At 70.1% G+C, this 57,250-nt stretch carries 48 protein-coding genes, 3 tRNA genes, 1 other RNA gene and 1 pseudogene (1 of these 53 cut by a window edge); 31 read left to right on the top strand and 22 right to left on the bottom strand.

Annotated elements, in window-relative coordinates; all coding sequences use genetic code 11:
- From JJ683_RS07875 to nudC, 4 genes are all read left to right on the top strand, one after another.
- Positions 1-357, top strand: the end of a protein-coding gene (locus tag JJ683_RS07875; RefSeq protein ID WP_200172816.1) for an ATP-dependent helicase. Its footprint begins 3,081 nt before the window's first position; only the last 357 of its 3,438 coding nucleotides appear in the window; its start codon lies beyond the left edge, outside the window; it ends in the stop codon at positions 355-357.
- Positions 354-3,809 carry an ATP-dependent helicase gene (locus JJ683_RS07870; RefSeq protein WP_200172814.1) on the top strand — a complete coding sequence of 1,152 codons (3,456 nt, stop codon included), beginning with the start codon at positions 354-356 and terminating at the stop codon, positions 3,807-3,809. The genes JJ683_RS07875 and JJ683_RS07870 overlap by 4 nt, the downstream gene beginning before the upstream one ends.
- A 106-nt stretch (positions 3,810-3,915) precedes the next feature.
- The gene (locus tag JJ683_RS07865; RefSeq protein WP_200172812.1) at positions 3,916-4,992 is read left to right on the top strand and encodes a potassium channel family protein; all 1,077 of its coding nucleotides are present in this window, start codon (positions 3,916-3,918) and stop codon (positions 4,990-4,992) included.
- 35 nt (positions 4,993-5,027) lie between these two features.
- Positions 5,028-5,966 (top strand): NAD(+) diphosphatase, encoded by a 939-nt coding sequence (gene nudC / locus JJ683_RS07860; protein ID WP_200172811.1) that lies wholly within the window; start codon positions 5,028-5,030, stop codon positions 5,964-5,966.
- A 28-nt stretch (positions 5,967-5,994) separates the two neighbouring features.
- On the opposite strand, the gene JJ683_RS07855 is transcribed toward nudC, so the two are convergent.
- On the bottom strand, positions 5,995-6,282 hold the full coding sequence (locus tag JJ683_RS07855; RefSeq protein ID WP_200172810.1) for a glutaredoxin domain-containing protein: 288 nt from the start codon (positions 6,280-6,282) through the stop codon (positions 5,995-5,997).
- A gap of 203 nt (positions 6,283-6,485) precedes the next feature.
- Between JJ683_RS07855 and JJ683_RS07850 the strand changes: the two genes are divergently transcribed.
- Entirely contained in the window at positions 6,486-8,663 is a 2,178-nt protein-coding gene (locus JJ683_RS07850; protein WP_200172809.1) for an ATP-dependent DNA helicase UvrD2, read from the top strand.
- A gap of 11 nt (positions 8,664-8,674) precedes the next feature.
- On the opposite strand, the gene JJ683_RS07845 is transcribed toward JJ683_RS07850, so the two are convergent.
- Together JJ683_RS07845 and JJ683_RS07840 are read right to left on the bottom strand one after the other, a co-directional pair.
- Entirely contained in the window at positions 8,675-9,997 is a 1,323-nt protein-coding gene (locus JJ683_RS07845; RefSeq protein WP_200172808.1) for an ABC1 kinase family protein, read from the bottom strand.
- 11 nt (positions 9,998-10,008) lie between these two features.
- Entirely contained in the window at positions 10,009-11,010 is a 1,002-nt protein-coding gene (locus JJ683_RS07840) for a cyclodehydratase (protein WP_200172807.1), read from the bottom strand.
- Between the two features lie 145 nt (positions 11,011-11,155).
- Here JJ683_RS07840 and JJ683_RS07835 point away from each other — a divergent pair, with 145 nt between their 5' ends.
- Positions 11,156-11,740, top strand: coding sequence for a M48 metallopeptidase family protein (locus tag JJ683_RS07835; RefSeq protein WP_307810756.1), 585 nt, complete (start codon positions 11,156-11,158; stop codon positions 11,738-11,740).
- 58 nt (positions 11,741-11,798) lie between these two features.
- Here the strand turns inward: JJ683_RS07835 and JJ683_RS07830 are convergent, their stop codons facing one another.
- Positions 11,799-13,352, bottom strand: a complete 1,554-nt coding sequence (locus tag JJ683_RS07830) for a zinc-dependent metalloprotease (RefSeq protein WP_200172805.1) — start codon at positions 13,350-13,352, stop codon at positions 11,799-11,801.
- A gap of 135 nt (positions 13,353-13,487) precedes the next feature.
- Between JJ683_RS07830 and JJ683_RS07825 the strand changes: the two genes are divergently transcribed.
- Positions 13,488-14,537: a YlbL family protein gene (locus tag JJ683_RS07825; RefSeq protein ID WP_200172803.1), complete on the top strand. Its 1,050-nt coding sequence runs from the start codon at positions 13,488-13,490 to the stop codon at positions 14,535-14,537.
- A gap of 58 nt (positions 14,538-14,595) precedes the next feature.
- Here JJ683_RS07825 and JJ683_RS07820 read toward each other — a convergent pair whose 3' ends face one another.
- On the bottom strand, positions 14,596-15,177 hold the full coding sequence (locus tag JJ683_RS07820; protein WP_200172801.1) for a PPA1309 family protein: 582 nt from the start codon (positions 15,175-15,177) through the stop codon (positions 14,596-14,598).
- A 308-nt stretch (positions 15,178-15,485) separates the two neighbouring features.
- Here JJ683_RS07820 and JJ683_RS07815 point away from each other — a divergent pair, with 308 nt between their 5' ends.
- The 3 genes from JJ683_RS07815 (at position 15,486) to JJ683_RS07805 (ending at position 19,169) form a co-directional block, all read left to right on the top strand.
- Positions 15,486-18,482 (top strand): UPF0182 family protein, encoded by a 2,997-nt coding sequence (locus JJ683_RS07815; RefSeq protein ID WP_200172799.1) that lies wholly within the window; start codon positions 15,486-15,488, stop codon positions 18,480-18,482.
- Positions 18,483-18,594: 112 nt separating this feature from the next.
- Positions 18,595-18,671, top strand: a tRNA-Met gene (locus JJ683_RS07810).
- Positions 18,672-19,095: 424 nt separating this feature from the next.
- Positions 19,096-19,169: transfer RNA gene (locus tag JJ683_RS07805), tRNA-Met, on the top strand.
- An 85-nt stretch (positions 19,170-19,254) separates the two neighbouring features.
- On the opposite strand, the gene JJ683_RS07800 is transcribed toward JJ683_RS07805, so the two are convergent.
- A complete protein-coding gene (locus JJ683_RS07800) occupies positions 19,255-19,698 on the bottom strand; it encodes a hypothetical protein (RefSeq protein WP_200172797.1) in 444 nt (147 codons plus the stop codon).
- A 72-nt stretch (positions 19,699-19,770) separates the two neighbouring features.
- A complete protein-coding gene (locus JJ683_RS07795; RefSeq protein ID WP_200172845.1) occupies positions 19,771-21,447 on the bottom strand; it encodes an acyl-CoA synthetase in 1,677 nt (558 codons plus the stop codon).
- 329 nt (positions 21,448-21,776) lie between these two features.
- Here JJ683_RS07795 and JJ683_RS07790 point away from each other — a divergent pair, with 329 nt between their 5' ends.
- Positions 21,777-23,441: an ABC-F family ATP-binding cassette domain-containing protein gene (locus tag JJ683_RS07790; RefSeq protein WP_200172795.1), complete on the top strand. Its 1,665-nt coding sequence runs from the start codon at positions 21,777-21,779 to the stop codon at positions 23,439-23,441.
- 292 nt (positions 23,442-23,733) lie between these two features.
- On the opposite strand, the gene JJ683_RS07785 is transcribed toward JJ683_RS07790, so the two are convergent.
- From JJ683_RS07785 to hisN, 3 genes are all read right to left on the bottom strand, one after another.
- Positions 23,734-24,942 carry an acyl-CoA dehydrogenase family protein gene (locus tag JJ683_RS07785; protein ID WP_200172793.1) on the bottom strand — a complete coding sequence of 403 codons (1,209 nt, stop codon included), beginning with the start codon at positions 24,940-24,942 and terminating at the stop codon, positions 23,734-23,736.
- Between the two features lie 67 nt (positions 24,943-25,009).
- A complete protein-coding gene (locus tag JJ683_RS07780; RefSeq protein WP_200172791.1) occupies positions 25,010-26,407 on the bottom strand; it encodes an acyl-CoA dehydrogenase family protein in 1,398 nt (465 codons plus the stop codon).
- 356 nt (positions 26,408-26,763) lie between these two features.
- Complete coding sequence (gene hisN / locus JJ683_RS07775) at positions 26,764-27,543, bottom strand: histidinol-phosphatase (RefSeq protein ID WP_200172789.1); 780 nt, start codon at positions 27,541-27,543, stop codon at positions 26,764-26,766.
- A gap of 83 nt (positions 27,544-27,626) precedes the next feature.
- Here hisN and prfB point away from each other — a divergent pair, with 83 nt between their 5' ends.
- The 4 genes from prfB (at position 27,627) to smpB (ending at position 31,102) form a co-directional block, all read left to right on the top strand.
- A complete protein-coding gene (gene prfB, locus JJ683_RS07770) occupies positions 27,627-28,742 on the top strand; it encodes a peptide chain release factor 2 (protein ID WP_200172787.1) in 1,116 nt (371 codons plus the stop codon).
- Positions 28,743-28,817: 75 nt separating this feature from the next.
- On the top strand, positions 28,818-29,507 hold the full coding sequence (gene ftsE, locus JJ683_RS07765; RefSeq protein WP_200172785.1) for a cell division ATP-binding protein FtsE: 690 nt from the start codon (positions 28,818-28,820) through the stop codon (positions 29,505-29,507).
- A 97-nt stretch (positions 29,508-29,604) separates the two neighbouring features.
- Positions 29,605-30,507, top strand: coding sequence for a permease-like cell division protein FtsX (ftsX, locus tag JJ683_RS07760; RefSeq protein ID WP_200172783.1), 903 nt, complete (start codon positions 29,605-29,607; stop codon positions 30,505-30,507).
- 79 nt (positions 30,508-30,586) lie between these two features.
- Positions 30,587-31,102, top strand: a complete 516-nt coding sequence (gene smpB, locus JJ683_RS07755) for an SsrA-binding protein SmpB (RefSeq protein WP_200172781.1) — start codon at positions 30,587-30,589, stop codon at positions 31,100-31,102.
- On the opposite strand, the gene JJ683_RS07750 is transcribed toward smpB, so the two are convergent.
- The gene (locus JJ683_RS07750; RefSeq protein ID WP_200172779.1) at positions 31,083-31,472 is read right to left on the bottom strand and encodes a hypothetical protein; all 390 of its coding nucleotides are present in this window, start codon (positions 31,470-31,472) and stop codon (positions 31,083-31,085) included. The genes smpB and JJ683_RS07750 overlap by 20 nt on opposite strands.
- Before the next feature lie 292 nt (positions 31,473-31,764).
- Between JJ683_RS07750 and ssrA the strand changes: the two genes are divergently transcribed.
- Positions 31,765-32,141, top strand: a transfer-messenger RNA (tmRNA) gene (gene ssrA / locus JJ683_RS07745).
- 126 nt (positions 32,142-32,267) lie between these two features.
- On the opposite strand, the gene JJ683_RS07740 is transcribed toward ssrA, so the two are convergent.
- Positions 32,268-33,575, bottom strand: coding sequence for an Nramp family divalent metal transporter (locus JJ683_RS07740; RefSeq protein WP_200172843.1), 1,308 nt, complete (start codon positions 33,573-33,575; stop codon positions 32,268-32,270).
- 314 nt (positions 33,576-33,889) lie between these two features.
- Between JJ683_RS07740 and JJ683_RS07735 the strand changes: the two are divergent.
- From JJ683_RS07735 to JJ683_RS07720, 4 genes and pseudogenes are all read left to right on the top strand, one after another.
- Positions 33,890-34,372: pseudogene (locus tag JJ683_RS07735) on the top strand (MauE/DoxX family redox-associated membrane protein); the annotation flags it as partial.
- 238 nt (positions 34,373-34,610) lie between these two features.
- Positions 34,611-35,381, top strand: coding sequence for a DsbA family protein (locus JJ683_RS07730; protein WP_200172775.1), 771 nt, complete (start codon positions 34,611-34,613; stop codon positions 35,379-35,381).
- 163 nt (positions 35,382-35,544) lie between these two features.
- Positions 35,545-36,438 (top strand): DsbA family protein, encoded by an 894-nt coding sequence (locus JJ683_RS07725; protein ID WP_200172773.1) that lies wholly within the window; start codon positions 35,545-35,547, stop codon positions 36,436-36,438.
- Between the two features lie 180 nt (positions 36,439-36,618).
- Positions 36,619-36,691 (top strand) — tRNA-Ala (locus tag JJ683_RS07720).
- Positions 36,692-37,092: 401 nt separating this feature from the next.
- Here JJ683_RS07720 and JJ683_RS07715 read toward each other — a convergent pair.
- Both JJ683_RS07715 and JJ683_RS07710 read right to left on the bottom strand, forming a co-directional pair.
- Positions 37,093-37,509: an SSI family serine proteinase inhibitor gene (locus tag JJ683_RS07715; protein WP_200172771.1), complete on the bottom strand. Its 417-nt coding sequence runs from the start codon at positions 37,507-37,509 to the stop codon at positions 37,093-37,095.
- A 241-nt stretch (positions 37,510-37,750) separates the two neighbouring features.
- The gene (locus tag JJ683_RS07710) at positions 37,751-37,999 is read right to left on the bottom strand and encodes a hypothetical protein (RefSeq protein WP_200172769.1); all 249 of its coding nucleotides are present in this window, start codon (positions 37,997-37,999) and stop codon (positions 37,751-37,753) included.
- A gap of 440 nt (positions 38,000-38,439) precedes the next feature.
- Here JJ683_RS07710 and JJ683_RS07705 point away from each other — a divergent pair, with 440 nt between their 5' ends.
- Positions 38,440-38,688 (top strand): DUF3141 domain-containing protein, encoded by a 249-nt coding sequence (locus tag JJ683_RS07705; RefSeq protein WP_242474500.1) that lies wholly within the window; start codon positions 38,440-38,442, stop codon positions 38,686-38,688.
- On the opposite strand, the gene JJ683_RS19015 is transcribed toward JJ683_RS07705, so the two are convergent.
- Both JJ683_RS19015 and JJ683_RS07695 read right to left on the bottom strand, forming a co-directional pair.
- Positions 38,627-39,109: an SDR family oxidoreductase gene (locus JJ683_RS19015; protein WP_242474499.1), complete on the bottom strand. Its 483-nt coding sequence runs from the start codon at positions 39,107-39,109 to the stop codon at positions 38,627-38,629. The genes JJ683_RS07705 and JJ683_RS19015 overlap by 62 nt on opposite strands.
- Entirely contained in the window at positions 39,039-40,472 is a 1,434-nt protein-coding gene (locus tag JJ683_RS07695; protein ID WP_307810759.1) for an NAD(P)/FAD-dependent oxidoreductase, read from the bottom strand. The genes JJ683_RS19015 and JJ683_RS07695 overlap by 71 nt, the downstream gene beginning before the upstream one ends.
- A gap of 367 nt (positions 40,473-40,839) precedes the next feature.
- Between JJ683_RS07695 and JJ683_RS07690 the strand changes: the two genes are divergently transcribed.
- On the top strand, positions 40,840-41,739 hold the full coding sequence (locus JJ683_RS07690; protein ID WP_200172765.1) for a LysR family transcriptional regulator: 900 nt from the start codon (positions 40,840-40,842) through the stop codon (positions 41,737-41,739).
- A 9-nt stretch (positions 41,740-41,748) separates the two neighbouring features.
- Here the strand turns inward: JJ683_RS07690 and JJ683_RS07685 are convergent, their stop codons facing one another.
- Genes JJ683_RS07685 through nadE form a run of 3 tightly spaced genes read right to left on the bottom strand, consistent with a single transcriptional unit; the run spans position 41,749 to position 44,694 of the window.
- Entirely contained in the window at positions 41,749-42,399 is a 651-nt protein-coding gene (locus JJ683_RS07685; protein ID WP_200172839.1) for a potassium channel family protein, read from the bottom strand.
- A gap of 19 nt (positions 42,400-42,418) precedes the next feature.
- Positions 42,419-43,780 carry a TrkH family potassium uptake protein gene (locus tag JJ683_RS07680; protein WP_307810754.1) on the bottom strand — a complete coding sequence of 454 codons (1,362 nt, stop codon included), beginning with the start codon at positions 43,778-43,780 and terminating at the stop codon, positions 42,419-42,421.
- 50 nt (positions 43,781-43,830) lie between these two features.
- Complete coding sequence (gene nadE / locus JJ683_RS07675) at positions 43,831-44,694, bottom strand: NAD(+) synthase (protein WP_200172763.1); 864 nt, start codon at positions 44,692-44,694, stop codon at positions 43,831-43,833.
- Positions 44,695-44,762: 68 nt separating this feature from the next.
- Between nadE and JJ683_RS07670 the strand changes: the two genes are divergently transcribed.
- Together JJ683_RS07670 and JJ683_RS07665 are read left to right on the top strand one after the other, a co-directional pair.
- Positions 44,763-45,407, top strand: coding sequence for a nucleosidase (locus tag JJ683_RS07670; RefSeq protein ID WP_200172761.1), 645 nt, complete (start codon positions 44,763-44,765; stop codon positions 45,405-45,407).
- A 190-nt stretch (positions 45,408-45,597) separates the two neighbouring features.
- On the top strand, positions 45,598-46,581 hold the full coding sequence (locus JJ683_RS07665) for a hypothetical protein (RefSeq protein WP_200172759.1): 984 nt from the start codon (positions 45,598-45,600) through the stop codon (positions 46,579-46,581).
- 98 nt (positions 46,582-46,679) lie between these two features.
- On the opposite strand, the gene JJ683_RS07660 is transcribed toward JJ683_RS07665, so the two are convergent.
- Positions 46,680-47,528, bottom strand: a complete 849-nt coding sequence (locus JJ683_RS07660) for an alpha/beta hydrolase (protein WP_200172757.1) — start codon at positions 47,526-47,528, stop codon at positions 46,680-46,682.
- Positions 47,529-48,009: 481 nt separating this feature from the next.
- Here JJ683_RS07660 and nrdH point away from each other — a divergent pair, with 481 nt between their 5' ends.
- The 6 genes from nrdH to JJ683_RS07630 all read left to right on the top strand — a co-directional run bounded on the left by nrdH (position 48,010) and on the right by JJ683_RS07630 (position 53,375).
- Positions 48,010-48,243, top strand: a complete 234-nt coding sequence (gene nrdH, locus JJ683_RS07655; RefSeq protein WP_200172755.1) for a glutaredoxin-like protein NrdH — start codon at positions 48,010-48,012, stop codon at positions 48,241-48,243.
- An 84-nt stretch (positions 48,244-48,327) separates the two neighbouring features.
- On the top strand, positions 48,328-48,801 hold the full coding sequence (gene nrdI, locus JJ683_RS07650; protein WP_242474498.1) for a class Ib ribonucleoside-diphosphate reductase assembly flavoprotein NrdI: 474 nt from the start codon (positions 48,328-48,330) through the stop codon (positions 48,799-48,801).
- The gene (gene nrdE / locus JJ683_RS07645) at positions 48,744-50,930 is read left to right on the top strand and encodes a class 1b ribonucleoside-diphosphate reductase subunit alpha (RefSeq protein WP_372435261.1); all 2,187 of its coding nucleotides are present in this window, start codon (positions 48,744-48,746) and stop codon (positions 50,928-50,930) included. The genes nrdI and nrdE overlap by 58 nt, the downstream gene beginning before the upstream one ends.
- A 152-nt stretch (positions 50,931-51,082) precedes the next feature.
- Entirely contained in the window at positions 51,083-52,087 is a 1,005-nt protein-coding gene (nrdF, locus tag JJ683_RS07640) for a class 1b ribonucleoside-diphosphate reductase subunit beta (protein WP_200172752.1), read from the top strand.
- 63 nt (positions 52,088-52,150) lie between these two features.
- A complete protein-coding gene (locus JJ683_RS07635; RefSeq protein WP_200172750.1) occupies positions 52,151-53,002 on the top strand; it encodes an HpcH/HpaI aldolase/citrate lyase family protein in 852 nt (283 codons plus the stop codon).
- A gap of 76 nt (positions 53,003-53,078) precedes the next feature.
- Positions 53,079-53,375 (top strand): putative quinol monooxygenase, encoded by a 297-nt coding sequence (locus JJ683_RS07630; RefSeq protein ID WP_200172748.1) that lies wholly within the window; start codon positions 53,079-53,081, stop codon positions 53,373-53,375.
- 28 nt (positions 53,376-53,403) lie between these two features.
- Here JJ683_RS07630 and JJ683_RS07625 read toward each other — a convergent pair whose 3' ends face one another.
- A complete protein-coding gene (locus JJ683_RS07625; protein WP_242474497.1) occupies positions 53,404-54,561 on the bottom strand; it encodes an HtaA domain-containing protein in 1,158 nt (385 codons plus the stop codon).
- An 85-nt stretch (positions 54,562-54,646) separates the two neighbouring features.
- A complete protein-coding gene (locus JJ683_RS07620) occupies positions 54,647-55,726 on the bottom strand; it encodes an ABC transporter substrate-binding protein (RefSeq protein WP_200172746.1) in 1,080 nt (359 codons plus the stop codon).
- A 353-nt stretch (positions 55,727-56,079) separates the two neighbouring features.
- On the opposite strand from JJ683_RS07620, the gene JJ683_RS07615 reads away from it, so the two are divergent.
- The coding region (locus JJ683_RS07615; RefSeq protein WP_200172744.1) for a cbb3-type cytochrome c oxidase subunit I at positions 56,080-57,250 on the top strand (1,171 nt) is incomplete at its 3' end.

The raw sequence follows: 57,250 nt of genomic DNA, 5'->3' as shown, positions 1-57,250 counted from the left end.
GTCGTCGACGTCAAGACCGCGCGCAATCCTGTCACCAAGAACGAGGCCGCCGACCACGCGCAGCTCGCCGCCTACCAGGTGGCACTCGCAGCCGGCGCCGTCGACGGCGAGCGCGGTGAACCGGGCGGCGGGCGGCTCGTGTTCGTCGCGAAGTCGGACAAGGACGGCGTCGCCGTCGAACGGGCCCAGGCGCCGCTCGACGGCGCGGGGGTCGAGCAATGGCGCAACGTCATCCACGAGGCGGCGGAGACCACGCGCGGCCCCGGATTCACCGCTCAGGTGAACGACACGTGCCGGCACTGCGCGGTGAAGACCAGCTGCCCGGCGCAGCCCGACGGAAGGCAGGTGACCGAATGACCGCGTCGCAGGATGCGCGGGTCGGCGCGGCCGAGATCGCCGAGGCGCTCGGCCAGTTCCCGCCCACCGACGAGCAGGCGGCGGTGATCGAGTCGCCGCTCGAGCCGGTGCTCGTCGTCGCCGGCGCGGGTGCCGGCAAGACCGAGACGATGGCGGCACGCGTGGTGTGGCTGGTGGCCAACGGGCTCGTCGAGCCGTCGCAGGTGCTGGGACTCACCTTCACACGCAAGGCGGCCGGCCAGCTGACCGACCGCATCCGCCGCAGGCTGGCGCGGCTCGCCGGGTCGTCGCTGCTGCGCAGCGTCGACCCGGGCGGAGGCATCCGCGACAGGCTCCGCTCCGCGGAACCGGAGGTGAGCACCTACCACTCGTACGCCGGCCGGCTGCTGGGGGAGTACGGCCTGTTGCTGCCGATGGAGCCGTCGGTGCGGATGCTCGGCGAAACCGAGCTCTGGCAGGTCGCCCACCGGGTGGTCAGCACCTGGGACGGCGACATCGACACCGATTCCAGCCCGGCGGCGATCACCGAGCAGGTTCTCAAGCTGGCCAACCAGCTGGGCGAGCACCTGGTGGATCCGGACGATGTCGACCGGTCGCACGTGGAGCTCGAACACCTCGTGTTCACGCTGCCGCCCGGCCCGCGGCAGCGTGAGGAGCCGTCGCAGAAGCTCACCGCCCCGCTCGCCGTGCAGGAACGCAGGGTCGCGCTCCTGCCGTTGGTGCGCAGGCTCGCCGAAGAACTCCGCGCGCAGGGCGCCCTCGATCCCGGGTCGCAGATGTCGCTGGCGGCCGGGCTCGCGTCCGCCCACCCAGAGGTGGGCGCGGCCGAACGCGCACGTTTCCGTGCCGCGATGCTCGACGAGTACCAGGACACCGGGCACTCGCAGCGGGTCCTGCTGTCCTCGCTGTTCGGCGGCGGGCACAGGGACCCGGACGGTGATCACGACAGCGGCGGCCCCGGCGGTCCCGGCGGGCGGGGCCGTGGCGGGCACGGCGACGCCGCGGTCGCCCTCACCTCGGTCGGCGACCCGATGCAGTCGATCTACGGGTGGCGGGGCGCGTCGGCGGCGAACCTGCCGTACTTCACCACCGACTTCCCCGCCGGTGCGCGTCCGGCCCGTATCCTCGAGCTGCTCACCAGCTGGCGTAACCCGGCCGAGGCCCTCACGCTGGCCAACGCGGTCGCCGCCCCGCTGCGCGAGCGGGGTGTGCCGGTGAGCGAGCTGCGTGCGCGCCCGGACGTCCCGCCGGGCGACCTGCGCGCGGCACTGCTGCCGGACGTCGAAGCGGAGCGCGAGTGGCTGGCCGAGCACATCGCCGCCCGTTTCGAGGCGGCGCGCGCGGCCGGTGCGCCTCCGCCCACCACGGCGGTCCTCGTGCGCCGTAACGCGGACTCCGTCCCCATCGCCGAGGCCCTGCGAGGTCGCGGAGTGCCCGTAGAGGTGGTGGGGGTCGGGGGACTCCTGCAGCAGCCCGAGGTCCGCGACGTCGTCGATACGCTCCGCATCGTGGCCGACCCGCTCGCCGGTACGGCCGCGATGCGCGTGCTCACCGGGCCGCGCATCCGGCTCGGCGCGGCCGACCTGGCGGCACTGGCGCGTCGCGTGCGCGAGCTGGGCCGGCATGGGCGGCCCGGTGCGCAGGGGCTGCTCAGTGATGAGGACGAACTGCACGACGCCCTGGCTGCGGCGCTCCCCGGCGACGAGGGCGATGCGGCCGGGCTCGGCGACGCCATCGCGGACCCCGGCCCGGCCGAGCGGTACTCGCCGGAGGGGCACCGCAGGATCACGGCACTGGCACGACGACTCGCGTCGCTGCGCAAGCGTATCGGTCAACCGCTCACCGAGCTGACGGCAGAGGTCGAACGGTCCTTGGACATCGGGATCGAGGTGGCCGCGCGCAGCGACACCACGGGTGGCGGCCGCGAGCAGCTCGACGCGTTCGCGATGGTCGTCGCCGAGTACGCGGCCGACCCGCACGCCACGCTCGCCGGGCTGCTCGGATACCTGTCCGCCGCGGAATCGGTGGAGAAGGGGCTCACCCCGGGCGAGGTCGAACTGGACCCGCACCGCGTGCAGATCCTCACGGTGCACGCGTCGAAGGGGCTCGAATGGCAGGTCGTGGCGGTCCCGCACCTGGCAAGCGGTGTCTTCCCGGCCGACAGGGCCACGTCCACGTGGCTGGGCGACGTCACGGAGCTGCCGCCGCAGCTGCGCGGCGACCGGGCCGCGCAGGACGGCGGCGAAGGCGTGCCGGTGCTGGACCTCGAGGGGTGCGCCACCCGCAAGGACCTCGAGAACGCGCTCGAGTCGCACAAGAAGGCGCTGGCGCGCCGCCGGCTGGACGAGGAGCGCCGGCTCTTCTACGTCGCGGTCACGCGCACGGAGCACACGCTGCTGCTCTCCGGGCACCACTGGCCGGCGACAGGCAAGGCCAAGGGCCCCTCGGACTTCCTCTCCGAGGCGCGGGACATCCTCGCATCGGGCGCCGGCACCGTCGAACGGTGGGCGCCGGAACCAGAGGAGACCGAGAACCCCCTGGCTGCCAACCCCCGGGCGGCGCAGTGGCCGGTGGACCCGCTCGCGGGCAGGCGGGGCGACGTCGAAGAGGGCGCGCGGATGATCCTCGACGAGCTGGACGCCGCCGAGTACGCCCCGGAGGATGCCGCCGGCGGGGGCGTGCCGGAGAGCGCGGCACGCGACGACCCGGACGGGTGGGCGGCCGATGTCGACCTGCTTCTGGCCGAGCGTGCGGCCGCGGCCGGCCGCGCGCTCGACGTGCCGCTGCCCGCGCGCTTGTCCGTCAGCCAGATGGTGCAGTTGCGCGCGGATCCCGCCGTGCTGGCGGAGCGGCTCCGCCGGCCCGTCCCGTACAAGCCGAACCCGCTCGCGCGCCGCGGCACCGCCTTTCACGCGTGGGTGGAGCGGCGATTCGGTGCCACACGGTTGCTCGACCTCGACGAACTGCCCGGCGCGGCGGACACGGGCGCCGACCCGGGGGCGGACCTGCAAGCCCTGCAGGAGGCATTCCTCGCGTCCCCGTGGGCGGTGCGCAGTCCGGTGGAGGTGGAGGTGCCGTTCGAGACGGTCATCGGCGGGGTGCTCCTGCGTGGCCGCATCGACGCGGTCTTCCGTGACGACGACGGCGGCTGGACGGTGATCGACTGGAAGACCGGCGCACCGCCCACTCCTGCGGAGGAACCCGCCGTCGCGATCCAGCTCGCCGTGTACCGGGTGGCCTGGGCCGAGCTCATGGCGCCTGCGCCCGGCGCCGACGGCACGACCGGCGCGCCGGCGCTCGACCGCGTCCGGGCCGCGTTCCACTACGTGCGCAGCGGCCGCACTGTGGCGCCCCCGGACCTGCCCGGAGTCGACGAGTTGGCCGCGCTGCTGGCGGTGGCCCCCGAACCCGCGGACGGGGCGGGGCCCGTCGCCGTCACGGAACGAGGCTGAAACATTGCGACGATGCCCGTGGATCCCCCGCAGCCGGGACACCGCGCCCCGGGCGGGCTACGCTGCCTCGTTATGAGCAATAGCGTGCACGGCGGGATCGGCTGCGATGGCCGGTAGGCTCGGCCCCGGCGGCATCCGCAGACGGCTGTTCCTCGACGACGAGCTGACGGACCGCCCGGATTATGACCTGGTCAACATCGTTCGCGTCCCGATGCGGCCGGTCAGCCCGTCCCGCAGCATCATCGTCCGGCTGGCGCTCGGCATCGGGTTGATCGTGCTGTCGGGATTCATCATCTACCTGCAGCGTGACGGCTATCAGGACGTCGCGGGCAAACCGATGACGCTGCTCGATTCGATGTATCACGCGACGGTGTCGGTGACCACCACCGGCTTCGGCGACATCTCGCCGGTCAGCGAGTCGGCACGGCTGGTCAACATCCTCGTCATCACGCCGCTGCGGATGGCTTTCCTGGTGATCCTGGTCGGCACGACCATCGAGGTGCTCACGGAACGGTCCCGCCAGGCGTTCAAGATCCAACGTTGGAGGCAGAGGTTGCGCGATCACACGGTCGTCATCGGCTACGGAACGAAGGGGCGCGCAGCGGTGGACGCGCTCACCGGCGACGGCGTGCCGCCCGGCGAGATCGTCGTCGTCGACACCGACGCCGCGGTCCTCGAGAAGGCCTCGCATGCGGGGCTCGTCACCGTGCAAGGGTCCGGTAGCAAAGCGGACGTGCTGCGGCTCGCCGGCGCGCAGCGGGCCGCCGCGGTCATCGTCGCCGCCAACCGCGACGACACCGCCGTGCTCGTCACCCTCACCGCGCGCGAGGTGGCGCCCAAGGCGAAGATCGTCGCGGCGGTGCGCGAATCCGAGTACACACACCTGCTCGAGCAGTCCGGCGCGGACTCCGTCGTCGTCTCCTCGGCGACGGCGGGCCGGCTGCTGGGCGTGGCCACCGCCACGCCCAACGTCGTCGACATGATCGAGGACCTGCTCACCCCGGACGAAGGTTTCGCCATCGCCGAACGCGAGGTGGAACCCGACGAGGTGGGCGGTTCGCCGCGGCACCTGCGTGACATCGTCCTCGCGGTGGTCCGCAACGGCGAGATGCTGCGTGCCGGCACCGCCGACGTCGACTCCATCGAGGAGAACGACCGGCTGCTTTACATCCGGAAGGCCTGACCCTCGAGGGCGGGGCGGGGTGGCACAGTGGGCACGTGACCCCCTTCGCACTGCACCGACCGCCCCTGCTCTCCCGCGACGCCGCCGACCCGCTCGACCGGATCGACCGCACGGACGCGGCGGCCCTCGACGCCGCCTGGCCTGCCGCACGGGTGCTCAGGGTCAGCGGCCGCGGCAAAGTGCGCACCGACGGCGCGCACGTCCGCCTCGACGCGGCGATGGACGTCGCCGCCGCGCGGCCGGCTGCTGCGGTGCTCGTCGGCGGCGACGCGGGCCGGCTCGTGTGGGCCGTGGCCGAGCCCGGCCTCGACTCGGCGCCCGTGCCCGGAGAATTCGACGTCGACGTCTCGCTCGGAGACCTGCGCACCCACGGCACCGTGTTCGGGGCGGTGGAGAACAGGTGGCTGGTCACCGCCCTGGCGCTGCTCAACTGGCATCGCGGCGCCGGATTCTGCGCGCGCGACGGAGCCGCCACCGTGCCGGCCAACGCGGGTTGGGTGCGGGTGTGCGACGAGTGCGGGCGCGAGGAATACCCGCGTACCGACCCGGCCATCATCTGCTTGGTGCACGACGACGCCGACCGTGTTCTGCTCGCCCGCCAGCCCAGCTGGCCGGAGCGCCGCTTCTCCGTGCTGGCCGGATTCGTCGAAGCGGGCGAGTCCCTCGAGGCGTGCGTGGCGCGCGAGATCGGCGAGGAGGTGGGCGTGCCGGTGCGCGATGTCCGCTACCTGGGCAGCCAGCCGTGGCCGTTCCCCCGCTCGATCATGCTGGGATTCGGTGCGACGGCCGACCCGGACGCGCCCGTCCGGTTCCGCGACGGCGAGATCGCCGAGGCGCACTGGTTCACGCGGGACGAAGTGCGTGACGCCCTGGCGCTCGGCGACTGGGCCGCCGACACCGACGCCCCGCTGCTCCTGCCCGGCAGCATCTCCATCGCACGGGGGATGATCGAATCCTGGGTGGACCCGCGCTGACAGGACCCGCCGGGTGCTCGACGGGCGGTCAGTCTCGCGCGAGCCCCAACCGGCGCCGCACGCCCTTGAACGGCGGATTGGTCACCACCTCGCCGTTGGGAAAGTGCACAGTGGGCACCACGTGGTCGCCGCCGTTGACGGAGGCGACGAACTCGGCCGCCGCGGGCTGCTGCTCGATGTCGATCTCGACGAACTCGATGCCGTCGGACCGCAGGTCGGCCTTCAGCTTGAGGCAGAACGGACACCAATCGGTGGTGTAGACGGTCAGGGTTTCGGGTGCCGCGGGCGCGGCCGTCTCGGTGCTCACGTCCTGCATAACGCCGACGGAGTGCGGCGTGTTCCGGCCGGGCGACGGGATGCGTCCGGTACGGCGCCCGGCCGCCGCCTGCGCGCCCGGGGCGGGCCACCCGGACGGTCGCTGTCGGGGGTGGCTGCGATGATGGCGGAATGGGACGGACAGGCGGCACGGGGGTCGCAGGAACTGGGGTCATGGGAACTGGGGGCATGGGAACTGGGGGCATGGGAGCCGGCGGAGCAGGGACCATCGGAGCAGGGGATGGCCGCACGGACGCGGCGCTGCAGGGGCTGGACCCCGAGCAGACCGCCGCCGTTCTCGCCCCGCGTGGTCCCGTGTGCGTGCTGGCGGGTGCCGGTACCGGCAAGACCCGGACGATCACCCGCCGCATCGCGCACCTCGTCGCCCACGGCCACGTCGCGGCGGGCCAGGTGCTGGCGGTGACGTTCACTGCGCGGGCCGCGGGGGAGATGCGGATGCGGCTGCGCGCGCTCGGGGTGGACGGCGGCGGCGGTGCCGTGCAGGCACGCACCTTCCACGCCGCCGCACTGCGTCAGCTCAAGTACTTCTGGCCGCGGGTGGTCGGCGAGGTGGACTGGCAGCTGCTGGACCGCAAGTTCGCCGCGGTGGGGCAGGCGGCATCGCGGGCGGGGGCTCCCACCACGAAGGAATCGGTGCGCGACCTCGCCGGCGAGATCGAGTGGGCGAAGTCGTCGCTGATCGTCCCCGAGCAGTACGCGGCCGCGGCGGCGCGCCTGCACCGCGACACGCCCGCGCCACCGGAGCAGGTGGCCGCGGTGTATGCGGGGTACGAGGAGCTCAAGGCGTCCTCGACGCTGCTCGACTTCGACGACCTCCTCCTGCACACCGCCGCAGCCCTGGAGGAGAACTCGTCGGTGGCCGAGGAGTTCCGCGACCGCTACCGGTGCTTCGTGGTGGACGAATACCAGGACGTCACGCCGTTGCAACAGCGCGTGCTGGACGCGTGGCTGGGCCCGCGCGACGACCTGACCGTGGTCGGCGACGCCAACCAGACCATCTACTCGTTCGCCGGGGCCTCGCCGCAGCACCTGCTCGACTTCTCGCGCAGGTTCCCCGATGCCACCGTGGTCCGCCTTGAACGCGACTACCGTTCCACACCGCAGGTGGTCGACCTGGCCAACAAGACCATCGGCGCGGCGCGCGGCCGCATCGCGGGCACCCGCCTCAAGCTGGTCGGGCAGCGCCCGCCCGGCCCCGAGCCGCGGTTCAACGAGTACGACGACGAGCCGGCCGAGGCGGCGGCCGTCGCCCAGCGCATCGCCGCGCTGATCAAGGACGGCACGCCCGCCTCCGAGGTCGCAGTGCTCTACCGCATCAACGCGCAATCGGAACAGTTCGAGAACGCGCTCACCGAGGCCGGCATCCCCTACCAGGTGCGCGGCGGCGAGGGATTCTTCCAGCGCCAGGAGATCCGGCAGGCGGCGGACGCGCTGCGCCGGACGGCGGCGCGCGACGACCTTCCCGAGGGCGCCGACAGCGGTGAGAACCTCATCGCGCTGGTGCGTGCCGCCCTCGCGCCGCTCGGCCTGACCGACGCCGAGCCGCCCGGCACGCAGGCGCGCGAGCGGTGGACGTCGCTGCGCTCGCTCGTGGCGCTCGCAGAGGAGCTGCGTGTCCACGAGCCCGACCTCACGCTCGACGGGCTCCTGCGTGAACTCGGCCGGCGTGCGGACTCACGTCACCCCCCGGTGGTCGAAGGGGTCACGCTGGCCTCACTGCACGCGGCGAAGGGGCTCGAGTGGGACGCGGTGTTCCTGGCGGGGGTCACCGACGGGATGCTGCCGATCACCCACGCACTCGGCTCGGGCGGCGCGCCCGACGACGAGGCGGCGGTGGAGGAGGAGCGGCGCCTGCTGTATGTCGGGGTGACGCGGGCGCGGGTGCACCTGTCGCTGTCGTGGGCGCTGGCGCGCAACGAGGGCGGACGCAAGACCCGTCGGCGTTCGCGATTCCTGCACGGGCTCATCCCCGACTCGTCACCGGCGTCGAAGATCGCGCCCCCGCGCCGCGAGCGCAAGCGGGCCCGTTGCCGGATCTGCGGCAAGGCGCTGGTCGGCGCCACCGATACCAAGCTGGGGCGCTGCGCGGGCTGCCCGTCGGACATCGACGACGACGTGTTCGCCGCACTCAAGGACTGGCGGCGGGACAAGTCCCGCGAGCTCGACGTGCCCGCATTCGTGATCTTCACGGACGCCACGCTCACGGCCATCGCGGAACAGCTGCCGACGGGCGACCGCGCGCTCACCGCCATACCCGGCATCGGCGCGGCCAAGCTCGAGCGCTTCGGCCGCGATGTGCTGGCGATCGTGGCGGGCGACCGGCCGCCGGATACGGACGGCGTGCCGCTCGACCCCGCCTGACCCCGGGGCGTTCAGCGCACCGGGTCGTCCACCATCTCCGGCGCCCAGCGGCGGATCACCGAGAGGAACGGCGCCTTGACGTCGAGCTGGCACAGGATGGCCACCGAGCCGCTCAGCACGCGATGGATCATCAGGTAGTCGGCGGGCAGCGTGAACGCGCGGCTGGTCTGGAACTCCTTGCCGCGCAGGTTGGTGTACGTCTCCGCGATGCCCTGCATCCAGGCGCGGTCGAAGCGGAAGGTCTCCTGGCGCAGCGGCTCGACGAACGGCCGCAGGAACTGCATCGCGTCCTCCGCCGAGAGCCTGTCGCCCCGCGCGACGTACCCGGCCATCGTCATCAGCGAGACCAGATCATCGGGGCGGTCCTGCACCGCCAGGCGCACCATGTCGGTGAGCACCTTCGGCAGGCCGTCCGGCAGTTCCACGGCCGCGCCGAAGTCGATCACGCCCAGCCGCCCGCCCCCGGTGATCATGAAGTTCCCGGGGTGCGGATCGGTGTGCATCAGGCCCACCCGGGCCGGCGAGGAGAAATGGAACTCGCACAGTCGCAGCGCCGCGTCGTTGCGCTCCGTGGGGGTGCCCTCCGCGATGGTGCGGGACAATGAGGTCCCGTCGAGCCACTCGCTCACGAGCACCTTGGGCGCGCTGGCGACGACGCGTGGAATCGAGATCAGCGGGTCCCCGTCGAACTCCGCGGCGAACCGCCGCTGGTAGCCGGCCTCGATGCGGTAGTCGAGTTCCTCCTCGGCGCGCGTGGTCAACTCGTCGACCAATGCCCGGACGTCCGTACCGGGCGCGAACGGCCGGAAGACCGGGGTGAGCCGCCGCAGCTGGCGCAGGTCTGCGCGCAGCGCCTCGTCTGCGCCCGGGTACTGCACCTTCACGGCGACGTCCCGCCCGTCCGCCCAGACGGCCCGATGCACCTGTCCGATGCTGGCGGCAGCGGCCGGGACCTCGTCGAACTCGGCGAACCGCGAGCGCCACGCCGTGCCCAACTGGTGGTCGAGAACGCGGTACACGGCCGACGGCTGCATGGGCGGGGCGTCGCGCTGGAGCTTGGTGAGCGCCTCACGGTACGGTTCGGCGAGCTCGTCCGGCATGGCTGCCTCGAACACGCTCATCGCCTGCCCGAGCTTCATCGCGCCGCCCTTCAGCTCGCCGAGCACGGCGAAGAGTTGCTCGGCGGCCTTCTCTGTGAGATCGGCGTTGATCTCCTCGGCCGTCTGGCCGCTCAGCCGCCGCCCGAGTCCCGCCGCGGCTCGTCCCGCGATCCCCAGGGGCAACGACGCGAGTTTTGCGGTGCGCGCGGCACCGTGGCGAGGAATGTCAGACACGGGCCCATTGTTCACGATCCGGGCGGGGGAAGCGTGTTACCCCCGTTGAGGGCGTTCCCCGGCGCTCCGCCGGCCGTCGCGTGCCGTGCGGCGCGGCACGGGCACTCGGGGTGAGGGAGCCAGGGGAACGCGGTCACCGACGTGCCGCCGGGGCCCACTTCCACCTGGTGGCTGCATCCCGTGGGCACACCATGGGCCGGTGTCCGGGCGCGGCACGCGGCGAGCAGGTAGGTCCGGAGCAGGTCCGCTGTCACGCCCACGGTGACCATGACCGTGGGCGCGTCACCGTGCCCGCGCCGGCCCATCTGCTGGACCATCAGCCGTGGCCATGCCGGGTCGCGGTCGCGTCGGTGCAGGTCGCCGCAGCCCAGGCACGCCGTGCGACCGGGCAGCACCACCGGCCCCACGACGCCGGAACCGTCCCGCAGACGCACGTGCAGGTGCGGCATCGCGGCCTCATGAAGCATCCGCCGGATCCCCGGCTCGACGACGGCCTGGCCTGCCAGGATCGTCACTGACGATGCGGCCGCCTCCACGGCGAACTCGTCGTCCGGGTGAGTGCCGGAGGCGCGGACCTGCACCCCGATGGCGGGCAGATGCTCGCGGAGCCTGTCGGCCAGCGGGCCGGCGCCGTGGACGGTGACCATGCTGCGAGGGACACGCTCCTCGGGGCCCAGGGTGAGCAACCCGGCGCGGGTGAGCTCGTCGAGGATCGGTCCGGCATGGGCGAGGGGCAGGCCGGTGCGGCGCAACGCGCGATCGAGGCGGGTAGACCCGTCCAGCTGGCGCAGCAGCGCCGCGAGGCACCGTGGCCCGAAGCCGGCCGGCGGCCGCACCACCACGGCCAGCGCGGGTGACATGCCGATCTGTACTGTGCCGTCGCCGCGCAACAACACCGGGAAGCGTGCGTCGAGGCGTGGGGTGGAGCGGAACAGTCGGCGCTCTGCGGAGGTGGGTCTGCGTCGTGGCGGCGCGGCGTCGGAGCCGGTCGCCGTGACAATCGATGCGGCCATGACCCGACTGTGCCATCCGTCCGCCGCGGCCAGCCTGCGCGGCGACCCGTTATCCACAGGCCGCCACTGCCATTCACGTGCGGAAACCGGTGGCAGGGGGATCTGGTGCGACCGGCGGCGTGGGCAGCGCGCTAGCGTCAGGGGCGTGAGTGTGCAGGGGAAGGTCGAGATCCGCAGGAGCGCGCGCCGCAAGCGCACTGTCAGCGCGCGCCGTGAAGGGGACGTCACGGTGATCCTCATGCCGGCGGGGCTGTCCGCGGCGCGCGAGGCGGAGCTGGTCGACGACTTGCTCAGCAGGCTGGAACGTTCGGAGCGGCGACGGCGCGGCCGGGCGGGCGCGGGCGACGAGGCGCTTATGGCGCGGGCGAAGGAGATGTCGGACCGATGGCTCGGCGGGGCCGCGCAGCCGGCCTCCGTCCGGTGGGTGCCGGTGATGCGGTCGCGGTGGGCGTCGTGCACGCAGACGGACCGGACCATCCGGGTGAGCGAGGCGGCACGGGGGTTTCCCGCGTACGTGCTCGACTACCTGCTGGTGCACGAGCTGGCGCACCTGGTGGCGCCGGGCGGGCACACCCCGCGGTTCTGGGAGTTGGTGCGGCGCTACCCGCGCACCGAACGTGCCATCGGGTACCTCGAGGCCAGTTCGGCGGCCCTGCGCGATCCGGCGCTCGCGCACGCGTGGGGCGCGGACGATTGCGACGGCGCCGCGGCGTGCGACGGATCGGACTGAGACGCCGGACCGGTCCCGGTCATCACGGTCTCCGTAGCGTCACCGCCCGTCGTCCGCGTCACCGCCCGTCGTCTGAATCGCCGCCGTCGCCCGGGTTCCTGTCGTCGCCTTCATCACGGCCGTCTTCGCGGCCGGTGTTACCGCTGTCGCCGCGGGAGCGTTCCTCCTCGATGCGGAGCAGCTCGGCGATCGGATCGTCCATCGCGGAGGTGTCCCCGCCGATCACGCGGTCGATGAATCCGGCGGGGTCGTCGAGGTCGCCGGCGTCGGGAAGCAGGTCGGGGTGCTCCCACACCGCGTCGCGCTGTTCGATTCCGGCGTCCCGGGTCAGCCTCGACCACAGCGCGGACGCCTCGCGGAGTTTGCGGGGACGCAGCTCCAGGCCCACCAGGTTGGCGAAAGTCTGCTCCGCGGGACCGCCCGACGCCCTCCTACGACGCAGCGTCTCGCCCAGCGCGTCCGCGCCGGGGATGCGGTCGTCGAGCGCGTCGTGCACCACGGTGGCGACCCAGCCCTCGACAAGCGCCAGCAGCACCTCCAGCCGCTCCAGGGCGGCCTTCTGCTCCGGGGTGTCCTTGGGCGTGAACGTGCCCTCCTGCATCAGGCCCTCGAGTGCGCTCGGATCCATGAGCGCCGACGGGTCGAGCCCGCGTGCGGCCTCTTCGATGGCGGAGAAGTCCACGGTGATGCCGCGGGCATAGGCGTCGACCGCGTCGAACAGGCGTTGCGCCAGCCAGGGGACGTGGCTGAACAGCCGCTGATGCGCGGCCTCGCGGGCGGCCAGGAAGATCAGCACCTCCGAGCGCGGCCTGTCGAGCCCCTCGCCGAAGGCGGTGATCGCCTCCGGCATCAGGGCCGCGGTGCCCACCGGGCCCAGCGGCAGCCCGATCTCCGTCGAGGTGAGGACCTCGACGGACAGCTGCGCGAGCCCCTGGCCGAGCTGCGCGCCGAACGCCATGCCGCTCATCTGCGTGATCATGCCCATCATGGGGCCGGCCATCTGCGCGGCCTCCTCCGGCAGCGCGCCCGACCACATGGTCGACATCTGCCGGGCGACCGGGTCGCACAGCTTCTTCCAGCTCTCGAAGGTGTTGTCCACCCATTCGGCGGGCGTCCACACGTCGGTCTTGGAGACGCCGGACGGGAGCGTGGTGGCGGCGTCCAGCCACAGCTCGCCCAGCCGCACCGCATCCTCCGCGGCCTTGCGCTGCTCGGGCGAGACGGGGCCCTTGTGGGGGATCTGCTGGTGCGCGGTGCGGGTCGCGAGCTCGTAGTTGACGGGGCCCTGCGCCCCGGCCTGGCCGGAGCTCATCGCCCCGCCCATCCCGCTGAGCATCTGGCCGAACTGCGAGAGCATCTGGCCGAGCATCGCCGGATCGAACTCCTGGCCGCCGGGACCGCCCTGGCCGGGCTGGCCGCCGGGCAGACCGAACATGCCGGAGCCGAACGGCGAGCCGCCCTGTCCGGCGCCACTCCGGCCGGCCCCGGAGCCGCTGTCGCCGGAGCCGCCCTGGCCGGACCCGTCACCGCCTGAGGACTCGTCGCGACCGCGTCGCTCGGGGTCGTCGCCGGAGTCGTCGGAACTCGAGAAGCCGAACGGCACGTCACTCATGCCTCAACGGTACAAGCTCGCCCGGCCGGAGTGCCGACTCTGCGGCCGGTCACGCTCACGGCGAACACGCCGCCGGCGGCAGGGCCGGACCCCTGGAATAGGCGGCGGCCGCGCCCCCTCTATATCGTGGGCCGGGTGAGTCGACGCATCCTGACGCTGATCGCGCTGTTCGTTCCGCTGGTCTTGCTGGTCGTGCTCGGCTTCACCGTCACGGTGCCCTTCGTGGCGATGGGGCCCGGGCCCACCTTCAACACGCTCGGCGACGTCACGCTGCAGCAGCAGGACGGCACCACGGAAGAAGTCCCGGTGGTGGAGGTCGAGGGTGTGCCCGTCGACCCCGTCAGCGGTCATCTCAACATGACCACCGTCGCGGTCCGGGACCAGATCACGCTGTTCGACGCGCTGGGCCTGTGGGCGGGCGGCGCCAACGGCGTGGTGCCGCGTGACGAGGTGTACTCGCCGGGCAAGTCGGAGCAGCAGATCCGCGAGCACAATCAGGCGGCGTTCAGCGAGTCGGAGCACAGCGCCGCGGTCGCGGCGATGCGCCACCTGGGCCTGTCTCAGGTGGCGGTGAAACAGGTCGTGCAGCACAGCGGGGCCGAGGGGGTGCTGCAACCGGGCGACGTGATCACCGCCGTCGACGGGACCGACGTGACCACGGCGTCGCAGCTCACCGAGCTGATCTCGGCGCATGCGCCCGGCGAGACGGTCGACGTGACCTTCCGGCGCGGGGACGCCGAGAAGACTGCCACGGTGACCCTCTCCGCGTCGTCGGGCCCGGCGGCGTCCGGCGGCGTCCTGGGCATCACCGTGGCGGACACCGTCCCCGCCGACATCGACGTCACCTTCAACCTCACCGACATCGGCGGCCCGTCCGCCGGCCTGATGTTCTCGCTGGCGCTGGTGGACAAGCTCAGCCCGGGCGAGCTGAGCGGCGGGGAGTTCGTCGCGGGCACCGGGACCATCGACCCGTCCGGCCAGGTGGGCCCCATCGGCGGCATCCCCTACAAGATGCGCGCGGCGCGCGACGCCGGATCCACGGTGTTCCTCGTCCCGGCGGGCAACTGTTCCGAGGCGGAGCGGCACGCGCCGGAGGGTCTCACCCTGGTCAAGGTCGACACACTCGACGACGCGATCTCCGGGCTGCAGGCGTTGGAGGCGGGACGGCCGGCGCCGCACTGCTGACCGGGCCGCCCGCGTCGGCGGTCCCTTTCCCTGTCGCGGCGGGGCCGGACCTCCCTGTTCACCGGTCGTCGTCGGGGACGTCCGCGTCGAAGGTCGACTGCAGTGCGGAGATCAGGTCGTCGCCCAGGCCCTCGTAGCGCAGCAGATTCAGAGCATCGGGATCGCCGTCGCCTTCGGGGCCGTCGCCCTCGCCCTCCGAGGACGCCCGCATCTGCAGCAGGCTCAGCCCGCCGCCGTCCCGCAGCGCGGCCGTGTACTGGCGGGCGGAGCGACGGCGCGGGTCGCGCGCGGCGGCGTCCGGGTCGGCATCGGCGCCCGGCGGCAGCACGACGATCTCGCGCACCAGCAGGCAGCCCGCCACCGCGTCCGGCCACGACACCCCGGACAGGATCTCGCCTAGCGCCGCGGGGTGCAGGTCGGCGTCGTCGTAGAGCGGATCCTGCTCGACCGGCGTCAGCCCCGCATCATCAAGATGGTCGAGCAGTGCGGGGTCGGTTTCGGCGAGGACGGCCGTGGGCACCAGGGCGTACAGACGGGGCGGTTCGCCCCACGGATCACCCTCGGCGGTGATGAACTCGGCCACCTCGCGGATGCTCCGTCCGAGGTCGTCCACGCGGGCATCGGCACGATCGGCACTCATGCGCACATCCTCGCACCCCGGCCGGGGAACCTCTCCGCCTGCCCGGTCGTTGATCGGGTGAACCGTGATTCCGCCCGTGTCGGGGCGGTTCAGTAGAGTCGTAGCCGACCACAGGACGTGTGGCGGGGTGTGTGCTGCCAGGCACGGGCCGGTCCGCGCGGCGGCCGGCGGGGCACACGGCAAGAGGATCGAGGTTCCCGTCGGCGCTCGGAAAGCGCCTGCGGGAAGCGGCACGGAGTCCTCCGGTGCGGCGCTGTGCGCGGCGCCGGTCGGGGCTGCGGCCGTCCTACGAGGATGGAGAGAAAGTCGTGAGCGTGCGGCCGCCAGGCAGTGTTCCCAGGCTGTCCCGTAGGTCCAAGATCCTCATCGGGATCGGAGTGGCGCTGATCGTGCTGCTCCTGGTGGGCCCCCGGCTGATCGATACCTACATCAGCTGGGAATGGTTCAAGAGCCTCGGGTTCGGCTCCGTCTACAGCACGGTGCTGTGGACCCGCATCATCACCTTCCTCGTCGTCGGCCTCGTCGTCGGCGGGATCATCTTCGCTGCGATCGTGCTGGCCTACCGGATGCGTCCGGTGTTCGTGCCGATGGCGGGCGAGCACGACGTGCTCGCCCGGTACCGGGCGCTGGTGATGTCGCGACGCAAGACCTTCGGACTGGCGGTGCCCGTCCTCGTCGGCCTGATCAGCGGGCTGGTCGCGCAGAGCGACTGGCAGATGATCCAGCTGTTCCTGCATGCGAAGCCGTTCGACGACTCGATGAACGACCCGCAGTTCGACAAGAACATCGGCTTCTACGCTTTCGAGCTGCCGTTCATCAAGTTCGTGCTGACTTGGCTCTTCGTGGCGCTGATCGTGTCGTTCTTCGCTTCCCTGGTCACCCACTACCTGTTCGGCGGCATCCGGCTCGCCGGCCGTTCGGGCAGCCTCACGCGCGCCGCACGCGCGCAGCTGGCCATCATCGCCGGAGTTTTCCTCCTGCTCAAGGCGGTGGCCTACTGGTTCGACCGGTACTCGCTGCTCTCGAGCACGGACAAATACCCGATGTTCACGGGGGCCGGCTACACCGACATCAACGCGGTGCTGCCCAGCAAGATGATCCTGCTTGCCATCGCCGTGATCTGCGCGGCCGTGTTCTTCGCCGCGATCGTCCTGCGCGATCTCCGGATCCCGGCCCTGGCCGTGGCGCTGATGGTGTTCTCGTCGGTGATCATCGGCGCGGTGTACCCGCTGATCGTCGAGCAGTTCTCGGTCAAGCCCAACGCGGCGCAGAAGGAAGCCGAGTACATCAAGCGGAACATCACCGCCACGCGCGCGGCGTACGGCATCACCGATGCCAACGTGGACTACGTCAAGTACGCGGGCGTCGGCACCAAGAGCCCGCAGGACGTTCCCGCAGACGAGACGACGGTGGAGAACCTTCGTCTGCTGGACCCCAATATCCTCTCGCCCACGTTCACCCAGCAGATGCAGCTGAAGAACTTCTACGGTTTCCCGAAGACGCTGAGCATCGACCGCTACATGGTGGACGGCGAGTTGCGCGACTTCATCGTGGCGGCACGCGGGCTGAACCCGCAGAGCCTCACCGGCAACCAGACGGACTGGATCAACCAGCACACCGTCTACACGCACGGCAACGGGTTCGTGGCAGCGCAGGCCAACACGATCCGCACCGGAGGTGACGAGGACGGCGACGCCGGCGGCTACCCCGTCTACCAGGTGAGTGATCTGAGCACGAAGCCGACCATTCCCTCGTTGGAGGTGGATAATCCGCGGATCTACTTCGGCGAGCTCATCTCGAACACCCCCGACGATTACGCCATCGTCGGCGCGGCCGGCGACGAACCCCGCGAGTACGATTCGGAGACGGGCGAGCGTTACACCTATCAGGGCTCTGCGGGCGTGTCGGTCGGCAACTGGTTCAACCGTCTGGCGTTCGCCGTCAAGTACACCGAACGCAACTTCCTGTTCTCCGACGCGATCGGCGACGATTCGAAGATCCTGTTCAACCGTGACCCGCGCGACCGCGTCAAGAAGGTCGCGCCGTGGCTGACCACGGACACCTCCGCCTACCCGGCGGTGATCGACGGCAAGATCAAGTGGATCGTCGACGCCTACACGACGCTGGAGAACTATCCCTACGCGCAGCGCAGCTCGCTCGCCGGGCTGATGTCCGACAGCATCGACGCCGCCACGGGCCGGCCGCTGCCGCAAAAGGAGGTGTCCTACATCCGCAACTCGGTGAAGGCCACCGTGGACGCGTTCGACGGCACGGTCACGCTGTACCAGGTGGACAAGAACGATCCGGTACTCAACACTTGGATGGACGTATTCCCCGGGGTCGTGAAGCCGGAGAGCGCGATCACCCCCGAACTGCGCGCCCACTTCCGTTACCCTGAGGACCTGTTCAAGGTGCAGCGCGAGATGCTGGCGAAGTACCACGTGGACGACCCCAACGAATTCTTCACCAACAACGCGTTCTGGTCGGTGCCCAGCGACCCCACGGTCGACACCGACGCCAACCAGCCCCCGTATTACGTGCTGCGCGGCGACCCGGAGACGGCCGAGCCGCAGTTCGACTTGACCAGCCCGATGCGCGGCTACCAGCGTGAGTTCCTGTCCGCGTACATCTCGGTGTCGTCGGACCCGAAGGAGTACGGGCAGTTCACCGTTCTGACGTTGCCGACGGATACGCAGACGCAGGGTCCGGGCCAGATGCAGAACTCGATGAGGTCGGACTCCAAGGTCTCGCAGGACGTCGCGCTGCTGGGCCAGACGAACACGCTCACGTTCGGCAATATGCTGACTCTGCCGATCGCCGACGGCGGGATCCTGTACGTCGAACCGCTCTACACCGAGCAGAAGTCGACCTCGGGCAATACATTCCCGCGCTTGTCCCGCGTGCTGATGAGTTACACGGACCCCAACGGTGTGGTGAAGGTGGGGTACGCGCCCACCGCATCCGAGGCGCTGAAGCAGATCTTCGGCCCCGGCGTGGCAAACTTGGCCACCCGCGAGGTCGACGAGGGCGGCGCCCCCGTGGAGCCGGCGACGACCCCGGCACCCGGCGGCGACCAGGCCGGGGGCGGTGCACCGAGCCCGTCGCCTTCGCCGACTCCTGCTCCGACGACACCGCCGCCTGCGCGCGGTGACGAACAGGCCGCGGTACAGGGAATCGACTCGGCGCTGAAGAACCTGCAGTCGGCGCAGTCGACCGGCAACTTCGGCGACTACGGCAAGGCGCTCGAGAACCTTCAGAAGGCCATCGAGAACTACGAGAAGGTGACCGGGAACACCGGCGGCTGATCGAGTGGGACCGTGCGGTTCCGCCCCGAAATCCCTGATGGGAAGGTTGGTTTCAGGATTTCGGGGCGGATTTGCCCGTGGCTCGCATGGCCGTGTAACGTGGTTCTCGCAACGCGGGGTGGAGCAGCTCGGTAGCTCGCTGGGCTCATAACCCAGAGGTCGTAGGTTCAAATCCTGCCCCCGCTACCAATGAAGAGTCCGGGCCGGTCGTCATGACCGGCCCGGACTTTTTGTTGTGCAGGTGTCGTACAGGCGTTGTGCTGGTGGGGCCGGGGTGCTGTGCGGGTGCTGCGAGCCGGCGCCCCGGGGCGGGAGCGCATCTCCCGTCCGCGAGTCTGTCGCCTGTTCGCGGGCGCGTCTGCCGTCCGCGAGTCGTTCTGCAGTGTGCGCGCCGGTCCCAGGAGGAATCGCACCAACCCGCTCCCGGGTGGGGAACAGGCTCACTGGCTGGCTGCGATTCGGCCCGCGGACTGTGAACCGGTCTGCGAATCATCCTCGGCGGCAACGGATGCGTGGCCGTCGACGCGTGCGGATGTGCGGCAGGCGGATCCGCGGCCCCGACGGTGGCCCGATTCGTGAAGGCGGAGCGAACCGTGTACTGTAGGAAACGCAACGCGGGGTGGAGCAGCTCGGTAGCTCGCTGGGCTCATAACCCAGAGGTCGTAGGTTCAAATCCTGCCCCCGCTACTAGTCAGGCCCGGGAGATCGCGATCTCCCGGGCCTGAGTGCTATCCATTCCGGCCGATCGCACTGCGTGAGGCTGCCGGCCGAGTCACTCGTCGTCGACCCGGCCCCCGGACTGCAGGAATTCGTTGATGTCCTGCGAGGGCACATTCCCGCCGGGGTCGGGGAGGAGCCCACGCGCCCGGAGGTCGGCGTAGATCCGCCTGTTCTCTGCGAGATACCACTGCTCCCGCTCCGCGTTCTCCACCGGATCTTCCGCCATCGGGTAGCCGAGGAACGGAACCGCGATGCTCTCGGTCGTCCCGTCGGCGTAGAACCGGTGTGCGCGGGTGCTCGTCATCCGGTGCTCCCACAGAAGTTCGAGGTACTCGCGGCCGGTCTCGTCCTCGCCCCAGGCCCAGCCGATGTGCAGGGCGCGGTGGAAGGAGTGGCCGTTCTCCCGAGCGGCTACCTCCTCCGGGGTGACGGCGCAGTAGCGCGGCGGGATGGGGGCGAGGGCGGCTGTGGCGCAGGAGATGCGGGGGTCATCCATGGTGCAGAGCATGCCGCGCGGGTCCGACAGGAAACGCCGACCCGCATGATCGCGCGCCCGCACCCCGCCTCTCTACAGCTCGGCGACCTTGCGCTTGAGTAGCTTGCCGGTGGCGTTGCGGGGAAGACGGTCGACGAAGACGATCTCGCGTGGCACCTTGTACCGCGCCAAGTTGGCTTTGACGTACTCCTTGAGTTCGTCGGCCTTGGCCTCGGCCGCGTCGCCCTCGGGCACCCCGCCGGCCAGGGCGACGGCGGCGCGCAGCCGGTGGCCGAAGTCCGCGTCAGGCACGCCCACCACGGCAGCCTCGTGGACATCGTCCCGTTCCACCAGGAGGTTCTCCACTTCGAGGGGGAAGACGTTCTCTCCGCCGGAGACGATCATGTCGTCGTCGCGCCCCTCGATGAACAGCAGACCGTTGCGGTCGAAATGCCCGACATCTCCCGACGACAGCAGGCCGTCGATCATCACCTTGTTGCGGCCGTCGGTGTAGCCGCCGAAGCTGAGCCCGCTGCGCACGAAGATCCGGCCCGTCACCTCCGGCGCGGTGATCTCCTGATCGTCAGCGTCGTAGAGCCGCACCTCGCAGGTGACGGGCGGGCGGCCGGCGGTGCCGGGCGCCCGCCGCAGGTCCTCGGGAGTGGCGACGGTTGCGACGGCCACCTCGGTCGAACCGTAGAGGTTGTAGAGCACCGGGCCGAAGACCTCCTCGGTGCGTCGGCTCAGATCGGGGGAGATGGCCGAGCCGGCGGCGAAGACGATGCGCAGCGTCGAGGTGTCGTACCGACCCAGCACCTCGGGGCCCAGGTCGATGATGCGCTGGAGCATGGTGGGGACGACGATCAGCGCGTCGGCCTTGTGTTCCGCGATGCCGGCGAGCGTGCGCTCCGGGTCGAACTTGCGGCTGAAGATCACCGTGCAGCCCAGCGCGATCGAGAGGATGAATTGCGAGACGCCGGTGCCGTGGAAGATCGGCGCCGCCATGAACGTGACGCCGCCTTTGCGCAGCGGGATGCGGTCCAGGAACTGTGCGGAGGCGAAAACGGTGAGCCTGTCGCGGGGTGCGCCCTTGGGCGTGCCGGTGGTGCCGCTGGTCAGGAGTACGAAGCCGCCCGGCTTGGCGGGGGCGGGCAGCGGTTCGCTGGAGTGCTCGGCGATCAGTGTGAACACCGACGGCACTGGCCCGCCGACCTGGGCCTCGGAGGCTGCAGCGCCGTCTGTCCAGGCCGAGTACCGTGCCAGGTCGCAGGGAAGAGCGCTGAGCAGCTCGGTGAACTCGTCGTCGTACACCAGCGCGCGCACGTCCTCCCGCTGTGCGACGTCCGCCAGTTGCGGGCCCGCGAATCCGGTGTTGAACATGACCAGGCGTGCGCCGATCTTGCCGCTGGCGAGCATGGTGAGGACCAGCCCGCGGTGATCGCGGCACAGCGCGGCGATCACTGAACCCTGGCCCAGTCCGTCCGCCTGCCACGCCCGTGCCAGCGCGTTGGACTGCTCGTCGAGTTCGCGGAACGTCAGCGGGCCGAGCTCGTCGATGATGGCGGCCCGACCGGGAGTGAGCGCCGCGGCGTGCTTGGCGGCGCCGACGAACGGCCCGAACCTGCTCAGCGCGATCAGCGAATGCACACCGTGGTCCAGGCGAGGGAAGGGGACCAGGCCGGCGCGTTGCATCACCAGCACGCTGCGGGCGACCTCCCTGGCCTTGCCCCCGTAGTGCGCGAGCAGATCGGTCGGCGCGGTCTTCTGCATCATCCGTATACCTTCCCCGCGGGTACTTTCTGATCGGCGGCAGCGCAACCGCGGCGGCGGACGGCGGCAAGTCCTGCGGCGCGCCGTCGCGCGAGGCGCCGGTGCCGCAGGAATTGTCTGTGACGGTCGGTGCACATGCCGGGTTTCACCCTATGGCCTGAAACTCTATCGGTGCGCGAGGGGGTGGGCCGGGTAACAGAACCGTTGCCGAATGCCGGGAGCCGCGTTATTCTCTACCCCTTCCTGTCGCCGAGCGCGAGACGAGTGATGCCGGTGCTCCACCAGAGGTAGTCCGCAGCTGAACAGCCGCACACCTCCTGGGAGTACCCATGTCCGCATCATCGTCGATTCCCCCTTTCTCCACCCCGGTTCCAGCGCATTCCGGTGGCAACCGCGGCGGCGGCAGCAGCAGCAGCAGCGTTGTTCTGTCTGATCTCACGTTCCTGTGGCCGGACGGCACTGTCGTGTTCGATGGTCTCAGCGCCGCATTCCCGGAGGGGCGCACCGCGCTCGTCGGCCGCAACGGCGCCGGCAAGTCCACGCTGTTCCGCCTATTGGCCGGGGAACTCACTCCGGCACGCGGCTCGGTCGCCGCGCCGCAGCCGGTGGCGGTGCTGCCGCAGGACGTCACCCTCGACGCGGACCGGACGGTGGGGGAGACGCTCGGGGTGTCTCCCGTGCGCGACGCGCTGCGCCGCATCGAGGACGGCTCCGTCGACCCGGCCGACTTCGACGCGGTGGGCGAGGACTGGGACGTCGATGCGCGGTGCCGCGCGATGCTGGGGCGGCTCGGACTGCAATTCGAAGATCTCGACCGCACGGTGGGAACGGTGTCCGGCGGCGAGGCGACGATGATCGCGCTTGCGGGTCTACTGCTCGCCGGGCCGCGCGCGTTGCTGCTCGACGAGCCGACCAACAACCTCGACGTCGTGGCACGCGGCCGGCTGCGCGAGGTGATCGGTGCGCTCACGGTCCCGGTCATCGTCGTCAGCCACGACCTCGACCTGCTCGAATCCGTCGATGCGACGGCCGAGTTGCGCGCAGGCCGGATCCGGCTGTTCGGCGGGCCGTACAGCCACTACCGCCAGGTCATCGAGTCCGAGCAGGCGGCGGCCGCCCAGCGTGTCAGCGATGCCCGCAACGACCTCCGCACGCAGCGTACGGAGATGGTGGAGGCGCGCATCAAGCTGGACCGGCGTCAGCGCTATGGGAAGAAGATGCAGGAGAGCAAGCGCGAACCGAAGATGATCATGGGTCTGCGTAAGCAGCAGGCGCAGGTCTCCGCGGGCAGGCTGCGCGGCGCCCACGAGGGGGAGGTGGAGCGGGCTGCGGAGGCGCTGGAAGAGGCGCGCAACCGGATGCGCGACGACAAGCGTATCCGGATCGACCTTCCCGAGTGCGCGCTACCGGCACGGCGCGAGGTGCTGGCGATGTCCTCGCCGTTGCCCCTGCCTCATACCCCGACCCCGATCATGCCCACCGGCCCGAGCAGCGCCGACGAGGACGGGATTTCGGTAGTGGGCCCGGAACGGGTCGGCGTGGTCGGCCGCAACGGCTCGGGGAAGACGACGATGCTGCGCGCGATCGCCGCCTCGGGCGGACTGCGGGTGCCGGCGGCCTACCTGCCGCAGCGGCTCGACTTCCTCGACGACGGCGTGACGGTGGCCGAGGCCGTCGCGGACGCGCGCCCCGAGGCGGACGTCGAAGCCGTGCACGCGCACCTGGCGCGTCTGCTGTTCCGGGGGCACTCATCGGAGAAGGCCATAGGTGCGCTGTCGGGCGGGGAGCGGCTGCGCGCCGCGCTGGGCGTAGTGCTTTTCCGGCGGCCCGCCCCGCAGCTGCTCATGCTCGATGAGCCGACCAACAACCTCGACATCGAGTCCGTCGAGCGGCTTGCCGATGCGCTGCGCGGCTGGCCCGGGGCGCTCATCGTCGTCAGCCACGACGCGCGGTTCCTCGCCGCGGCCGGGGTGGAGCGCCGGATCGTGCTGTGACGCATTGTCGTGCAGCGCCTCCGCAGTTTTCCCGGACCCGGCGGCCGCCGGTTTGACTTTCCAACGCGCCGATGGCCAATATCTTGAACGTAAGTCCAGACATCTGAATGGAGATATCATGATCCTCGGTTCGCTCGGCCTCGCCCTCGCCGGTCTTGTCAGCGGCCTGCTCGGCGGCCTCGGAAGCCTCCTCGGCATCTGAGAGGACAGCGGCAGCGGCCCCGGACCGAAAGGTCCGGGGCCGCTGTGCGCCCTGGAGCAAGGGGCATGCTCCGGGGTGGCTTCCGACCTGTTATTTCAGTTCGGACGACGACAGCCCCAGCACCCGGCGGGCGACGATGAGCTGCTGGATCTGCTGGGTGCCCTCGAAGATGTCGAGAATCTTGGCGTCGCGCGCCCACTTCTCCAGCAGCGAGCGCTCCGAATACCCGAAGCTGCCGGCCAGTTCGACCGCTTTGAGGGTGACGGCGGTGCCCATGCGGCCGGCCTTGGCTTTGGCCATCGAGGCCTCGAGCGAATTGGGCTTCTTGTTGTCGGCCATCCACGCGGCACGGATGGTGAGCAACTGGGCGGCCTCCCAGTCGGCCTCCAACTCGAGATACGCGGCGGCCGCGGCGGTCTGGTTGACGGCGGGGATGTCGTAGGAGATTTCGATGTCCGCCTCGGTGAGGATCTGCCGGAGCTCCTCGAGCGCGGCGCGCGCGACGCCCACCGCCATGCCCGCGACCAGCGGGCGGGTGTTGTCGAAGGTGGCCATCACGCCGCCGAAGCCCTTGGCGGTGTCCACCTCGGCGCTGCCGAGGATGTTGTCGCGGGGGATGCGGCAGTCTTCCAGCAGCAGAACTGCCGTGTCGGAGGCCTTGATGCCGAGCTTGTGTTCCAGGCGCGCCACCGACAGGCCGGGCGCGTCGCGGGGGACGACGAACGACTTGATGGCGGCGCGGCCCTTCGAACGGTCGACGCTGGCCCACACGACGATGTGCGTGGAGCGCTCGCCTGCGGTGACGAAGATCTTCTCGCCGTTGAGCACCCACTCGTCGCCGTCGAGCTCTGCGGTGGTGGTGACGGCGGCCGAGTCGGAGCCGAAGCCCGGTTCGGTGATGGCCATCGACGCCCACACCTTGCCGAAGCGCTCGAGCTGCTCGTCGGTGGCCACCGAGGCGATCGCCGAATTGCCCAGCCCCTGGTACGGGATGGCGAGGGTGAGTCCCACGTCGCCCCAGCAGGTTTCGATGACGTTCATGAGCGACGACATGTTGCCGCCGTTGACGTTGCCCTCGGGTGCCTTCGTGTCGGCGCCGCGGCCGAGGGTGGCGCCGGAGGCGGCCTGGCCGGCGTCCGCGAGGCCCTCGACCAGGCTGGCCATCGTGTCGAGCTCCACGGGGCGTTCGTGTTCGGCGAGGTCGTACTTGCGGGAGATGGGTCGGAAGATCTGCGCGGCGGCCTGGTGCGCCTGGTTGGAGGCGGCCTTCATCTTCTTCGGAAGTTCGAGATTGATCATGGTGTCTCCATGGTGGGAAGTGGGCGTTGGCGTGGTTCCGGGATCGTCTGTGCCGGTGCGGGACCGGTCAGACGAGTACCACGCCTTCGCCGATTCCGGCGGCGCGCAGGTCGCGGTACCACCGCTCCACGGGGTGCTCCTTGGTGTAGCCGTGGCCGCCGAGGAGCTGCACGCCGTCGAGACCGATCTGCATCCCCTTGTCGGTGGCGAGCTTGCGTGCCAGGGCCGCCTCGCGGTGGAAGGCCAGCCCCTGGTCGGCACGGGAGGCCCCCCGGTAGGTGACCAGGCGCAGTCCGTCGAGCTCGATGGCTATGTTCGCCACCATGAAGGCGACGGCCTGCCGGTGGCTGACGGGCTCGCCGAACGCCTCGCGCTCGTTGACGTACGGCGTCACGTAGTCCAGCACGGCCTGTCCGGCGCCCACGGCCAGCGAGGACCAGCCGAGGCGGGAGAGCGCGACGGCATCGGAGTACTCCTGGGCGCGCACGGCGGGGTCAGTGTCCGGTCCGCCCAGTAGCGCCGCCCGGGGCAGGGAGACGTCCTCGAGGATGAGCCGTCCCAGGCCCGCGGCGCGCAGGCCCATGCTCGGGTCCGCCTCCACGACGAGTCCGCGGGAGTCCGACTCGACCAGGAAGAACGCGGGCTTGCCGTCAAGCTCGGCGGCGATGACGAACAGTTCCGCCGCGCCGGCCGCCGGCACCATCGACTTGACGCCGTTGAGGGTGTAGCCGTCCGCAGCGCGGACGGCTTTGGTCTGCAGGGCGAACGGGTTGAACAGCGGCCGCGGCTCCGCGACGACGACGGCGGCGGCGGGTACCTTCTCGCCCGCGAAGGCCGGCAGGTAGGTCCGCTGCTGCTCGTCGGTGCCCCACTGTGTGAGCGCGACGGCGACGCCGCTGGGCGCCAGCACCGGCAGCGCCAGGCCCATGTCGCCGTGGGCGAGGGCCTCCGCGACGAGCGCGTTGGTGACCGCTCCACGCTCCTCGGCGACCCCCTCGAGCGAGTCGGGGATGTTGATCATGGTCACGCCCAGCTCCGCGGCCCGGCCGAGCAGGTCGGCGGGGGCGGCCGCGGCTGTGTCGGCGTCCGACGCCGCGGGGCGCAGGATCTCCGCGGCGAAGTCCTTGACCGTCGCGACGATCATCTGCTGCTCATCGGTGGGGGTGACATCGAACCCGCCGGGCTTGGCCGACTTCAGCCGGGCGGGCTTGCCGCCGCCGGGCACCTTGTCGAAAACGCGGTTGGCGGCGCCGAGGGTGCGGAAGCCGGTCTTGGTCCCCTCGTAGGCGACGCGGTCGACCGTTTCTCGGATGCGGTACTTGTCCGCGAGGCTCGACCCCGTGATGGAGGTGAGCACGCGCATGGCCGTGCCGATGACGTCGCGCTTGATGGGGTTGAGTCCGACGGTGGAGTCGGTGCGGCGCGGCCGCGCGGGGGAATTGCCGTTCTTGCTCATAGTCACCATCTGTCCGTGAGGGCCGGGTGTGCGGCGGGCCGGGCCGCCCGCACCTGCCGGGTCGCAAGGCGGACCCGGATCTTCTCGCAGCCGATCTTACTCCAAAGTAAGTTTGTTGTGAACTGAAACCCCGATCCGGCGCGTGGGCCTGTGCCCGGATCGGGTGGGAGAACGCGAGGATCGTCGCAGAGGCACGCGCAGTCGGCGTGGCGCAGACCATCGAAGAGCCGTCTTGCCGAGGACATGGTGCGGACGTCGGTCCGGCCTGATGCTGGGGGAAGGGGTGCGGGCGCCCCGGCCCCCGGCAGAGCCGTCCGGCGGGGGCGCGGCGGGATGCGGCCTGGCCGGGCCCTCGCCGTCGTGGCCTACCGACCGATCCGCGCCAGTACCGCGTCGTGCAGCAGCCCGTTGGTGGCGACGGCGCTGCCGCCCGCGGGGCCCGCGGTGCCGTCGAGCGCGGTGAAGCGGCCGCCGGCCTCGCGGACGATGACGTCGAGGGCAGCGAGGTCCCACAGCGACACTTCCGGTTCGGCCGCAATGTCGACGGCGCCCTCGGCGACCAGGCAGTAGGAGAGGAAGTCGCCGTAGCCGCGCAGCCGCCACACCTCGTCGGTGAGACCGATGACGCGGTCACGGTCGCCGCGTTCGCGCCAGCCGGACAGGCTCGACAGCGACAGGCTCGCGTCCGAGACGTCACGGACCCCGGAGACGCGCAGCGCGCGCGGCAGCCCGCCCTCGAAGGTGCTGAACGCGCCCTCGCCCGCGGTGGCCCACCAGCGACGCGACAACGCCGGGGCGCTGACCATGCCGAGCACCGGCGCGCCGTCCTCGAACAATGCGATCAGGGTGGCCCACACGGGGACGCCCCGGACGAAGTTCTTCGTTCCGTCGATGGGGTCCACCACCCACTGCCGGCCGGCGGCCGCGGGCTCGCCCCCGAACTCCTCGCCTAGGACGGCGTCGTCCGGGCGTTCGATTTCGAGGATGTCGCGGATGATGCGTTCGACGGCCATGTCCGCGTCGGTGACCGGCGTCATGTCCGGCTTGTCCTGCACGCGCAGGTCGGCGGAACGGAACCGCTTGCCGGTGATCGAATCGGAGCGATTCGCCAGGCGCAGCGCAAGGTCCAGGTCGGCGGCGTACATGGCTATGACCGTACCGTGACGCGGGTGCTGCCAGGCGACTCCGTCCGGGTCGGCGAGGCGGACGGCGGGTAGCCTTGTCTACCGTGCAACCTGACGTTTCCGCAGACCTCGCAGAACTCGAGACCACTTTGTCGACGGTCGAGCGCGTGCTCGACATCGACGAGCTGGCCCGCCGCATCGACGAGCTCGAGCACCAGGCCGCCGACCCGGAGCTGTGGAACGACCAGGACCACGCGCAGAAGGTCACCAGCGAACTCTCCTACGCGCAGGGCACGCTGCGGCGGGCGCGTGATCTGCGCTCGCGCCTGGACGACCTGCCCGTCCTCTACGAGCTGGCCGACGAGGAGGAGGGCGACGCGGCGGCCGCTGCCCTCGAGGACGCCGACGCCGACCGTGCCCGGCTGCGCTCCGACATCGAGGCAATGGAGGTGCGCACGCTCCTGTCCGGCGAATACGACCCGCGCGAGGCGCTGGTGAACATCCGCTCCGGCGCCGGCGGCGTGGACGCTGCGGACTTCGCCGAGATGCTCATGCGCATGTACGTGCGCTGGGCGGAGAAGCACGGCCACAAGGTGGAGGTGTACGACACCTCCTACGCGGAGGAGGCAGGCATCAAGAGCGCCACCTTCGCCGTCAAGGACCCGTACATGTACGGGACGCTGTCGGTGGAGCAGGGTACGCACCGCCTGGTGCGCATCAGCCCCTTCGACAACCAGGGCCGCCGCCAGACGTCCTTCGCCGAGGTCGAGGTGCTGCCCGTGGTGGAGACCACCGACAGCATCGACGTCCCGGAGAACGACGTGCGCGTCGACGTCTACCGCTCGTCCGGTCCCGGCGGGCAGTCGGTGAACACCACGGACTCGGCCGTGCGGCTGACCCACATCCCCACGGGCATCGTGGTCACCTGCCAGAACGAGAAGTCGCAGCTGCAGAACAAGGTGGCGGCGATGAAGGTGCTGCAGGCCAAGCTCCTCGAGCGCAAACGCCAGGAGGAGAAGGCCGCCATGGACGAGCTGGGCGCCGGTGGCAACGCGTCGTGGGGCAACCAGATGCGCTCGTACGTCCTGCACCCGTACCAGATGGTCAAGGACTTGCGCACCGAGTACGAGGTCAACAACCCGCAGACGGTGCTCGACGGCGAACTGGACGGATTCATCGAGGCTGGCATCCGCTGGCGCATGCGCACCGACGAGGACTGACTCCGAACAGGACAGTGCGCCGTGCCGACGTCGGGGGACCGGCGCCGCCCGCGGGCATGGCTACACTGGCTCTCCGTGATCCGTCTCGTGAATGTCTCCAAGTCGTACAAGACGTCGACCCGGCCCGCGCTGGACAAGGTGAACGTCGAGGTCGGCAAGGGGGAGTTCGCCTTTCTCATCGGGCCGTCCGGGTCCGGGAAGTCGACGTTCCTCAAACTGCTGCTCAAGGACGAAGTGCCCTCCTCCGGTGACGTGTTCGTGGGCGACACCCGCGTGAACCGGCTGCCGGGCCGCAGGGTGCCGCAGTTGCGCCAGACCATCGGCTGCGTATTCCAGGACTTCCGGCTGCTGCAGCAGAAGAACGTCTACGAGAACGTCGCCTTCGCGCTCGAGGTGATCGGCAAGCGTGAGGCGAACATCAAACAGGTCGTCCCCGAGGTGCTCGACATGGTGGGCCTGGCGGGCAAGTCGCACCGGCTGCCGCACGAGCTCTCCGGCGGCGAGCAGCAGCGCGTCGCCATCGCGCGGGCGTTCGTCAACCGGCCGCTGCTGCTGCTGGCCGACGAGCCCACCGGCAACCTCGACCCCGAGACGTCGGGCGGGATCATGCTGCTGCTCGACAAGATCAACCGCACCGGCACCACCGTGCTGATGGCCACGCACGACCACGAGATCGTCGACTCGATGCGCCGGCGCGTCGTGGAACTGCAGCTGGGCAGGCTGGTCCGCGACGAGGAGCGAGGCGTGTACGGCGTGGGCAGGTAGCCCGCGCGCGGCGGGACGGGGCGGCAGGGCCGCCCGCGTCGCGTCGCCGTTCCCACGCCGAACCGCCGACGTCCCCACGACCGGAGAACACACACCCATGCGCGCGAAATTCGTCTTCAGCGAGGTCCTCCAGGGGCTCCGCCGCAACATCACGATGACGGTGGCGATGATCATCACCACCGCGATCTCGATCGGGCTGCTCGGCAGCGGCCTTCTCGTGGTCCAGATGAGCCACGCTACCGAGCAGATCTATCTGGACCGCGTGGAGGTCGAGCTGTTCCTCACCGATGACATCTCCACCAACGACCCGGACTGCGCGCAAGCCACGTGCACGCAGCTGCGGCAGGACCTGGCCGAGGCGGCCGGACAGTCATCGGTGACCTTCGTCAGCCGCGACGAGGCCTACAAGATCTACCAGCAACAGTTCGCCTCGGACCCGGAGATGCTTTCGCTGGTCCGCCCGGAGGCACTCCCGGCGTCGTTCAAGGTGAAGGTCGACGACCAGAAACTGTTCGGGGAGCTGGACCGCGAGTTCAGTGATCGGACCGGCGTTCAGCGCGTCCGCACCCAGGCGGATCTGGTGGACCGGCTGTTCTCGGTGCTCGACGGCATCCGCAACGCGGCGTTCGCGGTGGCGCTGGTGCAGGGGGTGGGCGCGGTGCTGTTGATCGCGAACATGATCCAGATCGCCGCGCTCTCGCGCCGTACCGAGGTCGGCATCATGCGGCTTGTGGGCGCGTCCCGCTGGTACACGCAGTTGCCGTTCCTGCTCGAGGTGGTGGTGGCCTCGGTCGTGGGGTCCGTGCTGGCAGTGGGCGGGCTGTTCGCGGCGAACAACCTGTTCATCAAGGACGTACTGTCGGATCTGTACAGTTCCAACATCATCGCCAGGATCACGGACGCGGACATCGGGCTCGTGGCGCCGATCCTCATCGCGGTGAGCGCGGTGCTCGCGGCGGTGACCGGCTGGATCACGCTGCGCCTGTACGTGCGGGAATGACGGGGCCGGGAATGACGGGGCCGGGTACGGTGCCGCCGAATGCGGTGCGAGCATCGGCGACGAGACGGGAAAGCTGAGCATGGCCAAGAAGGGCAAGGGCGCGAAGAAGCCCAAGGCCGCGGACGCCGACGGCAGGCGGGTGATCGCCACCAACCGCAAGGCCCGCCACAACTACGCGATCCTCGATACGTACGAGGCCGGGGTGGCGCTGGTGGGTACCGAGGTCAAGAGCCTGCGGGAGGGTAAGGCGTCGCTGGTGGACGCCTTCGCCACGGTCGACGACGGCGAGGTGTGGCTGCGCGGTCTGCACATCCCCGAGTACTCGCACGGCACTTGGACCAACCATGCGCCGCGGCGGGTGCGCAAGCTGCTGCTGCACCGGCGCCAGATCGAGATGCTCATCGGCAAGACCCAGGAGGGCAGCCTGACCCTGGTGCCGCTGTCGATGTACTTCTCCGGGGGCAAGGTCAAGCTGGAACTTGCACTGGCGCGCGGCAAGCAGGTCTACGACAAGCGTCAGGACATCCGGCGCCGCACTATGGAGCGCGAGGTCACTCGCGAACTCGGTCGACGCGTCAAGGGCATGCGCGGCTGAGCCCGCCGGGGGACGCCGGAGGAGGGCGGTCAACGCGCCGGCACGGGGCCCGCTCCGGCGCCTCCGCGGAGGCGGTGCGGGTCCCGCCCGCCGGGGCGGAGATGGTCAGCCGCATGTCGTGCGGGGCGGGATTGTGGAACGCGCTGACGTAGCACAGCGCGAACATGACGACGAAGAACAGCGGGAAGACCATGGCCCTCGCGATTGTCGCGAGGCTCACAGGGGCGTCGGTGCCCGGTGGAGCCTCGTGCGCGGGGCGGTGCTCGCCGAGCGTCGGGGCGACCGCCTCGATGTCGTCGGCGAGGATCTCCGCGTAGTCGGCTTCGCGCGCGGTGTCGCCGCGCGGGCTGTCGTGCTGCTCTGCGTTCATGGCTGCATCCCCCGGCGGAGTCCTGTTGCGATGCGATCCAGTCAACATTGTTGACAATGCGACGTCAACGCTGTTGATGCGTGAGCGTGGGCACCGTCGACCTGGGAATACGCGCGTTCCCACCGCGGGGGTCGTCGACGGGATGATTTCGGCGTCCGCGCGCGTTAGACTGTGTTGTCCACACGGAAACGTGTGGGGCTGCGGATGTCTGGTGCATGATCGCGTGATGCGCGATCCAGCGACAGGCGTTCACTGTGCAGAAAGAATCGCACGGCTGTGAGAGTCGTGGAAAGGGGCTGAACGGTTTCGACTGCGTGAGTAGATCCAAGGGAAGCGTGCCGGTGCAGGCAGGAGACCACCGTAAGCGTCGCTGCAACCAATTAAGCGCCAACTCCAAGCAGAGCGCTGACTCCTTCGCCCTCGCTGCCTAAGCAGCAGGCGTGAGTCTGTCAGTCCGGGTTCGCCCTCGGCCCGGGTACTGGCATCAGCTAGAGGGCTCACCGTCATGATCGGTCGCGGAGATTGACGGGACATCCCACAGCGACTGGGGCCGTCATCCGGACGTGTTCGCGAGATCCGGAGGCCCGAGCAGAGGCATAGCGGACTGCGCACGGAGAAGCCTCGGTGACACTGCGGAGGACCCGGGTTCGATTCCCGGCAGCTCCACCGACGACTGGCCCCGGCGGGCGAAGACCACCCGCCGGGGCCCGTTGCCGTCTGTCGCCGGTTAGCGCTCGCTGGCGGCTAGCGCCCGCCGTCGGCTAGCGCCCGCCGTCGGCTAGCGCCCGCCGTCGGCTATTCGACGCCCAGCACCGTCAGGGCCAGCAGTGCGGCGTTGAGTGCGACGATCACGGCGACCGTCGTCCAGGCTGCGACGCGGACGACGGGGCCGCTGCGGTACGCGCCCATCAGCGAACTCTGCGCGGTATACCGCACCAGAGGAATGAGCGCGAACGGGATGCAGAAGCTCAGCACCACCTGACTGAGGATCAGCGCGTAGGTGGGGTCGGCTCCCGCGGCGAGCAGGGCCACGGCCGGTACCAACGTGACGATGCGACGGGCGAGCAGCGGGACCCGCACATGCAGCAACCCCGACATGATCTCCGCGCCCGCGGCGGCGCCCACCGATGTGGAAGCCAGGCCGGAGGCCAGCAGCCCCACCGCGAACACGGTGCCCACTGCCGGCCCCAGCGCCGCCTCGATCGCGTGGTGCGCGCCCTCGATGGTGTCGGTGCCGGAGACGCCGTGCAGCGCGGCGGCGGCGAGTACGAGCAGCGCGATGTTCACGCCCCCGGCGATGACCAGAGCCACCGCCACGTCACAGCGTGTGGCGCGCAGCAGCTTGTCGAGGACGGCGTGGCCCCGGCCGCCGTCCTCGCGCGCGGGGGCGGCTCGTCCCGCATCCTTCGTATCCCCGGAATCCGGGGCGCCGTCCTCGCAGGGGCCGTCGGCCACCGCGTGCGCGTCCAGGTGCACGAGGTCGGCGCGGTGCCTGTCGCGCGCGAGTGCGGAATGGACGTAGATGGCGTGCGGCATCACCGTCGCCCCGAGCATGCCCGCGGCCAGCAGCAGCGTCTGCACCCCCTCGAACCGGGGGACGATGCCGCCGACGAGGTCCGTAGGGGAGACGTCGACGAACAGCAGCCCACAGGTGAAGCCGATCGTGATGATGAGCAGCAGACCCACCACCAGCAGCTCGAAGCGACGTTGCCCGCGCCGGTCGCCCACCGCCAGCAGCACCATCGACACGACGCCGGTGATAGCGCCGCCGGCGGCGAGGGGCAGGCCGAAGAGCAGGTGCAACGCGATGGCACCGCCGATCACCTCGGCGACGTCCGTTGCGGCCGCGGCGACCTCGGCCTGCAGCCAGAATCCGCGCCGGGCCCCCGGCCGGAGCCGTGCACCCAGAGTTTCCGATAGTGACGATCCGGTGACCAGGCCCAGCTTCGCGGACAAGTACTGGATGAGCACGGCCATCGCGTTGGCCAGGATCAGCACCCACAGCAGCAGGTATCCGTACCGGGACCCCGCGGTCACGTTGGCGGCCACGTTGCCCGGGTCCACGTACGCGACCGCGGCGACGAAGGCGGGGCCGAACAGCATCGCTACGCGGTGCGCATCATGTCGGCGCGGCCCCGCCGGGTGCCGGGCCGCCTCGGCGGGGTCTGTCGTCGTCGCCAACTGCGGAAGTCCTGCCTGCGCGCCGTGTGGGGGCCGGGCGTACCTCCCGTATCCGTCTGCCCCACGCTTTGAGTTCGTAAGCACGAAACTCGTGATGAGACCTACCGTAACACTGTGCTACGAGTACGCGTAGCTCTGGATTCCGTATTCCGTGACGGCCGTTTCCGCGCCGGATGTCGTCCGATAGGGTGCAGCGCACGGGCGCGGACGCGTGTGGTGCCGGTATCCTCGGCCGCGTGTGGAAACCGATCGTGAGTCTGCTCGCCCGATTCGGGCTGGCCGCCGTGTGGCTGATCTCCGGCTGGGCGAAGGCCTCCGATGTGCATCAGTCGATGGAGGCCGTGGACGCGTACCGGCTGCTGCCGGACCCGATGGTGCGTGCGGTGGCGATCGGCCTGCCCGCAGTGGAGCTGATCCTGGGATTCATGCTGATCCTGGGGCTCGCGGTTCGATGGACTGCGATCGTCTCCGGGTTGCTGCTGGTGGTCCTCATCGCCGGTGTCGCGTCGGCGTGGGCGCGCGGCCTGCAGATCGATTGCGGATGCTTCGGCGGCGGCGGGGAAGACACGTCGGTCACCTGGGTGGACTATGCCGAGGAGATCGCACGCGACATCGGCTTCCTCATACTCGCGGCGTGGTTGATGCTGTGGCCGCGCAGTCCGCTCGCCCTCGGGTTCGGTTCGCGTGCCGGGCTGCGCCCGCAGGACGACGGCGCTGAAAACCACACAGCTGAAAACCACGGCGCTGAAAACCACGGCGTCGACGCGGATGACGCGCAGGACGAGGACGCGCCGGCAGGCGCGTCCGGCACGGCCGGAACGGCATCGCGTTGACGACCGCATCGGCGGTTACTCCGCCCGCCGGGCTTGACCGGGCCCGGTCGACGACACCCATTGACGAGCCGCTCCCGCCGCGCCCGCGGCGGGGCCGCTCGGAGAAAAGGACGGATGACGCAAGGTGAGCTCCAAGAAACCACCGAAGAAGTACAACGCCGCGAAGCTGGGGAACAATAAGCGCAACGACGCCCTGCTCACCTACGTGCTCGGCGGCGTCGCGATCGTCGCGATCATCGTGTTGATCGTGATCTTCGTGGTCTTGCCGAACACCAAGGACACCGAGGTGCAGGCCGAGGGGTACGGGTCGGTCCAGGAAGGCACCCCGGTCAAGGTCATCGACAACGGCGGGGTGCTGCTGGGCGACCCGAACGCGCCGGTGAAGATCGACGCTTACGAGGACTTTCTGTGCCCGGCGTGCGCCATGTTCGAGCACCAGTTCGGCGGCGCGATCAACCAGGCCATCGACAACGGCCAGATGGCGGTCCACTACCACATGCTGGACTTCCTCAACAAGTACTCGGCCAGCGGCGACTACTCCACGCGTGCGGCCGGTGCGGCGCTGTGCGTGGCGGACACGGGTGACGGAGCGCTGTTCTCCAAGTTCCACAGCGCCCTGTTCCAGGACGGTGTCAAGCCGGAGGAGAACGGCTCGACCGACCTCAGCAACTCCCAGCTCTCCGAGGTGGCCAAGCAGGTCGGTGCGGACGACGCGGTGGTCTCGTGCATCGCCGACGGCGCGAAGGTCGACGCGGCGAAGGCGGGCGCGCAGTCGTCCATGCAGCAGCTGTCCGACCAGACCGGCGGCCAGGTGAGCACCCCCACAGTCATGCACGACGGCAAGAAGGTCAACATCCAGTCGGCCGATTGGATCACGCAGCTCACCGCACAGTGAGCCGCTGACGACCCGTCACCACCGCGCGCGGTCGACGGCCGTTCCGCCCTGTCCGTCCGATGAGGACGCGGCAGGGCGGAAGCGTTTTCCCGGGCGCTGCCCGCACAGGCGGGGCACGGACATGGAAAGGTGGAAAGCGGTGGGCCTGCCGGGAGGAGACGGAGTGCGCGGACAGACGATGGATGCAGGCGGCACGATCGACGCGGGGCGGCGATACCGGTCTCCGCGTTCCGGGCGCCGCCGTGCCGTCGCCGTGGTGGCCGGCGCGGCACTCGTGGCCGGCGTGCTCGCCGGGTGTGGATCGGGCGCCGACGACTCCGATCCCGGCGCTCCCGCTCCCGACTCCTCGGTTCCTGACACCACCGCGTCGGCGTCCCCCGCGGCCGGCGGCGCGTCGCCGGACCTGAAGCGCATGGGCATCGCATCCGTCGTGGGCGTGCCCGTGGCGGTGGACGCGGACGGTGCGATACGGCTCGGGATCGCGAACGCGCCGGTGATCCTCGACGTCTACGAGGACTACTACTGCGAGGCGTGCGGGCAGTTCACCGACCTGTACGGGGATTCGGTGTATTCGGCGATCACGGGGCGCCGGCTGGCCGTGCGGTACCACTCGATCACCATCCTCGATGGCAAGTCGCCCTCCGGCGACTACTCCACGCGGGCGGCCGCCGCGGCGCGGTGCGTCGCTTTGTCGGGGGACGCGGTCGCGTATTCGAAGTTCCGTGACGTCCTGTTCACCAAGGGGGTGCAGCCTCGCGAGGGCGGCAAGTCGGACATCAGCGACGCGCAGCTGGCGCACATGGCGCAGCGGCTCGGCGCCGACGAGCCCGCGGTGTCCTGCATCGCGGACGGTGCCCAGGTGGACGCGGAGAAGGCCGCCGCGTCCGCGGCTCGGTCCTCGCTGGCCGCGCTGTCGGGAGGCTCCACCATCACCCCGTCCGTGTATCAGGGGGCCGGCGAGGTGAAGATCTCCCGCTCGGAATGGCTGGCAGACGTGCTCAACGCGCACGCCACGCCGGCCCCGTCCACCGTCGCGCCGACCACCGGTGGGCGGTGACCGCGGCCGGATGGCGGGTGCGCATGCTCGGGCCACCGACGCCTGCCCAGGCGATTTGGTGCTGACAGGCGTGATCGTGTAACTTTGCTGAGGCAGCGCGGGGAGCAACCGTGCGGCAATACGAGGTCACAAGGCCGATCGCGGAATCGGTTCCGCGAACGGCTACACTGGTTTCAGTACGGGGCTATGGCGCAGCTGGTAGCGCACCACACTGGCAGTGTGGGGGTCAGGGGTTCGAGTCCCCTTAGCTCCACCGGATTCCAATCGACCGGAGGGCTCATCGCCCTCCGGTCGATTTTTGTTCTGTGGCGTCAGCCCGCGTCGGCCGGATTCCACTGCTGCACGGGGTCGACGTACTCCGGTTCGCCCGCGATCCCCTCGACGACCGGCCACCCGTGGTTGCCGCCCGGCTTGATGATGTTCAGTCAGTCCCACGTGCTCCGCCCGAACTCCGAGGCGAACATCGTGCCGTCCTCCGCCCATTCGAAGCCCTGGACGTTGCGGTGAGGGGCCCGAGGTTCTGGGCGCGGGATCCGGCGCCGGCATCGCCCACCCCCGCGTGGAGCATGCCGTCAGGGCCGAGGGCGATGCGCCCCCGACGTGCACCGCCATACGGTTGGTGCCGTCGGCGGCCACCTGCCGAACGGCCGCGGGTCAGAAGCCGAACACGCCGCCCGATGCGGCCGCAGCGACGCAACCGTTTCCGTAGGTGTGGGAGTAATCGACGATGCGGGGCCCGCCCGCGTCGACCCACACGCCGACCGCACGCGCCGGGGTGGGCATGTAGATCATCGGACACAGCACGTGCATGTCTCGGGGTAGCGCTTCGAAATTGCCGCCGGCCTTCCGGATGGAATCGCATGCCTGCGCCGGATCGGGATGGGTGCCGACGTCCGGGGGACAGATCAGCCCCGCTGCGTCGGTTCCGCTGGTGAGCACGAATGCGCCGAAGCCGACAGGGGAGTCCGCGATGGAACCGCTGGGCGCGGCACCGGCGACTCCCGCGAACAGGCCTGCGCTCAGTGCGGCGGCGCCCGCGGCGCCGACGAAGGTGCGGGTGAAGGTGTGCATGGGGCCTCTCCGATCCACGGTGGACCTGTATCGGGTCTTTCCCCTTCCATCGCGTACCGGCAGGCCGGGGGTTAGCCGCCGCGCCGCGCGCCACACCGCGACGCGGAACCGGGCACAACGTGTCGGCGCGATTCTGAGCGCGTTAGCAGTGGACCGGCTAACGTCGGGGATACTCGCGAGTAGACGCGGGGTGTCTCTTCGTCAGGAGTCGGATGATGGCAACGCAGACCCGTGTCCCGTCCTAGCGCACCGCCTGGGCTCGTGCGCCCTGGGAGATCTCGTCCGCGTGGACGTCCGGCTGGACGGGGTATCTGCGCTCGGCAGCACGGCGCGGCACCGGCCCTGCGACCGTGCTCAACGACACGGCGGTGTGATTCCGCGCCGTCACCCGGCGCCGCACCCCCGGGTGGAACACGGAGCACACGGTGGTGCAGAACTGGCCGCAGGCACGGGTGCTCGACTTCTCCACCGGCACTTCGGCGGTGCCCACGCTGGTGCTGCCCCCGCAGGCCGGGCGCGCCTCCTCGATCGTCGACTACTCGCCGGAACAGTCGCAGATCCGCACCGCTCTGGAGGCCGGGCTGGGTAGTTTCGACTGCCTGGACTGGCTTCCCGTCACCGCCGAGACCGCCGGGTCCACCATCGAGGACTACATCGGGTTCCTCGACGACGAGGTCGGCAGGCTGGGCGGGCGGGTCAACCTCATAGGCGACTGCCAGGGCGGCTGGCTCGCCTCCATCTACGCGGCGCTGCGTCCCGGGGCAGTGCATTCGCTGTCGGTCGGCGGCGCTCCCATCGACTTCCACGCGGGGCGCTCGGCGATCCGCGAGTGGATGAAGGCCACGGGCGCCGGCGATCCGATGCGGCCCTACCGGGCGATGGCTGGGCCGAGGACGGTACCGCGGGCGCAACCAGCTGCTGGCGTTCAAGATGCTCGAGCCCGCCGGCGAGGCCGAGCGCGTGATGGACCTGTGGGCGCACATCGACGACCCCGCACATGTGGAGCGTTTCAACGACTTCACCGACTGGTTCGAATGGACCCAGGACATCGCCGGCCCGTTCTACCTGTGGATCGTCGAGCACCTCTTCGTCCGGAACGAACTGGTCACGGGGACGCTCACCGTCGGCGGCCCTGGCCGGGGTCAGGAGGAAGGCGAGCGACCTCGTCGGGCCCGATGAGCCTCTTCACCGCCTGCCGCTCGAGCATGACCCGCGCCACCACCTCGTCTTCGGCCATGCCATGGGCGCGCGCCTGGTCGCTGATCTGCTTTTCCACCAGAGGCGTGCGCACGTACGCCGGGCAGAGGGCGGCCGAGGTGACGCCGGATTCGGCGCCCTCGAGCGCGATCGTGCGGACAAGGCCGAGCACGCCGTGCTTGGCGGAGACGTACACGGACTTGAACGGGCTGGCGGTCAGCGCGCGCAGAGGCGACGGTGATGCACCGCCTCCGTCGACGGATGCGCGAACGCCCGCGGGCCGGCACGATGCGTGCCGACCCGCGGGCTTCGGTGTGCCGTTCTCTCCGCGGCTACGAGGACGAGTGCACCGGGATTCGACGCTCGGCCTGCTCGCGGCGCCAGGTCTCGGATTCTTCGGCATGCCCCGCTGTGATCGTCGCGGGCGCCGCCACCGGCGCGGGCGACTGCGCGGTCTCCGCGCCATCGGCCACACTTTCGGCAGCGGCGTCGGCACCACCGTCTGCGGTGGTAGCCGGCATGCGCTGCTGCGCGTAGTGGAAGTGCGGGCGGTGGCGGCCCAGGAACGACCCTACCCAGGACATCACGGCGACGTATCGGTTGCGGAAGCCCACCATGTACATCAGGTGCACCGCCAGCCACAGGACCCAGGCGACGAAGCCGGTGAGCTCGATCTTCCCGATGCGGGTGATCGCCCGGAACCGGTTGATGATGGCCATCGACCCCTTGTCGCGGTACTGGAACGGGGTGCCGGCGTCGCGCTTGCCGGACGCGATGGCCGCCGCGTGCCGCCCGCCCTGCATCGCCACCGGCGACTGGCCTGGCAGGCTGTGCAGCGACATCATGTCGCCCACGGCGAAGATGTCCGCGCGCCCGCCTACGGTGAGGTCGTCGTTGACCAGCAGGCGGCCGGCGCGGTCGGCCTCGCAGCCGGTGCGCTCGGCCAGCACGCGGGCGAAGTCGTTGGCCTGCACGCCCGCCGACCAGATGATGGTCTCGGCGGTGACGCGCCTCTCTTCGCCGGTCTTCGCGTCCTTGAGCGTCGCGCCGTGCGCGTCGATGTCGGTGACGAAAGTGCCGAGCACCACGTCGACGCCGTCCTTCTCCAGCGAGTCGGCCACGTACTCGCTGAGCTTGCCGCCGAACGGGGGCAGGGCCTTGTCGGCGCCCTCGATGATCTTCACCGTGACGTCCTCGGGTTTGAGGTCGTGCAGCGAGGTGGCGAAATAGCGCTGGGCGAGTTCCTTGATCTGGCCGCCGAGCTCCACGCCCGTGGCGCCGGCGCCGATCACGACGAACGTGAGCAGGTCGCGCCGCCGCTGCGGGTCGGTGGTGGTGTGCGCCTCCTCGAAGCACCGCAGGATCTGGTGGCGCAGCCGCTCGGCGTCGTCGATGGTCTTGAGCGCGAAGGTGACATCGGCGAAGTGGTCGTTGCCGAAGTACGCCTGGCGGGCGCCGGTGGCCGCGATGAGCGTGGTGTAGCCGAGTCGCAGCCGCTCGCCGCCGGCCTCGTAGACCACCTCGCGGCGGTCGGGATCGACGTCGACGACGCGGCCCAGGCGGACGTCGGCAGTGGGGTACTTGGCCAGTACCGCGCGGATGGGCGGGGCGATCTCGCCGGGCGAGAGCACGCCGGTGGCCACCTGGTAGAGCAGCGGCTGGAAGAGGTGTTCGGTGGTCTCGGAGATGAGCACGAACGGGACCTTGGCCTTGGCCAGCTTCTTCGCGGCGGCCAGTGCGCCGAAGCCGGAACCGACGATGACCACCTCGGTGCGCTCGACGTCCCCACGATCCTTGCGGGCGGCGTCCGCTGCGTTCTGTGCGTTCTGCGCAACCTGTGTCGTCACGGCGACCTCCATCTCCTCTGTGCGCTGTCGGGTCTCGACGGGGCGGAGTTCCGGCGGCGCGGCACCGTACCGGGGTTTTTGTTCCGGTGACTTCAACTGCGTCGACGGGGGAGCTGCTCTCCGCCCGTATGTCCTCACCGTATGGAGCGCCGCGACCGTTTACCACCGATCCGGAGATATCGGCAAACTCCTATCTCGATCGGTCATAAGTGGTCCGACCGGCGGCGGGGGCGGGCCGGCCACTCCGGCGCCCGGGCCGCCGGGCGCGGCTGCATATCCTGGGCGCATGGACTTTCGGCAGCTGCGCTACTTCACCGCCGTCGGGCAGCTCAGGAGTTTCTCGCAGGCGGCGGAGCGCTGCTACGTCTCGCAATCGGCGATCAGCCACCAGATCGCCAAGCTCGAGCAGGACGTGGGGGTGAAGCTGTTCGACCGCTCCACCCGCAACGTGGAGCTGACGGCGGCGGGCGAGCGGCTCATGCCCGTGGCGGCGGAAGCCCTGGCCGTCGAGGCGAAAGCGCGGGAGGTCGTCCGTGAGCCGCGCAACCGGATCCGCATCACCGCCAACATGAGCTTCGCCGCGCAGAGCCTCGAGGCGATCGCCGCCGTGCGCGAGGTGCACCCCAACCTCGACATCGAGTTCGTGCTTCGGGACTTCGCGGACAGGATGGTCGCGGTCACCAGCGGCGACGCGGACGTCGCGCTGATCCGGGGCGAGGTGGACCGCCCCGGTCTGCAGTCGGTGAGCCTGGGCATGCAGGACCTTCTGGTGGCGATGTCGCGTCGGCACCCGCTGGCCACGTCGGGCACCGTGGATCTGCGTGCCCTGGGCGACTATCCGCTGCTTCTGCCGGCGCGTCACAGCCAGGTGCTCATCCACCAGGTGGTGGAGCGCGCCTTCCAGGAGATCGGCCGCAAGGTGCGGCTGGGGCCGCCGATCCCGGCCGATCACACCGCGTCGCTGGAGGTCATCACCCAGCCGCGCGCCTGGACGGTGCTTTATGCGGAGTCGGCGGGCGGCACGCCTGTGGCCGGGCTGAGCCTGCTGCATGAATCCGAGCGTCGGCTGCGGGTGCCGGTACGCGCGGTGCTGAGCCCGGCGCTGCAGCGGTCGGTGGAGTTCCACGACCTCATGGCGGCACTGCGCCGGAGCAACGGTGCTGCGGAGGGCGACGGCACGGGCTGATGGGCAGCGTCAGCTCAGTTCCGCGAACTCCTCGACCCTCCGGGTGCGGCCCGCGACGATGAGGAGGTCTTCGGCTTCGATCACCGTGTCCACCGACGCGTGCGTGAACTCCGCGCCGCGGTGCTTGACGGCCACCACCGTGATCCCGAACCTGCGTCGCGAATCGCTTTCGAGCAGCGTCTTGCCGGCGAGGACCGCGGGTGCGGTGGTCTTCACCATCGCGTAGTCCTCCTCGAAGGCGACAAAGTCGAGCATCCGGCCGGTGACCAAGTGCGCCACGCGCTCGCCCATGTCGTGCTCGGGCAACACCACGTGGTGCGCCCCGACGCGCTCGAGGATCTTCCCGTGCTGGCGGCTGGTGGCCTTCGCCCAGATGTGCGGGATTCCGGCATCGGCGAGCGCCGAGGTGGTGAGGATGCTCGCCTCGAGGTCGGTGCCGATGCCGACCACCGCCCTGCGGAACTCGGGCACGCCGAGCTGTGCGAGCGCCTGCGGATCGGTGGTGTCGGCGACGGCGGCGTGCGTCAGCGTCTCGCTCACCTGCTGCACCAGCACGGCGTCCGCATCGATGCCGAGCACTTCGGTGCCGCGCTTTTCCAGTTCCTCCGCCAGCGATCTGCCGAACCGGCCGAGGCCGAGCACCGTCACCGGGGCGGTCATGCGTGTCATGCGATGTGAATCAGCCAACGATCGGTCGCTCCTCGGGTAGTTCGTAGCGGCGCCCGCGGTCGCGGAGGGCCAGCGCTGAAGCGAAGGTGATCGGGCCGAGCCGGCCGAGGAACATCAGACCGATCAGGATTGATTGTGCGGCGCCGGGGAGGTCGGCGGTGATACCCGTGGACAGGCCGACCGTGGCGAACGCGGAGGTGGCCTCGAACAGTACGTCGTTGAGGTTGTACGGCGTGAGCAGCATGAGCGCTACCGCGGAGGCGAACACCGCGCCGACCCCGAGCAGCGCCACGGACACGGCCTGACGCTGCACGCTTCCCGCGAGGCGGCGGCCCATCACGTGCACGGTCGGCTCGCCGCGGGCCTCCGTGATGATGACGAACGCGAGAAGGGCGAAGGTGGTCACTTTGATGCCGCCGGCCGTACCGGCGCTGCCGCCGCCGATGAACATCATTACGTCCGTGATAAGCAGAGTCGCCGGGTGCATCCCTGCGATGTCGACGGCGTTGAAGCCGGCGGTGCGCGGCGAGATCGCGCTGAAGGCGCCGGTCAACAGGGACCCGGGCGTGCCCAACGGCCCGAGCGTGCGCGGGTTGCTCCACTCGATCGCGGTGATCGCGACGATGCCGAGCAGCGCGATCACCCCGTAGGCGATCAGCGTGATCTTGGTGTGCAGCGACCAGTGCGGACGGCGCCGTTCGCGGCGCAGCCGGCGGCGGGCCGCGCGGAGCACCTCGATGACGACCGGGAATCCGAGCCCGCCGATGATGATCGCCGCGCTGATCGGCGCGATGATCCACGGGTCCGTCGCGAAGCGGGTGAGGCTGTCCGGCCACAGTGCGAAGCCGGCGTTGTTGTACGCGGAAACCGCGTGGAACACACCGAGGTAGGCGGCCCGGCCGATCGGCTCGCCGTAGTGCAGTGCGAAGCGGAGAGTGAGCAGCACGGCGATGACGGCCTCTACGGCGAGGCTGAGCCGGATCACGCCCAGGACCACGACGCGGCTGTCGCCGAGCCCGGTCGCCTTGGTCTCGGTCTGCGCGGCGAGGCGCATCTTCAGGCCCATCCGGCGGGCGACGAGCAACCCGAGCAGCGACGCGAGCGCCATGATGCCGAGGCCGCCGATCTGGATAAGGGCGATGATCACGACCTCGCCGAACGTCGACCAGTAGCCGCCCGTGTCGACCACCACCAGGCCGGTGACGCACACCGCGGACGTGGCCGTGAACAGCGCGGTGAGCGGGGAGGCCGTGGATCCGTCCGTCGTCGCGACCGGAAGCATCAGCAGGAGGGACCCGACGGCGACCGCCCCGGCGAATCCGAGTACGACGAACCGCGCCGGGTGCCGTGCGCCGAGCGCTCTGCGAGTCACGCGATGACGCTACATCCGCAGCGGCCCACCGGCGGAGACAAGACCTGTGATCAACGCCACCAGGTGTCGAGCGGGCTCGCCGGCATGGCGCGCTTGTGCCGGCTGATCGTGTACAGGTGCTCGATGCGCGCGGCCACGGCGTCGTCGACGCCCCGGCCCTCCAAGTAGTCGTCGATGTCGCGGTAGGCGACGCCGAGTGCCTCCTCATCGGGCAGCGCGGGGCGGTCGTCCTCGAGATCGGCGGTCGGCACCTTCTCCCATGTCTGCGGCGGTGCGCCGAGCTCGCGCAGCAGCGCCGCACCCTGACGCTTGGTCAGGCCGGTCAGCGGCGTCAGGTCCACCGCGCCGTCGCCGAACTTCGTATAGAAGCCGGTGACGGCCTCGGCGGCGTGGTCGGTGCCCACCACCAGCAGGCCGCGCTGCCCGGCGAGCGCGTATTGGGCGACCATCCGCACCCGGGCTTTGACGTTGCCGCGCACGAAGTCCCGCAGCCCGGCCGGCTGTTCCGCGGAACCGTCCGCCGGAGTGCGCAGCGCCGCGGCCGCCGCCTCCGACACCGCGTCCGCGCCGGGTTTGATGTCCACAGTCACGGCCTCGTCCGGCGCGATGAACCGCAGCGCCGCCTGCGCGTCGTCCTCGTCCGCCTGCGTGCCGTAGGGGAGGCGCACGGCGACGAAGCGGGCGTCGTCCATACCCTCCTCGCGCAGGCGTTCCGCCGCCAGCTGGCACAGGCGTCCCGCGAGGGTGCTGTCTTGGCCGCCGCTGATGCCCAGGAGGAAGCCGCGCGCGGGCGTCGACCGCAGATAGTCGGCGAGGAAGCCGATGCGCGCCTCGATCTCGGCGGCCGGGCCGATCTCGGGTCGCACACCGAGCTCGCGGGCGATCGTCTGCTGCAGTTCGTTCGCGCGGTCCATGTGGTGGACTGTAGTGCGGTCGGCGGCACCGGGCCCCGGCCGGACGCGCGCGGCGATGGAGCACGACGATGGCGGACGGTGATGCGGCTTTGGTGAGTGCAGCGACGGGGCGCGGCGAGGACTCGGGCTTTCCGGACCGGCGACGGCTGCTGGTGGTCTCGGCGACGGCGTCCGAGGCGGCGCACCTGCCGAGCGGCGTGGAGACGCTGATCTGCGGGATCGGCAAGGTGGACGCGGCGGCCGCGACGACGGCGGCGATCCTGCGCGCCGTCGGGCGCACCGGATCGCAGGGCCCGGGGGACATCACCGTCGTGAACGTCGGCACGGCCGGGGCGCTGCACGACGGGCACTCGGGGCTGTACCTCCCGTCCGCGGTGACCAATCACGACATCAGCTCGGAGGCGCTGCGCGCGCTCGGATACCCGCTGGTCGACCGCATCGAACTGCCGGACGGTGACGGCAGTGTGCTGGCGACGGGCGACACGTTCGTCTCGGACCCGGCCGTGCGTACCCGCCTCGCGCAGGACGCCGACCTGGTGGACATGGAGGGCTTCGCCGTCGCCCGCGCGTGCACCCTGCTGGGCACGCCGGTGCGGCTGGTCAAGTACGTCAGCGATGATGCGGACGAGTCGGCGATGGACTGGCTCGACAGGGTCGATCACTGCGCGCGGGAGTTGGGCGCGTGGGTCGCTGGGAGGCTCGGCGCGGGCTGAGGGATCGGACGTTCCGATAGAGTCCACGCCCATGAGTTCGCAGCGCAATGTTCTGCTCGCAGCGTCGGTCACTATGGCGGCGGCAGTGGCGCTCGCTGGATGTGCCTCCGCGGTGGAGCCCGCGGGTTCGGCCGCAGCCGGCGAGTCCGTAGCTGCGGACGGAGCGTCCGCCCCGGACCCGCTGTGCACCGTGTCCGGGGCTCTGGCGCGATTGCCCGCGCCAGATGCCGGTGACACCGGGTACTTCACGACTGGCGACCTGGACGCAGCCACGGTGGCTGCTGGCGTGCAGCGCCCGGAACGAAGTGATCCGGCGGCGGTGTCCGTCTGGCTGAATGCGATCGGGGCGATCGGCGGCGGGGGATCCGGAGACGGCGACCGTGGCGTCTCCGTGCTGACACCGGCGCTGTTCTCCGTTGCCGCCGCGCAGCAAGCTGCAGTGGCGGACGAGATCGGCGTGGGCATTGCCGACGTCGGCTGCTTCGCCGCAGACGCTGCGAATCAATCACGGTTCGCCGTGCTCTCCGCAAGTATGGACGAGCCGATCGACCTAGCGGCAGCCGTAGACGCGGCGGCGGGGGGACAGAAGAACGGGATGTGGACGTTCGGTTCGGGAGAAGACGAAGCGGTGGACCTGAGCCGTTCCACCGCAGCGCGATGGAACGGCGCGCCGCTGCACATGGCGATGTTCGGGCAGGACCTGGCGGTCTCCACCTCGGCCGAGGCCCTGAATGCGCTTGTCAAAGGCGACGTTACGACCGCCGTCGACGACACGGGTCGCGCTGCGGTGGCGTCATCGCTCGACGCCCGGCATGTTTACTCGGCGATGCTGCCGGTCCGTACGTCCGGCGATGCGCGTTCGATGCCCGCGGCTTTCGATGCGGTGGGGATTGGCCTGAAGCTTTCCGGCGGTGCGCCGCGCCTGATCGTCGCTTACCATCAGGCGAGCGCGGCGGATGCGCAGCGGAATGCAGACGCGGTCGCCGACGTACTGGCCGCAGACCCGCAGCTGGCCGGCCGGCTCGCGTTGGAGTCAGCCGACGTCGAGGGCACTGTGACGACTGCGGTGTTCCGTCTGAGCGACTTGCCTGTGTCCTCGGTATGGGCGCTGCCGATGAAGGGGGCGTCGATCGTCACCCACGCAGGTAGCCCCGGATTCGTCCGCACGAAATAGCGGTGTCCGGCGCCGCGGTCGCTCCGGCGTTTGGTGGACATTTGGTCGGAATCCGGCGGAAAACCAGCCAAGAGTCCACCGAACACGGAGGGCCGGCGTCACGCCATGTGCGCGTCGATCCAGTCGGTCAGCTCGCCGAGCACCCGCGCGCGGTCGACCTCGTTGAAGATCTCGTGGTACATGCCGTCGTAGACGGTGCGGTGCTTGTCCGCGGAAACGGCCTTGTCGAACAAGTCCTGCGAGCCGCGCGGCGGGGCGAGGGTGTCGAGCTCGCCGTGCATGATCAGCAGCGGCAACCGCAGCTCGGGCGCGCGGCGCTGCACGGCGTCGACGGCCCCCATCAGCTCGGCGGCGGTCCGTGCGGGCAGCTTGCCGGAGAACACGAGCGGATCCGCCCGGTAGTCCTCGCCCACGGTGGGGTCGTGGCTGAGTGCGCTCGCGTCGACGGCGACCATGCCCAGCGTGGGCACCGTCGCGGACAGTGCGCGGGCGACGGCCTTGGTGACGGCGTTGGCCTGGTCCATGGCGGCGAGCGGGCCGCTGAGCACCAGTCCTGCCAGCCGGTCCTGGTTGTCGACGGCCCACAGTGCCGAGGACAGTCCTCCCATGCTGTGTCCCACCATCACCGCCGGGACGCCGGGCACCGTCGCGCGGGCACGATCGAACGCGGTGCCGATGTCCGCGACGAGGTTGTCCATGCGGTCGATGTAGCTGCGGCGTCCGCCGGAGCGGCCGTGCCCGCGGTGGTCGTGCGCGGCCACCGCGTAGCCGCGGGCGAGGAGGGCGTCGGCCACGTGGTCGTACCGCCCGCAATGCTCGCCCATGCCGTGCACGAGGACGACGAGCCCCTTCGGCGGAGCCTCGGTGGGCGTCCAGCTGCGCCAGTACAGCTCCACCCCGCCCACGCCGGTGATGGTGCCCTCGTCTTCACGGACGGGTGTCGCCACGTCGGACCTCTTTTCGTATTCTGCTGTGGTTGCCGGACTCGACTGCTGCCGGCCTCCGGCGGCCCCCGGGCGGCGTGCGCGGAGGGGCCCGCACCCGGCCAATCTAGTCGCTCCGGCGGCGCTGCGGTGGCGAATGGCCGCGGCGCACTGCGACACGCCGAACGGGACCGTCCGCCCGGTGCCGCGCGACCCTCCGACCAGCGAATATCAGGCGTGTCACTCACAAGTTATGGGAAGTCTTGCAAAAGGCACCACTAGGTGTAGTGTCTAGGACGTCAGCAGGGCAACAGCGGTTCCGGTGGATCCGAGCCCCCGAAACGTCCGGTTTCCGGTTGCGAATCCGGCCGGTCCACGCTAGTGGAGCGGGGGTGCGGGCACTGAGGTACAGGCGCTCTCTCGGGGAAGGGAAGGCGCTCCCGCGCGGCTCGCCTGACACGTCGTAATCAGGGTGCAGTCACCGTCGAGAGAGGGTCCATCAGAGATGAGCATCACCGTCTACACCAAGCCCGCCTGCGTCCAGTGCAACGCCACTTACAAGGCCCTCGACAAGGCCGGCCTCGCGTACGACGTCGTCGACATCTCCGAGGACGCCGACGCGCGTGACTACGTCATGGCGCTCGGGTACCTGCAGGCCCCCGTCGTGGTCGTCGGCGACTCCCACTGGTCCGGCTACCGCCCGGACCGCATCAAGGCGCTCACCGCGGTGGCTGCCTGATCGGGCGCCCGGCCGCCGGCCGGGCAGGGAAGACTCCCGGTGGTCACCGGGGGCCGGTCATCGATTCGCGTCGTGGAGGTCCCCATGCCGTCATTGGTCTATTTCTCCAGCGTTTCGGAGAACACGCACAGATTCATCGAGCGACTCGGCCTTCCTGCCGTGCGCATCCCACTCCACCTGCCGTCCGGCGGTTTCCGGGTGGATGAGCCGTACGTGCTCGTCTGCCCCACCTACGGCGGCGGCACCACGGCCACGGGCCGCGACACGCGGTACGTGCCCAAGCAGGTCATCAAGTTCCTCAACGACATCCACAACCGGCAGCTGATCCGCGGGGTCATCGCCGCCGGAAACTCGAATTTCGGCGACTCGTTCTGTTCGGCAGGGGACGTGATCGCATACAAATGTCAGGTTCCGTACCTGTACCGCTTCGAACTCATGGGCACCGCGGAGGACATCGAGCGTGTCCGTGCGGGCCTGCAACACTTCCAGGAGAGCGACCAGTGGCACCGACCATCACAGACGAGGCACCTGCAGGCGGCCGCGAGCGCATCGACGTGACCGGCGCCGGCGACGAGACGGAGCTCGACTACCACGCCCTCAACGCGATGCTCAACCTGTACGACGCGGACGGCCGCATCCAGTTCGACAAGGACAGGGCGGCCGCGCGGCAGTACTTCCTGCAGCATGTCAACCAGAACACCGTCTTCTTCCACAACATCGACGAGAAGCTCGACTACCTGGTGGAGAAGCACTACTACGACCCCGAGGTCCTGGACCGCTACGGGCGTGATTTCGTCAAGGGCCTGTTCGACCGCGCATACGCCAAGAAGTTCCGGTTCCCCACGTTCCTCGGCGCGTTCAAGTACTACACCTCGTACACGCTCAAAACCTTCGACGGCAAGCGCTACCTGGAGCGCTTCGAAGACCGGGTGTGCATGGTGGCGCTGAGCCTGGCCGACGGCGACACCGTCCTGGCCGAGCAGCTGGTGGACGAGATCATCGACGGCCGCTTCCAGCCGGCGACCCCCACGTTCCTCAACGCCGGCAAGATGCAGCGCGGCGAGCCCGTGTCCTGCTTCCTGCTGCGCATCGAGGACAACATGGAGTCCATCGGGCGCTCGATCAACTCGGCGCTGCAGCTGTCCAAGCGCGGCGGCGGGGTGGCGCTGCTGCTGAGCAACATCCGCGAGCACGGCGCGCCCATCAAGAAGATAGAGAACCAGTCCTCGGGCGTCATCCCCGTGATGAAGCTGCTGGAGGACTCCTTCTCCTACGCCAACCAGCTGGGCGCGCGGCAGGGCGCCGGCGCGGTCTACCTGCAGGCGCACCACCCGGACATCTACCGGTTCCTCGACACCAAGCGCGAGAACGCCGACGAGAAGATCCGCATCAAGACGCTCTCGCTGGGCGTGGTCATCCCGGACATCACTTTCGAGCTGGCCAAACGCAACGACGACATGTACCTGTTCTCCCCGTACGACGTGGAGCGCGTGTACGGCAAGCCTTTCGCGGACGTCAACATCACCGAGACGTACTACGAGATGGTGGACGACCAGCGCATCCGCAAGACCAAGATCAAGGCGCGCGAGTTCTTCCAGACGCTCGCCGAGCTACAGTTCGAGTCCGGCTACCCCTACATCATGTTCGAGGACACGGTGAACCGGGCGAACCCGATCGCCGGGAAGGTCACGCACTCCAACCTGTGCTCGGAGATCCTGCAGGTGTCCACGCCGTCGCAGCTCAACGAGGACCTCACCTTCGCGCACGTGGGCAAGGACATCTCCTGCAACCTCGGCTCGCTCAACATCGCCAAAGCCATGGACTCGCCGGACTTCGCGCGCACCATCGAGGTGTCCATCCGGGCGCTCACCGCGGTGTCCGACCAGACGCACATCGACTCGGTGCCGTCGATCGAGCGGGGCAACAGCGAATCGCACGCCATCGGGCTGGGCCAGATGAACCTGCACGGGTACCTGGCCCGCGAGCGGATCCACTACGGGTCCGACGAAGGCGTGGACTTCACCGACATGTACTTCTACACGGTGCTGTACCACGCGCTGCGGGCCTCCAACCGCCTCGCCATTGAGCGGGGCAGCCACTTCGCCGGCTTCCTGGAGTCCCAGTACGCCAGCGGCGAGTTCTTCGACAAGTACACCGAGCGCGTGTGGGAGCCGGCGACGGAACGGGTGCGGGAGCTGTTCGCCGGCGCCGGCATCGCCATCCCCACGCAGGACGACTGGCGCGAACTCAAGGCGTCGGTGATGGCGCACGGCATCTACAACCAGAACCTCCAAGCAGTGCCACCCACGGGGTCGATCTCCTACATCAACAACTCGACCAGCTCGATCCACCCGGTGGCCTCGGGCATCGAGATCCGCAAAGAGGGCAAGATCGGGCGCGTCTACTACCCGGCGCCCTACATGGACAACGACAACCTGGAGTACTTCCAGGACGCGTACGAGATCGGCTACGAGAAGATCATCGACACCTACGCGGCCGCCTCGCAGCACGTGGACCAGGGCCTGTCGCTGACGCTGTTCTTCAAGGACACCGCCACCACCCGCGACGTCAACCGGGCGCAGATCTACGCCTGGCGCAAGGGCATCAAGACGCTCTACTACATCCGCGTGCGGCAGATGGCGCTCGAGGGCACCGAGGTGGAAGGCTGCGTCAGCTGCATGTTGTGATGCAGCGAGTGTGCACGCAACCCGGGCCCGAGGTGGATGCCTCGGGCCCGGATGATGAAGACGCGGCGATCCTTGCCCGCCGGCGTGAGAAGCAGGATATTCGACAATATCGGCATCCGGTGCCCGGATACGAGAGGAATCGAGGAACCGACATGTCCGCACCCACAGCCCACAGCCCGGCGGACGGGAAGCGCGTCAAGCTGATCGACCGCGTCTCGGCGATCAACTGGAACCGCGTGCCCGACGAGAAGGACGCCGAGGTGTGGGACCGCCTCACCGGCAATTTCTGGCTGCCTGAGAAGGTGCCGGTGTCCAACGACATCCCGTCGTGGGCCACGCTGACCGAGTACGAGCAGCAGCTCACCACGCGTGTGTTCACGGGGCTGACGCTGCTGGACACCATCCAGGGCACGGTGGGCGCGGTGAGTCTCATCCCCGACGCGATCACCCCGCACGAGGAGGCGGTGTACACCAACATCGCGTTCATGGAGTCGGTGCATGCCAAGAGCTACTCGACGATCTTCTCCACGCTGTGCTCCACACCGCAGATCGACGAGGCCTTCCGTTGGTCGGAGGAGAACGCGAACCTGCAGAACAAGGCTCGCATCGTCCTCGACTACTACCGGGGCGACGAGCCGCTCAAGCGCAAGGTCGCCTCCACGCTGCTCGAGTCGTTCCTGTTCTACTCGGGCTTCTACCTGCCCATGTACTGGTCCAGCCACGCGAAGCTCACCAACACTGCAGACGTGATCCGGCTGATCATCCGCGACGAGGCGGTGCACGGCTACTACATCGGCTACAAGTTCCAGAAGGGCCTCGAGAAGCTCACGGAGGCGGAGCGCGAGGAGGTGAAGAACTACACCTTCGAGCTGCTCTTCGAGCTCTACGAGAACGAGGTGGAGTACACCCAGGACCTCTACGACGAGGTGGGCCTCACCGAGGACGTCAAGAAGTTCCTGCGCTACAACGCCAACAAGGCGCTGATGAACCTGGGCTACGAGGGCCTGTTCCCCAAGGACGAGACCGACGTGAACCCGGCGATCCTGTCGGCGCTGTCCCCGAACGCCGACGAGAACCACGACTTCTTCTCCGGCTCCGGCTCGAGCTACGTCATCGGCAAGGCGGTCAACACGGAGGACGAGGACTGGGACTTCTAGCAGCGCCGGCCGTCCCGGGCGAATCGGCCCACCGGCCCGGCGGAGTCGGATAGCGTGCGACGTATGACCGGACCGGTGGGCGGGCGCAGCACGATCCCGTCGGCCCTCGCGCGCTCGTGGCTGCTGGTGCCGGCGTGCGACCCCGGCGGGATCTCGGCGGCGGAGGGCTCGGCGGCCGACGCGGTGATCCTCGACCTCGAGGACGGCACGCCCGAGCACGCCAAGGTCTCCGCGCGCGAGGACGTCGTCCGCCGGCTCCAATCGGGTGCTGCATTGTGGGTGCGGATCAACGCCGTCACCACCACGCACTGGCGGGACGACGTCGATGCGCTGCGCGGTCGGCCGGGGCTGGCAGGCGTCGTGCTGGCGGAGAGTTCCACGCCGCGTGACGTCGACCGCACGGCCGCACAACTGGGCGCCGGCGTGCCCGTCGTTCCGCTCATCGAATCGGCCGCCGGGCTGGAGTCCGCCAAGCAGATCGCCGCCGTCCCGGCCGTGGTCCGGCTCGCCTTCGGGCTCAACGACTTCCGCCGTGATACCGGCATCGGCGGTGGGGCGCTCGCGCTCGCGTACGTGCGTTCGCAGCTTGTGCTGGCCAGCCACCTCGGCGGCTGCGCGCCGCCCATCGACGGCCCCACGATGGACGCCGACCCGGACGTGCTGGCGCGCGAAACCGCGATCAGCGCGGACATGGGCATGACCGGCAAGCTGGCGCTGCACCCCGCGCAGACCGCCGCGATAAATGCCCACCTGAGCCCCGGTGCCGACGAAATAGCCAAAGCCCGGGAGCTCATCGCGCGGCTGGGGGAGGACGGCAGCCGCATCGCCGACGGCAGTGACCGGCCCCGTCTGGCACGTGCGCAGTCCCTGCTCGAGCACGCGCGCGACTTCGGCCTGACGGTGGACGACGGCTGAAGATCGGCGATGCCACGCCGATCACGCGAGCGGCGGGTGGTTCATGAATCATGTTGACGACGAAGGAGGACGGCGCATGCCGCAGGTGAAGGTCGTGGCCACGATGGATGCGAAGGACGGCGCGGCGGCCGAGGTGGAGCGCGTGCTCACCGAGCTCGCCGGCAAGAGCCGCGCGGAGAACGGCTGCGTGTCCTACGAGGTGTTCGCCTCGACGGCCGCGCCGGGCACCTTCGTCACCATCGAAACGTGGGCGGACGAGGGCGCGCTGGACGCCCACATGCGGGGGCTGAACCTCAAGTTCGCCGCCTCGGCGCTGCGCGAACACCTCGCCGGGGCTCCCGCGCTGCACCCGCTCCGCCCCGTCGGAGTCTGAGCCACCGGGCCGGAGCGGATGCGTCGTCTCAGTAGGTGAAGTCCAACGGCGCTATCGGCTGCCCCGAGTAGGGGAGCAGGACGTCCGGCTGGCCCGTCGGCACGGTGAAGGTGCCGGTCACGTCCTCCGCGGACCGCCGATCGGCGTCGGCCGGCAGGTCCAGCCGGGCCAACCGGACCCGGCTCATGGAGTCGGTCCCCACCATCGCGCCCGTCGAGGTCTCGGCGGACAGCCAGGTGCCGTCCGGAGTGAACTCGATCCACGGGTCGGACACGGCGATCTCGAGCAAATGGAACTTCGTCGACAGCACCACGGTGCCCTCGTAACGAGCGGTGCCGAACCCGGTGGCGGGGTCGACGTCGGCGCCCGCGGACCGGAACGTCCAGCGCCCGTCGTCACGCACGGCGGCTCCGTCGTCTCCGTCGGCAGCACCCATCAGAGTGTCCGTGACGAGGCCGTCGAACCCGGGGGAGAAGCCCCACACCAGATCCGGCTCCGGCGGCACCGGGGTGTTCGGACCGGGGGCCGGGTCGAAGCGCACGGGCACGAAGAGCTCCTCCTCGGCGTTCACCGCGCCGGCCGCGGCGTAGCTGTACACCCCGTACCGGGCGCCGTCCGGGGCCGCGGCGGGCGGGGCGACGGTGAGACGCGCGGTGAAGGAACCGTCGTCGTCCATCGGCGCCCACTGCTGCCGGATGGTGCGGCGCAGATCGAACGGCACGTCGGGCACGGCGCCGAGGGCCTCGTCGGTCATCACCCACGCGGTGGCCGAACGATTCTGCCCGTCGCGCGCATCGGACGGCGCACCCTGCGACGGGCGCCACTGCGGGGCGAATGCCCCGAATGCCACGAACACGCCGTGCGGGGTGCCGGGCAGCACGGGCAGGGGGAGGCCCTCGGTGTTCGCCCGCGGGTCGAAGCCGTGGCCCTTGACGACGATGGTGTCGCCGGACCGGACCGCGGTGCCGCCCAGGGGCGTCGTCCCGTCGGCGGCGAAGACCTCGATGCCCGGCTGCTCGACGGTCTGCTGCTCCGCGGACGGCGGCTGCGCGGCGACTGCGGTCGCGGGGACGAGGGCCGGTGCTGCGGCCACGGCGGCGGCGAGGAGTGCGCTCGCCGCGGCGCGTGAGCCCCGCCGGCCCCCGGAGCATGCGGACGCGGACTTTCCATGAGATGACATCTCCATGGCAGCATCATGGCATTGGACGGCCGACCGAGGTAAGTCAGCCCTAATAAACTCTGTGTGACCCGCGCCGGGGCCTCCTGCGCGCTCAGCCGTACGCGTTGAGCGACCCGCGGACGTCGTCCAGGATCTCGCGTGCGGCGACGAGGCCCCGCCCCCGCGACCACACGCCGTCGTCGACGGTGAACGTCCGATTCTCGGTCACCGCGATCGACGTCCAGGCGTCCGAGTCCATCACCTCTTCGCCATGGCGTAGGGCGGGGGTGTGGCCGCCGGCGTCGGCGTCGCCGCTGTCCTTCCCCGCGAACGACAAGAACAGCACGTCGCCCTCCAGCGCTGCCAGGTCATCGCCGTCCACCGGGCGGACGGACGGCGAGCTGAAACGCTGCGCGGGGGGACGGTGCACGCCGACCTGCTGCAACACCTGCCCGGCAAAGGACGAGGGGCCGAGGATCCCCAGCGAGTCGGAGGTGAACCGGGCCACCGAGGCCTGCGTCTGGGCGGCCGCGATGTCGTGGCCCGTGGTCGCCGCAGTGTCCGTGAAGCGGCCGATCATCGCGCGTGCCGCGGCGTCGCGTCCCACCGCCTGGGCGACCGATTCGACCGTGACCTCCCACGGCCCGGCGGTCGGGACGGTCACGGTGCGCGTGCGCGGAGCGCCGAGACCGGCGTCGACCGCGTCCTGCTGGTCGACGAGGATCAGGTCAGGACGGGCCGCCTGGACTGCGGACCCGTCGGGGTCCTCCGCAGTCCCGACGGCGGGCGCGTGTGCCGCCCACCCGCCCAGATAGCGGAGCGGGGCGGTGCCGGCGGGCGGGGCGACGGCGACCACGCGGTCCTGCAGGCCCAGCGCGCACAGCGTATCCAGCGCGGAGTATCCGACCGCGACGATGCGCTCGGCGTCGAGAGAGGGGGAAGCCCCCGGATCCAGGGGCGCCTCCGGGCCGCAGGCATCGCCGGGCTCGCGGTCCACGCCGAGCACCGGGGCGCCGACGATGCGGGTGGTGCTGCGCGGCACGCCGTCGCTGTCGACGGGCGTCGTCGACATGCTCGCGCATCCGGCCGACACGAGGCCGGCGACGGCGAGGGTGACGAGCACGCGGACGGGGGAGACGGCTCCGCCGCGGATGCGGTGACGGGGCGCGGCACGGCGCGGGGCTGGAACCATGACGCCCGACAGTAACACTGTCGGGCGGGGGCTATAACACTGCCGGACGGGCGATATAACACAGTCGGGCGGGTGTCGGTCGTCGGCGAGGACGCCGTCGTCCGGTGGTGAGAACGCGGTGCCCGGTGCTTCGTCTTCACCGCCGTCCGGGCCCGTTCCCGGGGCGTTCGCCGGCCGGAGGGAGCCGGGCCCGTCACGGTGGGCCACCAGCGTCGGAACCCGTGAATACGACGAACTGTAGGACCCGGTCGAGTGTGGGGTGGTTTAGGGTTTAGGATCAGTGCAAGCGCAAGCCGTTTGACGTTCCCCGGGCACTCATCTTCGTGCCCGGGATGCCTAGTCAGGAGGAGCAGTTGACAGCCGTAGCGCCTAAGCCAACCCTTACTCGGCCGTATCCGCCGAGCAAGGGGCTGAAGGGCTCCTTCATCTACAAGATGGTGACCACCACCGATCATAAGACGATCGGCATCCTCTACATGGTCACGTCTTTCTCCTTCTTCATGGTCGGCGGTCTGATGGCCCTGCTGATGCGTGGTGAGCTGGCCCGGCCGGAGCAGCAGTTCCTGTCCAATGAGCAGTTCAACCAGCTGTTCACCATGCACGGCACGATCATGCTGCTGCTGTATGCGACGCCGATCGTGTTCGGCTTCGCCAACTACATCCTTCCGCTGCAGATCGGCGCGCCCGACGTCGCCTTCCCGCGCCTGAACGCCATGGCGTACTGGATGTACCTGTTCGGCGGGCTGATCACCCTGGGCGGGTTCATCACCCCCGGCGGCGCGGCGGACTTCGGCTGGTTCGCCTACACGCCGCTGTCGGACTCGATGTACTCCCCGGGTGCCGGCGCGGACCTGTGGATCATGGGTCTGGTGCTCTCCGGGCTGGGCACCATCCTCGGCGGCGTCAACATGATCACCACGGTGGTCACCCTCCGCGCGCCGGGCATGACGATGTTCCGGATGCCCATCTTCACCTGGAACATCCTCGTCACCTCGATCCTCGTGCTGCTCATCTTCCCGCTGCTCGCGGCGGCGCTGCTGGGGCTCATCATCGACCGGCACTTCAACGCCAACATCTACGACCCGGCCAACGGTGGCGTGATCCTGTACCAGCACTTGTTCTGGTTCTTCGGTCACCCAGAGGTGTATGTGGTGGCGCTACCGTTCTTCGGCATCGTCTCGGAGATCTTCCCGGTGTTCTCCCGCAAGCCCTGCTTCGGCTACGTGGGCCTCATCTACGCCACGATCTCCATCGGCGGCCTGTCCATGGCCGTGTGGGCGCACCACATGTTCGCCACCGGCTCGGTGCTGCTGCCGTTCTTCTCGCTGCTGAGCTTCATGATCGCCGTGCCCACGGGCATCAAGTTCTTCAACTGGATCGGCACGATGTGGCGGGGACAGCTGACGTTCGAGACACCCATGCTGTTCTCGGTGGGTTTCATCATCACGTTCCTGTTCGGCGGCCTGACGGGCGTCATCCTGGCGAGCCCGCCGCTGGACTTCCACGTGACCGACACGTACTTCG

This window comes from Tomitella cavernea (assembly GCF_016599145.1).
In the GTDB taxonomy this organism is placed as follows: domain Bacteria; phylum Actinomycetota; class Actinomycetes; order Mycobacteriales; family Mycobacteriaceae; genus Tomitella; species Tomitella cavernae.
The sequence above is the reverse complement of the archived record's forward strand: the minus strand, read 5'-3'. Positions and strand labels throughout refer to the sequence as shown.

What these genes read in the sequence shown, in the direction of transcription:
- JJ683_RS07870 (WP_200172814.1), top strand. Translation starts at nt 354, where the DNA reads ATGACCGCGTCGCAGGATGCGCGGGTCGGCGCGGCCGAGATCGCCGAG.
- JJ683_RS07865 (WP_200172812.1), top strand. Translation starts at nt 3,916, where the DNA reads ATGGCCGGTAGGCTCGGCCCCGGCGGCATCCGCAGACGGCTGTTCCTC.
- JJ683_RS07855 (WP_200172810.1), bottom strand. Translation starts at nt 6,282, where the DNA reads ATGCAGGACGTGAGCACCGAGACGGCCGCGCCCGCGGCACCCGAAACC.
- JJ683_RS07850 (WP_200172809.1), top strand. Translation starts at nt 6,486, where the DNA reads ATGGGAGCCGGCGGAGCAGGGACCATCGGAGCAGGGGATGGCCGCACG.
- JJ683_RS07840 (WP_200172807.1), bottom strand. Translation starts at nt 11,010, where the DNA reads ATGGCCGCATCGATTGTCACGGCGACCGGCTCCGACGCCGCGCCGCCA.
- JJ683_RS07830 (WP_200172805.1), bottom strand. Translation starts at nt 13,352, where the DNA reads ATGAGTGACGTGCCGTTCGGCTTCTCGAGTTCCGACGACTCCGGCGAC.
- JJ683_RS07820 (WP_200172801.1), bottom strand. Translation starts at nt 15,177, where the DNA reads ATGAGTGCCGATCGTGCCGATGCCCGCGTGGACGACCTCGGACGGAGC.
- JJ683_RS07800 (WP_200172797.1), bottom strand. Translation starts at nt 19,698, where the DNA reads ATGGATGACCCCCGCATCTCCTGCGCCACAGCCGCCCTCGCCCCCATC.
- JJ683_RS07795 (WP_200172845.1), bottom strand. Translation starts at nt 21,447, where the DNA reads ATGCAGAAGACCGCGCCGACCGATCTGCTCGCGCACTACGGGGGCAAG.
- JJ683_RS07790 (WP_200172795.1), top strand. Translation starts at nt 21,777, where the DNA reads ATGTCCGCATCATCGTCGATTCCCCCTTTCTCCACCCCGGTTCCAGCG.
- JJ683_RS07785 (WP_200172793.1), bottom strand. Translation starts at nt 24,942, where the DNA reads ATGATCAATCTCGAACTTCCGAAGAAGATGAAGGCCGCCTCCAACCAG.
- JJ683_RS07780 (WP_200172791.1), bottom strand. Translation starts at nt 26,407, where the DNA reads ATGGTGACTATGAGCAAGAACGGCAATTCCCCCGCGCGGCCGCGCCGC.
- hisN (WP_200172789.1), bottom strand. Translation starts at nt 27,543, where the DNA reads ATGTACGCCGCCGACCTGGACCTTGCGCTGCGCCTGGCGAATCGCTCC.
- ftsX (WP_200172783.1), top strand. Translation starts at nt 29,605, where the DNA reads ATGCGCGCGAAATTCGTCTTCAGCGAGGTCCTCCAGGGGCTCCGCCGC.
- smpB (WP_200172781.1), top strand. Translation starts at nt 30,587, where the DNA reads ATGGCCAAGAAGGGCAAGGGCGCGAAGAAGCCCAAGGCCGCGGACGCC.
- JJ683_RS07750 (WP_200172779.1), bottom strand. Translation starts at nt 31,472, where the DNA reads ATGAACGCAGAGCAGCACGACAGCCCGCGCGGCGACACCGCGCGCGAA.
- JJ683_RS07740 (WP_200172843.1), bottom strand. Translation starts at nt 33,575, where the DNA reads ATGCTGTTCGGCCCCGCCTTCGTCGCCGCGGTCGCGTACGTGGACCCG.
- JJ683_RS07715 (WP_200172771.1), bottom strand. Translation starts at nt 37,509, where the DNA reads ATGCACACCTTCACCCGCACCTTCGTCGGCGCCGCGGGCGCCGCCGCA.
- JJ683_RS07705 (WP_242474500.1), top strand. Translation starts at nt 38,440, where the DNA reads ATGCTCGAGCCCGCCGGCGAGGCCGAGCGCGTGATGGACCTGTGGGCG.
- JJ683_RS19015 (WP_242474499.1), bottom strand. Translation starts at nt 39,109, where the DNA reads ATGCCGAAGAATCCGAGACCTGGCGCCGCGAGCAGGCCGAGCGTCGAA.
- JJ683_RS07690 (WP_200172765.1), top strand. Translation starts at nt 40,840, where the DNA reads ATGGACTTTCGGCAGCTGCGCTACTTCACCGCCGTCGGGCAGCTCAGG.
- JJ683_RS07685 (WP_200172839.1), bottom strand. Translation starts at nt 42,399, where the DNA reads ATGACCGCCCCGGTGACGGTGCTCGGCCTCGGCCGGTTCGGCAGATCG.
- nadE (WP_200172763.1), bottom strand. Translation starts at nt 44,694, where the DNA reads ATGGACCGCGCGAACGAACTGCAGCAGACGATCGCCCGCGAGCTCGGT.
- JJ683_RS07670 (WP_200172761.1), top strand. Translation starts at nt 44,763, where the DNA reads ATGGCGGACGGTGATGCGGCTTTGGTGAGTGCAGCGACGGGGCGCGGC.
- nrdH (WP_200172755.1), top strand. Translation starts at nt 48,010, where the DNA reads ATGAGCATCACCGTCTACACCAAGCCCGCCTGCGTCCAGTGCAACGCC.
- nrdI (WP_242474498.1), top strand. Translation starts at nt 48,328, where the DNA reads ATGCCGTCATTGGTCTATTTCTCCAGCGTTTCGGAGAACACGCACAGA.
- nrdF (WP_200172752.1), top strand. Translation starts at nt 51,083, where the DNA reads ATGTCCGCACCCACAGCCCACAGCCCGGCGGACGGGAAGCGCGTCAAG.
- JJ683_RS07635 (WP_200172750.1), top strand. Translation starts at nt 52,151, where the DNA reads ATGACCGGACCGGTGGGCGGGCGCAGCACGATCCCGTCGGCCCTCGCG.
- JJ683_RS07630 (WP_200172748.1), top strand. Translation starts at nt 53,079, where the DNA reads ATGCCGCAGGTGAAGGTCGTGGCCACGATGGATGCGAAGGACGGCGCG.
- JJ683_RS07625 (WP_242474497.1), bottom strand. Translation starts at nt 54,561, where the DNA reads ATGGAGATGTCATCTCATGGAAAGTCCGCGTCCGCATGCTCCGGGGGC.
- JJ683_RS07620 (WP_200172746.1), bottom strand. Translation starts at nt 55,726, where the DNA reads ATGGTTCCAGCCCCGCGCCGTGCCGCGCCCCGTCACCGCATCCGCGGC.